Source organism: Microbacterium dextranolyticum (assembly GCF_016907295.1).
Classification (GTDB): domain Bacteria; phylum Actinomycetota; class Actinomycetes; order Actinomycetales; family Microbacteriaceae; genus Microbacterium; species Microbacterium dextranolyticum.
The window spans coordinates 2,166,952-2,223,320 of the sequence record NZ_JAFBBR010000001.1; the positions used below are offsets into that span (position 1 = coordinate 2,166,952).

The following is a 56,369-nucleotide window of genomic DNA, read 5'->3' on the forward strand; positions in this document are numbered from 1 at the left end:
GCAGCAGCACCCGGCCCGTCCGCGGCGCGGGAAAGCGCCGGCTGGTCACCGTGATGGTCAGCTCACGACCGGAGAGTAGGCCGTACCCGTCGCCGAGGCCCGTCCATGACGGATCCCCCACGTCGATCATGGCCTCGGTCTGCGGCCAGGGCCCCTGCACGAGCAGCACCGCTTCACGCTCGCGCATGCGGGCGGCCAGGCGCGCGATGTCGCCGTCCGTCGCCCGTGCGGGTGGACGGACCGCCACGACCGGCAGCACATCGGCGATCGCCGAGGTCACCGCGAGCCATCGCTCGCCCGGATCGGGGACGATGACCAACCGCGACAGATCGACCCCCGCCGCACGAGCCGCCTCGACCCCCAGATGCGGCATGCCCACGGCGGCGCACCAGGCGCCGTCCTGCGACGGCCGGGCGAACAGCGCGAACAGGAGCGAGGTCGAGCGCCCGAGGGAGTACGACGCGCCGGGCCGCAGACCGCCGCCGGGCAGTAGGGCGGCGAGGGCACGGGGAACAGGCAGCACCGGCGTCTCGAGACGCCGCCCCTGCATCCGCTGCATCTGGGCGCGGAGGGTGCTCACGGTGTCGGCGACATCCGCGGCAGCGACATTCCCCACGATCGGCCTCACTTCATCAGATTAGAACTTTTGTTCTAATCTCTCAATCCAGTGAGTTCGAAGATAGCCACGGCATCCGACATCGCTCTCAGCCGCGTGCGCGCCTCACTTCCCGTCGCGAAACCGCGCTTGTGTCACGCAAAAGAGCCCCAAAGCGTACACACGGGAGGTCTCGCGGGGAATCCGCACCCCGAGACGGACGAGGCAGACGAGACAGACAGAGGTCAGCGCGGGGGCGCACCAAGCGGGTCAGACGCGGCAGACGCGGCAGGCGCGAGGGGCGCGCCAAACGCGACAGACACGCCAGGCGCGGGTCAGGCGGCGAGCGAGAGGTAGGGCTCCCACGCGGGGTCGGAGCGCTCCGTGCCGCGCACGGTCCACTGCGTGCCGCGCGGCGGCTGCGGCGTCCACCGCAGCTCCCAGTTCATCTCCTGCGGCGTGCGGTCGCCCTTCACGTTGTTGCAGCGCAGGCACGCCGCGACCAGGTTCTCCCACGAGTCCGCTCCCCCGCGCGAGCGCGGCAGCACGTGATCGATCGTGGTCGCCCCCTTTCCGCAGTACGCGCAGCGGTTCCCGTCGCGACGGAGCACGCCGCGGCGGGTCACCGGCACGCGCCGCGCCCCGGGAACCCGCACATAGCGGGTGAGCACGATCACGGCGGGTCGGTCGACGTGACCGCGGATACCCCAGACCGGGCTCTCGTCGATCCGCTCGATGACGGTCGCCTTCTCGTTCATGACGAGCACGAGGGCCCGCTTGAACGACACGACGGCCAGGGGTTCGTATCCGGCATTCAGTACCAGGGTGCGCATGCGTGTGTCCTCTCGAACGGCCGTGACGGCTTCAGCGGCCTTTTCGGTGCGAGATCGCAGACGTCTCAGAGGGTGCAGGCACGAAAAAAGGCGCTGTCATGAAGACAGCGCCTTGATGTCACCGCGAAGGTCGCGGCAGTCGTGTACCCGATGCCGAAGGACATAGCGGCCGGAGGCGTTCCGGCAGAGGGCATCCATGGTGCGGATGCGGTCTCCTGCGATGTCCATCGACTCCCCCTCGGCTTCTGCGAGCGTCGGGATCAGAGTAGTACAGGCGGCAGACGGTTCGGCGAAAAGCAGATGAACGGATGCCCGTGTCGCCACAGGCATCCGTTCATCACGTCGTTCTCGGACCGGAGGGTCAGCGGACGTTGGCGGCGAGCCAGTCCTCCGCGTAGATCCACGAACCGTTGACGTAGATCTCGAGGTGCAGATGCGTGCCGAATGCGCGGCCCGTGTCGCTCACCTGTCCGATGATCTGACCGGCGCGAACGGTGTCGCCGACCGCGACGCGACGCGATCCGTAGAGCATGTGGGCGTAGAGCGAGGTGACGCTCTGACCGCCGACGTTGTGGGCGATCTTGACGTACACGCCCCAGCCGGGGCCGTCCTCGTCGGAGGCGACGACGACACCGTCGGCGATCGCGTAGATGGGGGTGCCGCGGGCGACCATGTAGTCGGTTCCCTTGTGGCCCGCGTACGGCTCACCGAAGTGGTCGAAGTACGGCAGGGGGCGCACGACGGATCCCGCAGGGGCGATCGTCTCGGCGAGCGATCCCGAGTACGTCGATCCCGAAGTGGACCCCGAGCTCGCGCTGGCGGTCGCGCTGGCGGCGGCCGCGGCGAGGCGGGCGGCTGCGGCAGCCTTGGCCGCCTCCTCGTCCTTCTTCGCCTGGATCTCTTCGGGGGTCGTGGCCGAGTACGAGCCGCGCGCGAGGGCCGCGGGGGTCGCCTCGGAGGCGACGACCAGCGACTGGGCGTTCTCGGCGGCGACCTGCTGCATCGTCGTCACAGCCGCCTCGGCCGGCACGGTGCCCGCAGCGGTTACGGCGGCGGGCACGGCGACCGTGGCCACGAGACCCGCGACGGCGGCGACGGTGAAGAAGCTGCGCATCGGGTGGGGCTTGCCGGCGGCGCGGCGCTCGGCGCGCGTCTGGCGGGCAGGGGCGGATGCCACGGGGCGGGGCGTCACGAGACGTCGTGCACGGCTCCGCAGAGCGGTCTTCGTCGGCTCGGACTCGGGTGTCCCTTGCGACGGGTCGAACGTTTCAGCCAATTGTCCTCCGGCGCCTCTGCGCACGCACCCGAAAGGAGCTGCACTGGTTCGTCGGCACTCGGTGTCAGGGCACAGATGTACGGGTGTCACCGAGCGGACGACGAACCTGTGAGGCAATTCGCGCGGCGGTCCGTGGCGGGCTTCTCGCCACTGGGACTTTTCGAGGCTACCCGAAGGTAACGAATATGTCACGCACAGCCCATCGCACCCAGGTCTCTCCCACCCGGCACTCAGGTTCGCGCGCGCGGCGAGCGCACGGCGAGGGAGCCGAGACGCCTCAGGATCGCGGTGCGGCGTCGACCAGGAAGATGTGCGACGCGACCTCCACGGGCAGCTCGAGCCCTTCGTCGAAGCCCTCCATCTGCACGAGGACGTAGCCCTCGTTGAAACGGAAGTCGCCGGCCGCGCCGGGCACGACACCCGCGTCGCGCAGCTGGGTCAGCAGCTCGGGGTCGACCTGGACGGGCTCAGCCAGGCGCCGTACGGTGCCACTGAGGGGTCCGCCGGTCTCGTTCAGCTGGCGGACGAGTCCGACCACGCCGTCATCGAAGGTGTGGGCCGGTGCGTCGCCGAGCTGGTCGAGACCCGGAATCGGGTTGCCGTACGGCGACTCGGTCGGATGCCCCAGCAGCTCGATCAGGCGACGCTCGACGAGCTCGCTCATGACGTGCTCCCAGCGGCACGCCTCATCGTGCACGTACGCCCAGTCGAGGCCGATGACATCGCTCAGCAGACGCTCGGCGAGCCGATGCTTGCGCATCACGTCGACGGCCTTCTGCCTGCCGGATTCGGTCAGCGCCAGCGACCGGTCGTCGGTGACGACCACGAGGCCGTCGCGCTCCATGCGACCGACCGTCTGCGAGACCGTGGGCCCGGAGTGCCCGAGCCGTTCGGAGATGCGCGCGCGCAGGGGCACGATTCCCTCTTCCTCGAGCTCGAGGATGGTGCGCAGGTACATCTCAGTGGTGTCGATCAGATCGGTCATGTCTGCCTCGGGGCGCGGGACGGTGTGCGCTCCCAGCCTATCCGTTCGCGGGTGCGCGGGATTTGACCCGGCGACCGGACGGGACGGTCCGGCCGCCCGCCCTAGAATCGGTGGCATGTCCCACGTGACCCTGCCTCGCGAGATTCTTCCCACCGACGGCCGCTTCGGCTGCGGACCTTCGAAGGTGCGCCCCGAACAGCTGGCCGCCCTTGCCGGTCCCGGCTCGGTGCTCATGGGAACGTCGCACCGTCAGTCGCCGATCAAGAACCTCGTCGGCCAGGTCCGGATGGGCCTCAGCGACCTGCTCCGCCTGCCCGACGGCTACGAGATCATCGTCGGCAACGGCGGCGCGTCGGCGTTCTGGGACGCCGCAGCCTTCGGTCTGATCGAGCGTCGCGCCCAGAACCTCGTGTTCGGCGAGTTCGGCGGCAAGTTCGCCGCGGCCGCCGCCGCCCCGTGGCTCGAAGCGCCCGACGTGCGCAAGGTCGCCCCCGGTACGAGCACGGTCGCGGAGGTCGTCGCCGGTGTCGACGTGTACGCCTGGCCGCACAACGAGACCTCGACCGGTGTCGCCGCCGCGGTGACGCGCGTGCACGGCGACGAGGGCGCGCTGACCGTCATCGATGCGACGAGCGCCGCGGGCGGCATCAACCTGCGTATCTCCGAGGCGGACGTCTACTACTTCTCGCCGCAGAAGAACCTCGGCTCCGACGGCGGCCTGTGGTTCGCCGCGGTCTCGCCCGCCGCGATCGAGCGCATCGAGCGCATCGCCGCGTCGGACCGCTACATCCCCGAGTTCCTCAGCCTGAAGAACGCGCTCGACAACTCGCGCCTCAACCAGACGCTGAACACGCCCGCCGTCGCGACGCTGTTTCTGCTCGACAAGCAGCTCGAGTGGATCAACGGCAACGGCGGACTCGGATGGGCCTCCGCGCGCACCGCCGAGTCCTCGTCCGTGCTGTACGACTGGGCGGCCTCCGCGTCGTACGCGACGCCGTTCGTGGCCGAGGCGGCCGACCGCTCCCCCGTGGTCGTCACGATCGACTTCGACGACACGGTGGATGCCGCCGCCGTCGCCGCGAGCCTGCGCGCCAACGACATCGTCGACACCGAGCCGTACCGCAAGCTCGGCCGCAACCAGCTGCGCATCGCGACGTTCGTCTCGATCGACCCCGAGGACGTCCGTCAGCTCGTCAAGTGCATCGAGTACACGGTCGAGCACCAGCAGGGCTGATCATCGCCGTGGGGTGCTGACGCGGCGGAACCGCCTCAGCACCCTGCGGGATCACTCGTCGTCGGACTCGAGGTCGTCGTCCTCGTCCGCGGCATCCGATTCGAGGTCGTCCTCGTCAGACTCGAGGTCCTCGTCGGACTCGAGGTCCTCGTCGATGTCGTCGTCCTCATCGGATTCGAAATCTTCGTCGTCGTCCCCGTCTTCGTCGAGGACGTCGATGTCCACACCGTCGACGTCACCCGCATGCAGGATCGTCGATCCGTCCTCGTCGAAGTCGGCGGCGTCGAGGTCGTCGAGATCGAGCGCGTCGTCCGCGGCATCCTCATCGTCGAGGTCGTCGTCGGATGCCTCGGCATCGCGCTCGTCGGCGGCGAGGGCGGCCTGCGCCGCCTGGTACTCGGCGAGCCGCACGGCCCAGGGCACCCACTCGGGAGCGAGCAGAGCGCCCTCGCCCGGCAGCAGCTCGGCTTCGAGAACGGTCGGCTCGGAATCTTCGACAACGGCGAGGCTCACCGTCCAGAACCAGCCCGGATAGCCCTCCATGGTCGTCGCGAATCGCAACGAGACGACACCGCCGTCCTCGACGGTGTATCCAGCCGCGTCACCCACCGTCGCCGGCGGCGTGATCTCGTGCAGCGCCGCGAGGGCCAGATCGTGGGCCTCGAGCAGACGCGCGTCGGCGTCAGGCATCGAGGTCATCGGCCACCTTGCGCAGGATCGCCGCGACCTTCGTGCCCTGTGCGCCGCTCGGGTAGTGCCCGCGACGCAGGTCGCCGCCCACCTTGTCGAGCAGCTTCACGACGTCTTCGACGATGATCGCCATGTCGTCGGGCTTCGGGCGGTTGCGCTTGGCGAGACTGACGGGAGCGTCCAGCACGCGCACCGCGAGGGCCTGCAGCCCGCGCTTGCCGTCGGCGACACCGAATTCCAGGCGCGTGCCGGTCTTCACGACCGTCCCCGCCGGAAGGGCGGTGGCGTGCAGGAAGACGTCCTGGCCGTCATCGGTGGTGATGAAGCCGAAACCCTTCTCGTCGTCGTAGAACCTGACCTTGCCGGTGGGCATCTGAACCTCGCTGATCGTGCCCGCCGTGCGGGCGCCGTGAAAGAGGGGGCGGATGCCCCCTGCCACAACCCTACGCCACGGCACCCCGCACGCCGGTGCCCGACGCAGTAGGCTGGTGCGGATGTCGCCCTCCACGCCCCGCACCCCGGCTCGCTCCGAGGACCTTCCGGTCCGGCGGATCGACCGCATCCTCGCGTTCATGTCGCTGGGTCTGCTGATCCTGTCGGTCGCCTGCTTCGCGGCCATCATGATCGGCTCGGCGGCCGGCATGAAGCACGACGACTTCGGCGCCGGCGTGTGGCCGGTCGTGGGCACGATCGTCTACATCGCCCCGATCGTCGCTTTCCTGCTGCTCGTGACGGTGCTCGTCATGACCTTCGTCCGAAAGGCGCGGGCCGGCAGAAGCCGCTGACCGTGGCCACCTCCGACGCCCGCACCCTCGCGCATCAGCTCGCGGGGAGCGACGACGTGGCGTTGGCCACGTTGCTCGCGGCCCGGCACGTCTCGCCGGCGGTGCGCTGGGACGACGCCTTCGACGCCGCGGAAGAGCTGCTCGACGCGGCATCCCTCGCCCGTGCTCTCGTCGATCTGACGCGCGTCGAGGTCGATGCCCTCGCGGCCGCGATCACGACGGGGGCGGCACCCGCAGGGGATGTCCGCGACGCGCTCGTCTCGCGCGGTCTGCTGTCGCAGGACGGCACCGTCTGGGAGGCGACCGCGCGAGCCTTCCACGACGCCGTACCGGTCCCCGTGACGAACGCCACCGAGGCCGTGCTCGACACGGCGTCGGATGCCGCCCCCGACGATGCCGCCGAGGCGGAGCACGCGTTCACGGCATCCGCCTCTCTGGCCGACCTTCTGCAGGCCGCGCTCACCGCTCCCCTCGGCCGGATCGGTGCGGGCACGCTCGGCGCGATCGACCGACGACGTCTCGTCGAGGCCGGATCGGTGACGGATGCCGCCGCCGCCGACGAACTCGTCGCGATCGCCGAACGCACGGGGCTCATCTCCGTCGAAGACCGCGCGTGGCTCGTGACGGCGCACGGCATCGACTGGCTGAACTCCAGCACCCCGGAGCGCTGGGTGACGGTCGCCCGTCGGCTCGTCGAAGCCCTCCCGCCCGCGCTGCGCACCCCCGGAGGGGGATGGACGCCGCCCGCGGACTGGCCCGGCGCCCACCCATTCGATCCGGCCTGGCCCGCCCGTGCGGCCGCCGAGGCCGTCCTGTGGCGGCGCTGGGCGCTCATCGACGACGCGGGCCGGGCGCCCTCGTGGACCCGTCCGGCCGAATCGGGCGACGACATCGACCTCGACGCGCTGGCACGGCATCTGCCGCCCGAGGTCGACAAGGTCTTCCTGCAGAACGACCTCACGGCGATCGCCCCCGGGTCGCTCGCCCCGCACCTCGATATGCGGCTGCGCGCGATGGCGCGACGAGAATCGCGCGCCCAGGCATCCACCTACCGCTTCACCGCGGAGTCCCTCGCCGACGCCCTCACCGCCGGCGAGACCGCCGCCTCGCTGCGGCAGTTCCTCGACGAGCTCTCGCTGACCGGCGTTCCGCAGCCGCTCGCGTACGAGATCGAGCGTTCCGCGGCCCGCCACGGGGCGCTGAGGATCGGGCCCGACGGCACGGGTCGCACGCGGATCACCAGCGACGATGCCGCACTCCTGCGCACGATCGCCGTCGACCAGGCGCTGCGTCCGCTCGGCCTCGTGCCCGAGGACGACCACCTCATCACCCGCTCGGGCGCCGACACGACCTTCTGGATGGTCGCCGACGCGCGCTATCCGGCGGTCGCCGTCGACGAGAGCGGCGAGCGCCGCACCCTGGACCGCCACCGGCTCGCCGGTGACCGCCCCGCGCCGCTGCCGCCCGTCGAGGTGTACGCCGAGCTGATCTCACGGCTGCGCGCGGCGGAGGACGACGATGCCGACGCCGCGTGGCTGGGCCGCGAGCTGGAGCAGGCGGTGAAGTCCCGCGCCACGATCGTCGTGACCGTGAGCCTTCCCGGCGGCGACGAACGAGACTTCACGATCGAGGCGACCGGGCTCGGCGGCGGCCGTCTGCGCGGTCGCGACCGCCAGGTCGACGTCGAACGGACGCTCCCGGTCGCGAGCATCACCCGGGTGACCTCGAGCTGAGCGCGCGGCGGTAGACTCGTCGGCTATGGCTGACGGTCCCCTCACCGGTCCCCTGATCGTGCAGAGCGATCGGACCGTACTGCTCGAAGTGGCGCATTCCGACGCCGAGAGCGCCCGGCACGAGCTCGCGGTCTTCGCCGAGCTGGAGCGCGCGCCCGAGCACATCCACACCTACCGCATCACACGTCTGGGCCTCTGGAACGCCCGCGCGGCGGGGCATACCGCCGACGACATGCTCGCGACGCTCGACCGCTGGTCGCGCTTTCCCGTTCCGGCATCCGTCTCGATCGACATCCGCGAGACGGTGAACCGCTACGGGCGGCTGGTCATCGAGCGCGACGAGGAGGGAACGCTGATCCTCCGCGCGACCGACACGGCCGTTCTCGCCGAGGTCGCCAAGAACAAGCGCATCCAGCCGCTGTTGACCGGGCATCCCGCCCCCGGAATCTTCACGGTGGATGCCTGGGCGCGCGGCCACATCAAGCAAGAGCTCCTCAAGGTCGGCTGGCCCGCCGAGGACCACGCCGGCTACACCCCCGGCACCCCGCACGACATCGAGCTCGCCGAGGACGGCTGGACCCTCCGGCCGTACCAGCGCAAGGCCGTCGACACGTTCAGCGAGGGCGGGTCCGGCGTCGTCGTGCTGCCCTGCGGCGCGGGGAAGACGCTCGTGGGCGCGGCCGCGATGGCCGACACCAAGACCACGACCCTGATCCTCGTGACCAACACCGTGAGCGCCCGGCAGTGGCGCGACGAGCTGCTCAAGCGCACATCGCTCACCCCCGAGGAGATCGGCGAGTACTCGGGGCAGGCGAAAGAGGTCAAGCCCGTCACGATCGCCACGTACCAGATCCTCACGGCGAAGCGGAAGGGCGAGTACGCGCACCTGGCACTGCTGGATGCCCTCGACTGGGGCCTCGTCGTGTACGACGAGGTGCACCTGCTGCCCGCTCCCGTCTTCAAGCTGACCGCGGACCTGCAGGCGCGGCGTCGACTGGGGCTCACCGCGACGCTCGTGCGCGAGGACGGGCGCGAGGGCGACGTCTTCAGCCTGATCGGGCCCAAGCGCTTCGACGCCCCCTGGAAGGAGATCGAGGCGCAGGGCTTCATCTCCCCCGCCGTCTGCTACGAGGTGCGCGTCGACCTGCCGCCGGACGAGCGGATGGAGTACGCCGCATCCGCCGACGACGAGCGCTACCGCCTCGCCGCGACGGCGCACGCGAAGATCGACGTCGTGCGGAATCTCGTCGCGCGGCACACGGGTGAGCAGATCCTCGTCATCGGGCAGTACCTCGACCAGATCGCGGTGCTCTCCGAGGCGCTCGATGCGCCCCAGATCACCGGCGCGACCCCCGTCGACGAGCGCGCGGAACTGTTCGCCGCGTTCCGCGAGGGGCGCATCCCCGTGCTGGTCGTCTCGAAGGTGGCGAACTTCTCGATCGACCTGCCGGATGCCTCGGTCGCCATTCAGGTGTCGGGATCGTTCGGGTCGCGCCAGGAAGAGGCGCAGCGGCTCGGACGTCTGCTGCGCCCGAAGTCGAACGGGCACACGGCGAGCTTCTACACCCTCATCGCCCGCGACACGGTGGATCAGGATTTCGCCCAGAACCGGCAGCGCTTCCTCGCCGAGCAGGGCTACAGCTACACGATCCTCGACGCCGACGGCATCGCGGCCTGACCCTGCGCCTGCGCGGGTCCCGGCGCGGCGCCGTGGGCACGGCCTGCGCGCTCGTGCACAGCACCGACGTGCGGCACCGGCATCCTCACCGAAACCCGCTTTTCGCGTCGAGACGGTGACTCGGAACCGCAGTCTCGACGCGCAGACGCGGTCTCGACGCCCCGGGTCAGGGCACCGGCGGGACGACCGGTGCCGCGGGCCAGGCCGGCGCTGCGGGATAGGCGGGCGGCGGTGCGTACACCGGCGCCGGCGGCGGGGTGAGCACGAGCGTCCGCGGCAGCGGACGGCGGCGCAGCAGCCATTCGACGAGCGCGACGTATCCACCGATCAGCAGGAACGACCAGAGCAGGCTCACCCACCCGGTCTCGGTCTCGGTCGGGTCGGACCCGAAGGCCAGCGCGAGAAGGAAGGCCGTGAGGTTGTTCACGACGTGCAGGGCGATCGCCGCCTCGAGCCCGCCGGTGCGCCAGGTGAGCCAGCCCGCGGCGACGGCGAACAGCCCCACGCCGATCTGACCGAGGACGTCGTACATGTGCCCGAGGACGAACAGCGGCACGGGCAGCAGGATCGCGAAGGCGGGATGCCGCAGCCACCGCCCGACCGCCTGTCCGAGGTAGCCGCGGAAGACGTACTCCTCGGCCGCCGACTGCAGCGGCACGAGCACGAGGACGAGCAGGAGCGACACCGGCCACAGCGCACTCGGCCCCGACCCGGAGGCGGGGGCATCCGACGGCACGAGGAGCGTCAGCGCAGTGAGCACGATCGACAACCCGGCGGCGACAGCTCCGCACAAGAGCATCCATCGCCAGCGCAGCCGCCCCGCCGCCGATGAGAGCAGTCCGATACGGGGGCCGTTCACGATGCGGGATGCCAGGACGTAGCACGGCAGCATGATGACGATCGTGCCCAGCATGATCGCGAGGATGAACGGGTCGCCCATGTCGAACGTCGCATTCGTGCTGAGCGCGAGGAGGCGGTCGGGCAGCGTCACATCGATGAGCGCCGCGATGAAGACCACGATGAGCACCACGACGGTGAGCACCAGGTACATCGCGATCCCCAGCCCGCCCACGGCCAACGGCGTCCACCATCCGCGGCGGCGGCGGGCGAACACGAGGCGGTGGAAGGCGAGTCCTCCCGTTGTGGCATCCGGCGGCAACGGCGCGGGATGCCACGCCGCGGGCGGGGCGGGCGCGGGCAGATGCGGGGAGGGGATGGCCATGCCTCCATCATCTCCGATCCCCGGAGAGGGTGCCCGGGAACGGGCGCGCGCGGTTCGCTCCCGGCGATATCCAGCAAACGGATGGACTCCGGTGCCAGTATGGGGATATGACGGCACCGCGCATTCTCGTTGTGGACGACGAACCGAACATCCGTGACCTGCTGGTGACGAGCCTCCGCTTCGCGGGATACCAGGTGCGCGCCGTGGCCAACGGCGCACAGACCATCTCGGCCGTGCTCGAGGAGGAGCCCGACCTCATCATCCTCGACGTGATGCTGCCCGATATGAACGGCTTCAGCGTCACGAAGCGTCTGCGCGGAGCCGGCTACACTGCTCCGATCCTCTTCCTCACGGCGAAAGACGACACCGAGGACAAGATCGAGGGCCTGAACGCGGGCGGCGACGACTACGTCACGAAGCCCTTCTCGCTGGATGAGATCGTCGCCCGCCTGCAGGCCATCCTGCGACGCACGATGCAGGCAGATGAGGAGTCCACCATCAAGGCCGGCGAGCTCACGATGGACCAGGACACCCACGACGTCACGGTCGGCGACGTCTCGATCGACCTGTCCCCCACCGAGTTCAAGCTGCTGCGGTACCTCATGCTGAACCCCAACCGCGTGCTCAGCAAAGCGCAGATCCTCGACCACGTGTGGGAGTACGACTTCAACGGCGACGCCGGCATCGTGGAGAGCTACATTTCGTACCTGCGTCGGAAGATCGACCCGTACTCGTCAGAGCCGCTCATCCAGACCAAGCGCGGCTTCGGCTACATGCTGAAGGCCGGCAAATCGGTCTGAGCGCCGACATGGCTGCCGTCCAGGCCGCGCACGCGAAGAAGAACGACCGCCTCACCGGGTGGTGGCGCAGCATCAGCCTCCGCGCGAAGGTGACCGGGGTGACGGTCGCCGTCCTCGCGGTCGGCCTCGTCGCCGCCGGATTCGGCACGGGGGTGTTCCTGCGGAACACCCAGCTCACGGCGCTCGACCAGTCGCTGCTGCAACTCGCCCCCACCGACGTGGCGTCGAGCCTCATGTCGATCGACGTCGTGAACGGCGTCCCCGTCTTCCACACGAACGAGAACCCCACGACGCCGTACTCCGTCGCCATCTACGGCCCCGACGGGCGCTTCCTCACCAGCACGGGTGCAGGCGGCCCCCAGCCCGCCTTCCCGCCGACCTTCCCCCTCGAGCGGACGCTGTCCGGTCAGGGTCAGATCTTCGAGCTGAGCGGCATCGACGGCACCGCCCATTTCCACGCGAGCGCCGACTTCCTGCCGCCGATCGCCGGCGTGGGCGACAACTACAACTACACGCAGGTCGTCGCCCTGCCCCTGTCGGGCGTCACCCAGACCGTGACGAACTACGTCGGCATCTACTCGATCTTCGCGCTCATGACGATCATCGCCGGTGCCCTGGCGACGCGATGGCTGGTGACCCTCGCGTTCCGCGGCCTCGGGCAGGTCGAAGACACCGCGATGTCGATCGCCGCGGGCGACCTCAGCCAGCGCATGGGCGACATCTCCCCGCGCACCGAGGTGGGAAAGCTGAAGACGGCGATCAATGCCATGCTCGATCGCGTCGATCAGGCGATCGGTCAGCGCGACGCCACCGTCCAACAGATGCGCCGGTTCATCGGCGACGCGAGCCACGAGCTGCGCACCCCGTTGGTCACCGTGCGCGGGTATGCGGAGCTCTACCGGATGGGCGCCATCTCGGGCGACGAGCAGACGGCGCAGTCGATGGAACGCATCGAGAAAGAGGCGATCCGCATGGGCGGCCTCGTCGAGGATCTGCTCGCCCTCGCCCGCCTCGACGAGCGGCGCGACATCGTCGTCACGGCGGTCGATCTGCGCCCCATCGCCCGCGACGCCGCGCTGGACGCCCGCGCCGCGTCGCCCGATCGTGACGTCACGGTGCAGGATGCCGCAGCCCCCGCTCCGGTCGACGACGCCCCCGACCCGACGGCGACCGCCACGACCGGCACCGCCCCGCGCCGTGCGGGAATCGCGGAGGCCACCTGGTCGCTGCTGCGCCGGAGGCCGCGCCCCGGCGCGGAGCCGGGATCCCCCGCGGCCCCGCCGACGGTTCCCGTCCGCGTTCCCGAGCGCAGCGCCGAGCCGATCGTGCTGGGCGATGACAACCGGATCCGCCAGGTCGTCGCGAACCTGCTCGGCAACGCGCGCCGCTACTCCCCCTCCGGCTCTCCGATCGAGCTCGCCACCGGGGTGGACGAGGTCGCCGGCATGGGCTGGATCGCGGTGATGGACCACGGCGAAGGCATCCCGGAACAGCTGCGCGACAAGATCTTCCAGCGTTTCTGGCGAGCCGACACGTCGCGCACGCGCGAGACCGGCGGCTCGGGGCTCGGCCTGTCGATCGTGGCATCCGTCGTCGAGGCGCTGCACGGGTCGATCGAGGTGAGCGAAACGGCCGGGGGCGGGGCGACCTTCCGCGTCTCGCTGCCGCTCGCGCACGAGCGGGATGCCGCCGAGCACCTGCTGATCCAGACGCAGCCCCTGCGTCGGCTGCAGCCCGACGAGCTTTGACGGCTCGCCCTCCCCAGGAGTGCGGCCGGGGGTGTTCTCCACGGACCCGTCGGCGCGGCGGGGTCGGTGCGTCTCACGAGGCCTAACGTGACGGGCATCCGATCCGAAGGGACACCTCTCATGACCCAGTTCTCCGTCGACTCCGACGCCGTGATGACCGCGACCGGCGCGATCCGCGCCACCGCCGACCGGCTGCAGGGCGAGACCGCCGCCATGCTCGGGCAGCTCACCCAGCTGCAGGGCGCCTGGACGGGCACCGCCGCGGTCGCGTTCCACTCCGTCGTCGACCGGTGGCGTGCCACGCAGCGCGAGCTCGAGGCGTCGCTCGGCGATATCGGCGCGTCCCTCGCGCACGCGGGTGCGCAGTACGCGCAGACCGAGATCGCCGCCGCCGGCCTGTTCCGCTGACCGAGCCGTCGTCCCGGCCCGAGCGGCGAGCCGGGGCCGCACGTGCGTCGTCGGCGCGGGAACGCAGAAGGGCCCCTCCCGGAGGAGGGGCCCTTCTGTCAGAGATCTCTGACGCTCAGTGAGCTCAGAAGTCCATGCCACCCGTCGGGTCGCCGGCGGGAGCCGCGACCTTCTCGGGCTTGTCGGCGACGACGACCTCGGTCGTGAGGAAGAGCCCCGCGATCGACGCGGCGTTCTGCAGCGCGGAGCGCGTGACCTTGGCCGGGTCGATGATGCCCGCGGCGAACATGTCGACGTACTCGCCGGTGGCCGCGTTCAGGCCCTGGCCGACGGGAAGCTCCGACACCTTGTTCGCGACGACACCGGGCTCGAGACCGGCGTTGAGGGCGATCTGCTTGAGCGGGGCCTCGATGGCGACCTTGACGATGTTCGCGCCGGTCGCCTCGTCACCGACCAGCTCGAGGGTCTCGAACACCTTCTTGCCGGCCTGGATCAGCGCGACGCCACCACCGGGGACGATACCCTCCTCGACGGCTGCCTTCGCGTTGCGGACGGCGTCCTCGATGCGGTGCTTGCGCTCCTTGAGCTCGACCTCGGTGGCCGCGCCCGCCTTGATGACGGCGACGCCACCGGCGAGCTTGGCGAGGCGCTCCTGGAGCTTCTCGCGGTCGTAGTCGCTGTCGGTGTTCTCGATCTCGCGCTTGATCTGGGTCACGCGACCCTCGATCTGCGACGACTCGCCCGCACCCTCGACGATCGTGGTCTCGTCCTTGGTGACGATGACCTTGCGCGCCTTGCCGAGCAGGTCCGTGGTGGCGTTCTCGAGCTTGAGACCGACCTCCTCGGTGATGACCTGGCCGCCGGTGAGGATCGCGATGTCCTGCAGCTGCGCCTTGCGACGGTCGCCGAAGCCGGGAGCCTTGACGGCGACCGACTTGAAGATGCCGCGGATCTTGTTGAGCACGAGGGTCGCGAGAGCCTCGCCCTCGACGTCCTCGGCGATGATGACGAGCTCCTTGCCCTCCTGGATCACCTTGTCGACGATCGGCAGCAGGTCCTTGATGTTGGAGATCTTCTGGTTCGCGATGAGGATGTACGGGTCCTCGAAGACCGCCTCCTGGCGCTCCGGGTCCGTGACGAAGTAGGGGTTGATGTAGCCCTTGTCGAAGCGCATGCCCTCGGTGAGCTCGAGCTCGGTGCCGAAGGTGTTGGACTCCTCGACGGTGACCACACCCTCCTTGCCGACCTTGTCGATCGCCTCGGCGATCAGCGCGCCGATCTCGGCGTCAGCGGCCGAGATGGATGCCGTGGCGGCGATCTCGTCCTTGGTCTCGACCTCCTTGGCGGCGGCGAGCAGCTCGTCGGAGATGGCCTTGACGGCCTTCTCGATGCCCTTCTTCAGCGAGATGGGGTCGGCGCCGGCCGCGACGTTGCGCAGACCTTCGCGCACGAGCGCCTGGGCGAGGACCGTGGCGGTCGTCGTACCGTCACCGGCGACGTCGTCGGTCTTCTTGGCGACCTCCTTGACGAGCTCCGCACCGATCTTCTCGTACGGGTCGTCGAGCTCGATCTCCTTGGCGATGGAGACACCGTCGTTCGTGATCGTGGGGGCGCCCCACTTCTTCTCGAGCACGACGTTGCGGCCACGCGGGCCGAGCGTCACCTTGACGGCGTCGGCCAGGATGTTGAGGCCGCGCTCGAGGCCACGGCGGGCCTCCTCGTCGAAAGCGATGATCTTTGCCATAAGTGTGTCGTCCCTCCCGGACGTGAGGATGAGTCTTTAGCACTCGCCATTAAGGAGTGCTAACTCATTCTGGCACTCGCACATGACGAGTGCAAGCCGCGCGAGCGGCGCGCCGGGAAGGCATCCGGGCTCATCGAAGACCCGGCGGGGTTCAGACCACGCGGACGGCCTCGGCCTGCGGGCCCTTCTGCCCGGCACCGACGGTGAACTCCACCGCCTGGCCCTCCTCGAGCACGCGGAATCCGCTCATGTCGATGTTCGAGTAGTGCACGAAGACATCGTCGCCGCCGTCGACGGTGATGAAGCCGAAGCCCTTCTCGGCGTTGAACCACTTGACGGTTCCGCGGGTGGTGGGGGTCGTTTCGGCCATGCGAATCTCCTGATGTAGCGGTGGGACTTCGCCATGCTAATCACGCCGAATGAGCCGTCGACGCCGATCCGGGCACTGTTGACACGCGTGCATCGAAGAGTTCACGCGCACGAAACATCGGCCCTGGCGAGGCCGGTGCCGCCGACCTCAGGGAGTCGCGGAGGGTGCGTCACCGGCCGTGCGATCGAGGCCCACGACGATCACGAGCTGACGATTCTTGCTCTCGTCGACGTCCGACGTCGAGGGGTCATCGGTGGGCTGGTAGGCGGTGCTCAGCTGCACATCCGCTCCCCCGATCGCCCGAGCGAGCCCGCGTGCGGCCGCTTCGTCTTCTGCACGGGCGTAGTAGACCGTCGTGGTGGCGAAGTCGTCGGTGCTCGCGTCGCTGTCGATGACCGCGTCCGGCGACCACCCTGCGGCGATGACGGTGTCGCGCATGCCGGCGGCGAGGCCGCGCTGCGGCGTGGCATTGAGAACGGTGACCGAGAACGAGGTGTCGAGGACGGGCGCCGTGGTCGGCGTGGCCGACGGCGACGCCGACGACTGCGGGGTCGATTCGAAGGAGATCCGACCCGTTGCGACCATGGTCCCGAAGATGCCAGCCGCCACCAGGACGATCGTGGCGATTGCCGACCACAGCAGAACGAGCCCGCCGCGAAGGCGCGGGTTCTCGGCACGGTGGGCGCCCACGCGACCGCGTTCGGACGGGAGATCGTCGAAGCGATCCTTCGGCGGGTTGGTCGGCGGCACCAGAGAATGCTACCGGGCCGCACCTGCACGGACAGCCTCGGCGATACCCGTGCGCACCTCGCGCTCGTGTCGCCGCGCGTCGCGCACCCGTCGCAGGCGGTGCACGAGCATGGCATCGTGACGCACCGCATCGGGCGCGTCGATGACACGCTCGAGCAGCTGGTAGTATCTCGCCGGCGTCAGCGCGAGCTCACGGCGGATGGCCTCCTCCTTGGCGGCGCCGTGGCCTTCCCAGCGCGACTCGAAGTCGAGCACGGCACGGTCACGGTCGGAGAGAGTCACGTCGTCAGAGTACGCGCGCACTCGCGTCGGGTCGTGGCTCCCCGTCGGCACGGCGCACATCATGCAGACAACGGACAGGAAGAAGAGGAACAGGGAACCGCAGCGTCGGGTTGAATAGGTCAGGCGGAGAGATCCGCAACGACGGAAGGGCGAACATGACGTACAACGTGCAGAAGACCGACGCGCAGTGGCAGGCCGAGCTCTCCCCCGAGCAATACGCCGTACTGCGCCAGGCCGGCACCGAGCGGGCCTGGACGGGAGAACTGCTGGACGAGCACCGCGCCGGGCTGTACACCTGCGCCGCGTGCGGCGCGGAGCTGTTCCGATCGGGCACGAAGTTCGACTCGCACTGCGGGTGGCCGAGCTTCTACGAGTCGGTCCGTCCCGACGCGGTGGAGCTGATCGAGGACCACAGCCACGGCATGGAGCGCACCGAGGTGCGGTGCGCCAACTGCGGCTCGCACCTGGGGCATGTCTTCCCCGACGGCTTCGGCACCCCCACCGGCGACCGGTACTGCATGAACTCGCTGTCGCTGTCGTTCGCGCCCGGGTCATGACCGTGACGACCGTACGCCCCGCGCTCGACGCCGTCCGCTCGCGCCAGTCCTGGTCGAAGGTCACGGATGCCGCTCCGACCCGCGACGAGTTGATCGAGCTCGTCTCTGCGGCCGGACGCGTGGCCGATCACTCGTCGCTCCGCCCGTGGCGCGTGATCGAACTGCGCGGCAATGACCGTCGCACACTGGGGCGCGCGATCGCGAAGGCCGAGAAGGACGACAAGCCCTCCACCAAACCGCTGCGCGCGCCGCTGCTGCTGGCCGTCGTTGCGAGCTACAAGAAGAGCGACAAGGTGCCGCGCTGGGAGCAGGAGGCCGTGGCCTCCGGCGTCGCACACGTCCTCAGCCTGCTGCTCGACGAGGCTGGGTGGGGCGTGCTGTGGCGCACCGGCCACTACACCCGCAGCAAGGCCGTGGCCAAGGCGCACGGGCTCGCCGCGAACGAGGAGCTCCTCGGCTGGCTGTACGTGGGAGGCAAGCCCGAGCGCTCGCGACCCAGCCGCCGCAAACCGGTCGACGGTCGCGCCCATTTGGGTCGGATGCCAGGATCCCCCGATGCTCCGGGCGAGCTCACCGAATGGCGCGGCGCGGGCCTGGGCAAGAAGGCCAAGAAAGCGGCGAAGAAGGCCGAGAAGGCGGCGAAGAACGCTCGATCCTGACCCCGCGAGCCGGGTTCAGGTGCGTCCGATGCCTCGGCGGCGCGGGAACCTGCGTCGCCACGGCGTCGCGGCGACCACGACGCCCGCCCCCGCCACGAGGATCATCACCGCACCGACCTGCCACTGCGGTCCGGCATCCGACGGCCACAGTGCGTCCAGCACGAACGCGGTGATCAGCTGCCCGGCCACCGCACCGAGGCCGAACAGCAGCACTCCCGTGTGGACGACGAGCGCGGCGGACATCACGATGTAGCTCACGCCGATCACTCCGCCCAGGTAGAGCCACGGCTCGCTCGGAAGAACGCCCGGCATACCCACCATCAGCACATGGATGAGGGCGGCGACGGCCAGGATCAGTGTGCCGCCGAGGAAGTTCACCAGCGTCGCGACCAGTGGAGTGCCCACCCGCTGGCGCAGTCGTCCGTTCGTGGCCTGCTGCCAGGCGATGCCGATGCCCGCCGCGAAAGGCAGCAGCAGCATCCACCACGGCACACGGTCCAGCACCCCGCCCTGCAGCGAGATTCCGACGGCGAGAAGCGCCAGCGCGCCACCCACGATCCGCGGGATCGTCACCGCGACCGCTCCGCCCGGGCCGTACCCGGCCCGATCGAGCACGAGACCGCAGACGGTCTGTCCGGCGACGACGCCGACCGTGAACAGCGAGACGCCGATGACGGCGACCGCGAGGCCTTGCGTGGCGACGGTGAGCGCCCCGGCTGCTCCACCCGCGAGCATCCACCACGGGATCGTCCGCCTACGCACGCCGTCGCGCAACCGACCGAATCCCCGGCGCCCGGACGGCATCGCGGCGACGAGCGCGACGAGGACGATCAGCCCCGAGCCGAAAGAGATGACCGCAGCCAAGAACCCATCGCCGAGTCGCAGTCCCAACTGGCCGTTGATCCGCGACTGCGCGGCGGTGAGAACCCCGACCATGACGGCCCCGCCCAGGGCGATCCCCGCGGGCAGTCTGGTCGGCTCGGTCACGGGCAGTCAGCCTAGCCGCACGTGCCCGGACGAGTGGTCGACCCGGCGCTCAGTCGTATCCGAGGATGCAGATCGCCTCGGTCACGGTGTCGGGTTCGGTCGACGGCGTCGGGTCTTCCATGTGCCCGACGCTACGCGAGACGCCGTCGACGACCGACGAGCGGTGGCCGGGCAAAATCCGGTCACCTCGAGAGCGGCGAGCATCGGCCTCGCGCACTACCGCATCCGGACGTCCTAGCCGCCCCGCTCTCTACGAGAAGCTCGGCTACCGGCGGACGGAACGGATCGAGAACGGCGACGGCACCGCCCAGATCTTCCTGCGCAAGCCTCTGTCCGCCCCTCCCCTATCCGTCACGCGCGACGGGTGACGCCAGCAGCGAGCACCCGTCGCAGATGATTACTCGGCATCGAGGTCCTCGATGCCGGCAGAGGGATACGCCGCTCAGAATCCCTTGCCGCCGGTCACGGGCAGCACGGCGCCCGAGACGTACGTCGCGGCATCCGAGGCCAGGTAGACGTACGCTCCGGCGAGTTCGGCCGGCTGGCCTGCACGTCCGAGCGGCGTGTCGCTGCCGAAGGTCGCGAGTCGCTCTTCGTCCCACCCCGTCGCCGGGATGAGCGGCGTCCAGATCGGTCCGGGTGCGACGGCGTTGACGCGGATGCCGCACGGTCCGAGCTCCTCGGCGAGCGCGACCACGAACGCCACCTGGGCGGCCTTGGTCATGGCGTAGTCGATGAGGCCGGGCGACGGGGCGGATGCCTGCACCGACGAGGTCACGATGATGCTCGAGCCACTTCGGAGCACGGGGATCGCGGCTCGCGCCGTGAAGACCATGGCGTACAGGTTGGTGCGGAACACGCGGTCCAGCTCGGCCGTCTCGAGGTTCTCGAGTCCGTCCCTGTCCTTCTGATAAGCGGCGTTCAGCACGAGGATGTCGAGGCCGCCCAGCTGCTGGACGGTCTGCCCGACGAGCGACGTCGCGAACTCCTCGTCGCGGATGTCGCCCGCCAGCGACAGACCGGCGCGTCCCGCGTCGCGGACCAGAGCGAGTGTGTCGTCGGCATCCTTTTGCTCCTCGGGAAGGTGCGCGATGGCGACATCGGCCCCTTCGCGGGCGAACGCGAGGGCGACGGCGCGGCCGATGCCGGAGTCACCGCCGGTGATGAGGGCTCGGCGCCCCGTCAATCGGCCGCTCCCCCGGTAGGTCGACTCGCCGTGATCGGGCGTCGGGAGGGTCTGACCGGTCAATCCGGGCTGGGACTGCTCCTGCGCGGGAAATCCGTCTCCGGGGCAAGCGGTGCGCGGGTCCGTGGTCTCGCTCATGATCAGCCTCGGCCCGTCGCCGGGACGCGATTCTCGGCGCTGATCATCCACGCGAACTGTTCCAGCTTCTCGAGGATCTCGTGCAGGATGTCGGCGCTCGTCGGGTCTTCGTCGTCGACCGCGTCGTGCACGTCGCGGCAGGTGGCGACGGTCTCTTCGAGGCGCACGGTGATCAAGTCGATGACCTCGATCGTCGACACCTCACCCGACGGGAACTCCGGCAGAGTGGTCGTCTCGGCGACGGTGTCGCTGCGTCCGTCGGGAAGGGCGTGCAACGCACGCATCCGTTCCGCGATAGTGTCGCTGAACTCGCGGGCCGCCTCGATCACCTCGTCAAGCTGCAGGTGGGTGTCACGGAAGTTCGTGCCGACGACATTCCAGTGGGCCTGCTTTCCCTGCGAGGCGAGCTCGATGAGGTCGACCAACACCCGCTGCAGGTTGTCGCTGAGCGTCTGCGAGGCGGAGAATCCGCTCTCCGCATTCTGTTCCTGGGTGAGTTGTGCGCCGCGGGCCGGCTTGCGCTTGTTCTTCGCGGGCTGCGCGCCCGCCGTGCTCTTCGTGGGGGTCATGAGCCCGACGCTAGGACGCACAGGAGGCAGCCCCTACGGGGATTGCACGCCTCGCACGGGCATGCTACGTGCCGGCGATCCTCGACGGAGCTCGACGGGCAAATCCCGCCGTGCGGCGACTAACAGCCCACCCCGAATGGCGCAAGGGGGGAGGCTCCGCCCAGAGGCCGCCGTACCGTGACCTGCATGCCGACCACGTCTCCCCTCCGCAAACTCTCCGATCACGCAGCGGCGGCACCGTCGTCGACGCGTGATCTCCGGGAGGATCAGACGCAGTTCCTCTCCCTCCACCCGTATGGGGAGCACCCAGGGTCCGCCGCGGCGGCGGTCGTCCGCTCCGCGGCATCCGTGCCGCTCCTCGGAACGCACCTGGCGGCGACGATCGATTGGGCCGTCGCGGTCGCCTCCGCTGCCCCGCTGCCGGGCTCGGGCCGCACCCGCGAGACCTGGGAGGTGCTCGCCTCGTCGGCGGCGGTGGATGTCGCCGCCGCCCGCGTTCTCGAGCCGCACCTCGATGCGTTGAGCATCCTGGCGCAGGCGGCGGCATCGGGGTGCGCCGCCGATCTCGCCGTCGTCGGCGCCGATCGGGACTCGTCGTGGGGCGTGTTCGCGGCGGAGGGAACTCGGCTCGATGCGCGCGAGACCTCGTCGGGGTGGCGGCTTCGCGGCACCAAGAGCTGGTGCTCGCTGGCGGGTCAACTCAGCCACGCGCTCGTGACCGCGTGGACCGGGCCCGACACACGTCGCCTGTTCGCGGTGAGCCTGCGGGGCAGCGGTGTCCACGCCCGACGAGGACCGTGGGCCTCGCGCGGACTGGCGCAGATCGTCAGCGCCGCCGTCGATTTCGAGGATGTCGCCGCGGTGCCGGTGGGCGACAACGGGTGGTACCTCACCCGACCCGGGTTCGCCTGGGGCGGGATGGGCGTCGCGGCCGTGTGGTGGGGTGCGGCGGCGCCGCTCGTGCGCGCGGTCGTCGATCGCGCGGGCGCAGAGGGCGCCGATCAGCTCTCCCGTACGTTCGCAGGAGGGGTGGATGCGGCGTTCTGGAGCGTGCGGTCCGTACTCGTCGAAGCGGCGGATGCCGTCGACGCGGGCGTCGCCGACCGCGATCTGGCGATCACCGCCGAACGCGTCCGCGCGATCGCAGCCGCACAGGTGGAAACGGTGCTGGCGGTCGCCGACCGGGCACTCGGGCCGAGTCCCCTCACCGCAGACGAAGCTCATGCGCGACGCGTCGCGGACCTGCGTATCTATCTGCGCCAGCACCACGGCGAGCGCGATCTGGCGCGACTCGGCAGACTGCTGGCGACGTGAGCGTCGCGTTCGACCACCGCGATCCGGGCACCGCGGAATCGCTCTGGCGCTCGACGGCTCCCTGGCGCGGCGCATCCTTTCTCACCATTGACGTCGACCGGCTGATCGTGCTCGCCGCGCACCCCGACGACGAGACGCTGGGCGCTGGCGGTCTGATCTGGACGGCGGCACAGGCGGGGGTCGATGTCAGCGTGCTCGTCGCGACCGACGGCGAACGCTCGCACGGTGCGAGTGACCTCGAGAGGGTCGCCGCCCTGCGGCGCGGCGAGCTCGTCTCGGCGCTCGCCGAGCTCGCACCGACGGCGCGACTGCGCTTCCTCGGGCTTCCCGACGGTGGGGTGGACTCCGCGCGCGCGTCGCTGCGCGTCGCACTCGGTGCGGAGATCGGCGACGATCCGTGGCGGGTGCTGCTCGTGGCTCCCTGGCAGGGCGATGGGCACCGAGACCATCGCGTCGCCGGCGAAGAGGCCGCTGCCGCGGCCGCGCCGGGCGTGCGGGTGCTCGGCTACCCGGTGTGGATGTGGCACTGGCACGACCCCGCCGCCGTCGATTCGTCCGCGTGGCTGCGCCTCGGGCTGTCCGCGAGCGCACGCGCCGCCAAGCGGCGAGCCCTCTCACATTTCCGGTCGCAACACGACGACAGCGCACCGAACGGCCCGATGCTGCACGCGGGCATGCTCGCGCACTTCGAGCGTGACGTGGAGATCTTCGTCGAAGAGCCGCCCGTGCACCGCGCGTCGACCCCCCTGTCGGGCTTCGATGCGCGGTTCGAAGCCGCCGAGGACCCGTGGGGGTTCCGCACGCGCTGGTACGAGAGGCGCAAACGTGCGGCGCTGCTAGCGGCGCTGCCGAACGAGCACAGCCGAGCCGCGCTCGAACTCGGGTGCGCCAACGGCGTGCTGACCCGCGAGCTCGCCGACCGTGCCGCTCGGGTCGTCGCGGTCGACGGGTCGCCCGAGGCTCTGCGTCACGCCCGCGCGTTCGTCGATGACGAGTCGCACGTCGAGTTCGCGCATCTGCGATTGCCGGATCAGTGGCCGGAAGGCCGCTTCGATCTGATCGTCGTGTCGGAGATCGCGTACTACTGGTCGGAGCACGCCCTCGCAGAGGCGGTCACCCGCATCGACGAGTCACTGACGCAGGACGGCGCGATCGTCGTGTGTCACTGGCGTCGGCCGATCGATGATGCGGCGGTGAGCGCGGATGCCGTGCATGCGGCTTTCCGTGCGTGGCCGCACTGGCGCTCTCTCGTCCATCATCGGGAGGAGGACTTCGCGCTGGATGTGTACGTGCGGCCGGGCGTGCCGTCGGTCGCGACCGCGGAGCGAGCGCCGTGAACGCGGGCATCGAGGCGGTCGTGGTCGCCGTTCCCGTTCACGACGAAGAGGAACTGCTCGACGCGTGTCTCGATTCGATCCTCCGGGCGGTGACGGCGGCGCGCACCCGTCTGCGGGAGGTCGTCGTCTGCGTGGCCCTCGACCGATGCTCGGACGGCTCCGCTCGGATCGCGCGGAGGCATGGGGTCTCCACCGTCGTGCTGGAGGCCGGCGCCGTCGGCGCCGCGCGTGCCGCAGCCACCGCCCGCGGCCTCGACCTCGTCTCGCCTCTTCCTCTCCCCCGCATCTGGACCGCGCATACCGACGCCGACTCGGTCGTTCCGCCGCACTGGCTCATCCACCAGTTGGATCTCGCCGCGGCCGGAGCGGGGCTCGTCATCGGCACGGTGCGACCGCGATTCGACGACCTCGACGAGGAGCGCGTGCACGCGTGGCGGCAGACGCACGTCGACGGTGAGGCGAACGGGCACGTGCACGGGGCGAACCTCGGCATCCGAGCCGACGTGCTGCGCGGCGCCGGCGGATTCCCGCCCCTCGCGACCCATGAGGACGTCCGTGTCGTGGAGCGAGCACGCGCTGCGGGAGCGGTGGAGATCGCCTCGGACGGCGCCTGGGTGCTGACGAGCGGTCGGACCGTCGGGCGCGCGCCTGACGGCTATGCCCGCTATCTGCGCGACGACCTGCTGCATGCGTGGGACGCGGACGCCGTCGAGGCCCGGGGCTGACACGGGCGTGCACGGGATCGGCTGTACCCCCACAGGATAGGCCGCGCCTGCGCGTGGGAATCGACGACGCGCCCACGCGCCGGTCGGCTAGGCGCGCACGCGCCGCCACGTCGTACGCGAACGATGCCGACGATGCCTCGTCCACCACGGTGCCGTCCACGATCGCCCAGACGGTGCCGTCGAAGGCATACGCCAGATGCCCGCGGTACTCGCCGCCTTTGGCGATCGTGTACACCGCGACACCGTCCCGCATCGACTGCGCATACTCGGGCGCTGCATCCAGCGCCGCTGTCAGCTCGGCGGCGGCCGCGGCGTCGATGACGGCGATCGAGAGCGTCAGGGACATCGGAGACGAGGGGATGCCCCACGCGCACGTCCGCACGAGGGCCGCTCCGTCGAACACCGCTCCGGCGACCGGACCCGGAAGCGACTCCCCCGTGACCTTGCGACTCTCTCCGAAGGCCTCGAGCCGCGTGTCTCCCGTGAGTTCGTGCACGCGCTGCACCGAGAGAAGGTCGTCGCACGCCGGAAGAGCCGTGATGTCAGGGGTCGGCGAGGTCGTCACGCTCGGCGAGTTCGGTTCGGAAGCAGACGGTGGCGCCGGCGGAGCGGATGACGACGCGGCATCCGCGTCATCGGGCGCGGGTGACGGCGCGCAGGCGCTGACGGCGAGCGCGACGGCGAGAACGGCAAGACCGGGGGCGAGTCGTCGGAACATGCGAAGACGGTAACCGCGCGCACCCCGTGTCGCCAGGGGGCTGGCATCCCGGCGCACCGTGTGCGTGTGAGGAACTCGCGTGCGCAGACCCGCGCAGGAGAAGGACCGAAGCATCAGTTATGACGGTGCCGGCTACAGGACTCGAACCTGCAACCCCCTGTTTACAAGACAGGTGCGCTACCAATTGCGCCAAGCCGGCGAGGCGGCATCTAGTCTACGGCGGACGGCTCGCGCCGTCCGCACACGATCACGGGGTCGTGGACGGGCTCGGCGTGGGCGACGCCGTCGCCGCGGCCTTCGCGGACTTGCCGCTCGCGCTCGTCAGGACGAACTGGGAGAACTCCGCCGCGTCGCCCATGTCGCCCTGATACGGCTGCCCGTTCACGGTGATCATGGCGTTGCCCGAGAGGGCCACCCCATCCGATCCGTCGACGCCGGCCACTGCGCGCTCCGTGGCGGCCTTCACCCACGACGCGTACCGCTCCGTCTCGATGCACTCACGGAGCGCCTTGGGGTCTTCGCCACCGTTCGCCTGGGCGATGTCGGCGAGGTCCTTGTCGGAGAATCCGTCGGAGTCCACGGCGGGCTGGCGCGAGAGCAGGTCGTCGTTGAACGTGAAGAAGGAGTTCGGCGAGTACGACCCGACGCACGCTGCGGCGTTCGCCGCGCGCAGCGAGTACTTGGTCCCATTGGACTTCGCCGTGAGCATCGCGACCGGGTGATATGTCAAGGTCACCGCACCGTCGGCCACCCACGACGACAGCTGCGCCGAATTGGCGAGCTGCCACTCCCGGCCCGACGGCGACAGGTAGTCCACGTACACGTGGATGTTCACCGGCGCGGCCGAGGTCGCCGACACGCGGGGCGAGGGCGTGGATGCCGCGGGCTGCGTGGCATCCGGGGTCGCACCGTCATCGGGAGACGCAACGGCAGCGCCGCGCGAGATCGTCGTCACGACGAAGCCGTCGTGGTTCGCACTGTCGGGCGACAGCTGCGGCTTGCTCGCGGCTCCCCCGACCGTCCAGGCGACGGCCACGCCGACGACGGCGACCAGGGCGACGATGACGACGACGATCGCCGAGCGGCGCGCGACGCGGACGCGGGTCTGCTTGACCTGCACCTGCTGCGCCTTCTCGCGCACCGCGTCACGTCGACCGGGCGCGCCCGCGCCAGCAGCCGTCGAAGCCACCTCGGACGATCCCACCGACGAGGGCGTCGAGGAGTCGTCACCGGACGGCGCGTGCGGGGTGTCGTCGCTGGACATGGAACCTCTCGGAAGAACGGTGCGGTGCGCGGTGTCGTCGAGACCTCCCGTGCGTGATCGCCCCGGGGACGGCGACCCTGACGATGCTAGAGCGCCACCCTGGGAAATGCCCAGATGCGGCCTCCGTCCCGGGTGTGCGCCGCTCGCACCGGGCGCTCGTCGACCTGCGCGCGCAATGTCATCGCGACCCGCCGCGAGCGTGCGATAATGGCAGGTGCACCCGATGGCGGGTGTGCGGGCCAAGCCCCCGCTCATTCCATCACTACGGATCGTCCGGCACGTACCTGCCGGTGAAGGAGAAGAAAACATGGCATCCGTCACGTTCGACAACGCCACCCGCCTGTACCCCGGCGGCACGCGCCCGGCCGTCGACAAGCTGAACCTCGAGGTCGCCGACGGCGAGTTCCTGGTTCTCGTCGGCCCCTCCGGTTGCGGAAAGTCCACCTCGCTGCGCATGCTGGCCGGCCTCGAAGAGGTCAACTCGGGCCGCATCCTCATCGGCGACCGCGATGTCACCGACATCCCGCCGAAAGACCGCGACATCGCGATGGTTTTCCAGAACTACGCCCTGTACCCGCACATGACGGTCGCCGAGAACATGGGCTTCGCCCTGAAGATCGCCGGCGTCGGCAAGGAAGAGCGCGCCCAGCGCGTGCTCGAGGCCGCGAAGCTGCTCGACCTCGAGGAGTACCTGACCCGCAAGCCGAAGGCCCTCTCGGGTGGTCAGCGTCAGCGTGTCGCCATGGGTCGCGCCATCGTGCGCCAGCCCCAGGTCTTCCTCATGGACGAGCCGCTGTCGAACCTCGACGCCAAGCTGCGTGTGCAGACGCGCACACAGATCGCGTCGCTGCAGCGCCGCCTCGGTGTCACCACGGTCTACGTCACGCACGACCAGACCGAGGCGCTCACCATGGGTGACCGCATCGCGGTGCTGAAGGACGGCATCCTGCAGCAGGTCGGCACGCCCCGCGACCTGTACGAGAAGCCCAGCAACGTCTTCGTTGCCGGCTTCATCGGCTCGCCCGCGATGAACCTGTTCCCCGTCGACCTGGCGAGCGCCGGTGGCATCCAGTTCGGTACCGCCGTCGTCGACGCCGACATCGACAAGCCCACCAACGCGACCCAGGTCACCGCCGGTGTGCGCCCCGAAGACATCGTCGTGAACCCGGCTGACGGCCGGGGCCTCACGGTGACGGTCGACCTCGTCGAAGAGCTCGGCGCCGACGGCTACCTGTACGGCCACACCGAGATCAACGGCAAGCGCACCGACATCGTCGCGCGCGTCGACGGCCGCAGCCACCCGAACGCCGGCGAGAAGGTCGTTCTGGCGCCGGTGCCGCACCACGTGCACGCCTTCGACATCGAGTCGGGCGAGCGCCTCACCAAGAAGGCCATCGCCTCGGCCTGATCGATCCTGACGCGGCGCGGGTGATCCTTCCGGACGCCCGCGCCGCGTCGCATCCGCCCCGCACGAAAGCAGAGCGCCCCGAGGTGGACACCACTCTCAGCATCACCGCCAGCAGCATCGACCCCGGCCTGCTCGCCCTGCCGTGGTCGACGCCCCTCGACGAGTGGCGCAGCGACCACATCGTCTCGCTGCCCAAGGGCCTCTCCCGCCACCTCGTGCGGTTCGCGAACCTCTCGGGCCGTGTCATCGCCGTCAAGGAGACGACCGCCGAGATGGCCCGGCGCGAGTACGAGATGCTCGGCATGCTGGCGCGCATCGACGTGCCCTGCGTCGAGCGCGTCGCGGTCATCGACGGCCGACGCACCCCGAAGGGCGAGCCTCTGCCGGCGGCCCTCGTGACGGCGCACCTGAAGTTCTCGCTCCCCTACCGCGCGCTGTTCACCCAGACGCTCCGCCCCGACACGGCCGGACGCCTCGTCGACGCCCTCGCCGCCTTGCTGGTGCGACTGCACACGGTCGGGTTCTTCTGGGGCGACGTGTCGCTGTCGAACACCCTGTTCCGTCGTGACGCGGGCGCGTTCGCGGCCTACCTCGTCGACGCCGAGACCGGCGAACTGCACGAGGGCGGCCTCACCCGCGGTCAGCGCGAGCACGATCTCGACGTCGCGCGCACGAACATCGCCGGCGAGATCATGGACCTCGAAGCGGGTGGGCGACTCGAAGGCGGTGTGGATGCCGTGGCGATCGCCGACGGCATCGTGTCGTCGTACCACTCGCTGTGGGCCGCTCTCACCGACCTCGAGACCTTCGCCGCGAACGAGGCCTGGCACATCACCGAACGCGTGCAGCGCCTCAACGACCTCGGCTTCGACATCGACGAGATGACGATCGAACAGGCCGCCGACGGAACCCGCGTCGCCATCCAGCCGAAGGTGGTCGACGCCGGCCACCATCAGCGACGACTGCTGCGCCTGACCGGCCTCGACGTCGAGGAGAATCAGGCACGACGACTGCTCAACGACATGGACGAGTTCCGTGCGCGCGTGTCACGCCTGGGATCCGACGAGGACATGGTCGCCCACGAGTGGCTGACCCGCGTGTTCGAGCCCGTCGTCAAGGCGATCCCGTGGGACCTGCGCAGCAAACTGGAGCCGGCCGAGGTATTCCACCAGGTGCTGGAGCACCGGTGGTACATGTCGCAGGCGCGCGGACAGTCGGTGCCGATCGCCGAAGTGCTCTCGTCGTACGTCGACACGGTGCTGCGCCACCGTCGCGACGAGGCCACCCTCATGGGTCCGCCGACCGAGACCATGTCGATCCCCGTCATCACCTCGGCGATCGGCACGATCGACGACGATGATGATGACATCGACTGGCGCGACCTCGTCTGAGGCCGCGCCCGCCGTATCGGAAGAATGCTCCGTCAGTACCCGACGGTGAAGCGTCCGCGCGAGTGCTTCGGCTGCTCGATCTCGTCGAGGACGGCGATCGCGAAGTCCTCGCCCGAGATGAACGACTGACCGTCGGCATCCGTCACCAGCACGTCGCCGCCGTCACGGTACGTGCCCGTGCGGGTGCCCGGGTTGAAGCCGCCGAAGCCGCCCGCCGGGTGGATGAAGAACCAATCCCGGTCGCCCTCGCCACTCTGCAGGTCATCGAGGACGCCGATCATCTCGAGGGCTTCGGCCTGGAACTCCTCGGGGAATCCCGAGTCGATCACGCGCGGGCCGCCGGGCGCGACGAGGCTGCCCCCCGCACCGCCGACGACACCCAGACGGACGCTCTCGGGCAGAACCGAGTTCAGCGCCTCGAGGTTCGGACGCACGAAGCCCTCCATGGTGCCGCGCGGCGCGATCGCGCTCACCACGACATCCACTCCGACGAGCTGTTCGACCAGGCCCGGCACATCCAGCAGGGTGCCCTCGATGTAGGTCGCGCCCGCGACGCGCTCCGCGGCGACCGAGCGGGCGACGGAGAGCACCGTGTGCCCGCGGTCGACGGCCTCGGTGACGATGTGACGGCCGGCGTAACCGGTGCCGCCGAGGACTGCGATGATGGCCATGAGAGGGTCCTTTCGTCGAGGTGGGAGATGCGGGCGATGCGCGGCGGACGCCGGCCTCACCGCACCGACGGTCGGGAAGGTCGAATCGTCCTCACTCCGAGGCGGCGCGGATCGTCGCGACCTGATACAGCGCGACGGAGGCGGCGATGCCGGCGTTGAGCGACTCCGTCGCCGAGGAGATCGGGATCGACACGATCTGGTCGCATGTCTCGGTCACCAGGCGGGAGAGCCCCTTGCCCTCCGAGCCGACGACGATCACCACGGGACGGTCGGCGAGCTCGAGTGAGGGAAGGGCGACGTCTCCCGCCCCGTCGAGGCCGAGGACGAACACGCCCTGCTTCTTGAGCTCCTTGAGCGTCGTGGTCAGGTTCGCCGCCATCGCCACGGGCACCCGTGCCGCTGCACCGGCGCTCGTCTTCCACGCGGCGGAGTTGACGCCCGCCGAGCGACGCTGCGGGATGATGAGGCCCTGTCCGCCGAAGGCCGCCGTCGAGCGGATGATGGCGCCGAGGTTCCGCGGGTCGGTGACGCCGTCGAGGGCGACCAGGAGCGGCGTCTGCCCGGCGTCGACGATGTTCTCGAGCAGGTCTTGCGGGTGCGCGTACTCGTACGGCGGCACCTTCAGTGCGACGCCCTGGTGCACCCCGTCGAAGCCGGCCATCCGGTCGAGTTCGGGGCGCGTGACCTCCATCACGGGGATGCCACGGTGCGTCGCGATCGAGAGCATCTCCTTGACGCGGTCGTCCATCTCGACGCGCTGGGCGATGTAGAACGCCGTGGCCGGGATCTTCGCCCGCAGCGCCTCGAGTACGGAGTTGCGCCCCGTGACGTTCTCGGTGTCATCGCCGGACTTCGCCTTCGGCGCACGCGACGCGGTCGGCCGCTGGCCGGGCTTGCCCTTGCCGCCGGCGGCGGCGTACCGCTCCGCGGCGGCTTTGCGCTTGCCCGCGGGGTGCCACGCGCGGTCTTCGGCCTTGGGCGTCGGCCCCCGACCCTCGAGCGCACGTCGGCCGTTGCCGCCCGTGCCCTTGAGAGGCCCCTTCTTCTTGCCCTTGCCCGCTGAGGGGTTGCCCGGCTTAGCCACGGTTCACACTCCAATGGGTCCCGTCGGGACCGTCTTCGAGGACGATGCCGGCCGCCGCGATCGCGTCGCGGATGCGGTCGGCCGCCGTCCAGTTCTTATCGGCACGCGCCTGCGCGCGCTGCGCGATCATCTCTTGCACCAAGGCATCCAGCGCCCGCGTCTGCGACGCGTCCACGGCGGCATCCTGCCACTGCGGATCGGTCGGGTTGAGTCCCAGGATTCCCGTCATGCGCCCGACCTCGACGAGGGCCTGCGCTGCGGCGTTGTCATCCCCGGCATCCAGGGCGGCGTTGCCCGCACGCACCGTCTCGTGGACCACGGCGAGCGCCTGGGGCACGCCCAGGTCGTCGTCGAGCGCTGCGGTGAACGCATCGGGAAGATCGGCGGCGACGAGCGGCATGGCCGTGCCCAGAGCGCGCGCCGCACGCTGCTGGAAGGTGCGGATGCGACCGAGCGCCGCGTCGGCCTCGGCGAACGTCGACGGCGAGATCTCGAGCGACGATCGGTAGTGGGCGGCCGCCAACGCGTAGCGGACGACGAGCGGGTCGACCTCGGCCAGGACGTCGTGGGCGAGCAGGAAGTTGCCGAGCGATTTCGACATCTTCTGGTCCCCCACCGTGACCAGGCCGTTGTGCAGCCAGTAGCGGGCGAAGCCGTCGCCGGCCGCCGTCGACTGTGCCAGCTCGTTCTCGTGATGCGGGAAGCGCAGATCGATCCCGCCGCCGTGGATGTCGAACCGGTCTCCGAGGTAGCGCCGACTCATCGCCGAGCACTCGATATGCCAGCCGGGCCGACCGGTACCCCACGGCGACGCCCACACGGCGTCGGCGGGCTCGTCGGGCTTGGCCGCCTTCCAGAGGGCGAAATCGTGCGGGTCGCGCTTGCCGCGCTCCTGCGCGCCGTCGCCCGCCTCCATGGCATCCACGCTCTGGTGGGTCAGTGATCCGTACGCCGGCCAGGAGCACACATCGAAGTAGACGTCGCCCTCGGACGCGTAGGCGTGACCGGCGTCGATCAGCCGCGAGATCAGCTCCTGCATCTGCGGGATCGACGCGGTGGCACGCGGCTCGTAGGTGGGCGGAAGGATGCCGATGGCGGAATACGCCGCGGCGAACTCCTGCTCGATGCGGTACGCGAGCGCCCACCACGGCTCGTCGGGTGTGGCGTTCGCGAGCACCTTGTCGTCGATGTCGGTGACGTTCCGTACGAAGGTCACGCGCCCGAACCGACGCTGTAGCCACCGCCGCATGAGGTCGAAGGCGAGGGCGGCGCGCAGATGATGGATGCCGGGACCCGACTGCACCGTCGGGCCGCAGACGTAGACGGTGACGTTCGCGGGGTCGAGAGGCGTGAACTCGCGCAGCGCTTGCGCCTGGGTGTCGTAGAACCGGACCGTCACCCGACCAGCCTACCGGCGGGTCGCCCTCAGGGCGGGGAGGGTCGCCGTGCGCCGGGCACCGGTAACGCCGACTGAGCGCCGATCGTCGGCGCTCAGACCACGGGAACGACGAGCGCCACCGCGAACGCGGCGACGCCGTCGCCCGCCCCCGTGAAGCCGAGCCCGTCAGTCGTGGTCGCCGAGACCGTCACGGGCGCGCCGAGCGCCGACGAGAGGACGCGCTCGGCATCGGCACGGCGTGACGAGAATCGAGGGCGGTTCGCCTGTACCTGCACCGACACGTTCCCGATCGCGAACCCGGCCGCCTCGACGAGCTCGCGCGTGCGCGCCAGGAACGCGGCGGCATGAGCGCCGGCGTACTCGGGCCGGTCCGTGCCGAAGTGCGTGCCGATGTCGCCGAGACCCGCCGCGGCCAGCACCGCGTCGACGATCGCGTGCGCCACGGCATCCCCGTCCGAATGCCCCTGCAGGCCCTGCTCCCCCGGCCACTCGACGCCCGCCAACCACAGGGCCGCGTCGCCGCCGAAAGCATGCACGTCGGTGCCGACGCCCACGCGGGGAACGGCCGCGCGCCGCCCGTCGACGCTCGGCGCGTCGGGGCGCAGCAGCGCACGGGCGCGGTCCAGGTCGGTGGGAGTGGTGATCTTGAAGGAGCGGTCGTCGCCGGGCACCGTCCGCACCGACACTCCCGCCGCCTGGACGAGAGCGGCGTCGTCCGTGTGGTCCGCGTCGGCACGGGCGTATGCGGCCTCGAGCACGGCACGCCGGAAGCCCTGCGGGGTCTGCGCCGCCGCGAGCACCGAGCGGTCGACCGCCTCGACGACGACATCCCCATCGACCCGCTTCACGGTATCGACCACGGGGAGGACGGGGAGGACGGCGTCGTCGCCGTCGTCGAGCGCCGCGACGACCCGCGTGAACACCGTCGCCGGCGTCAGGGCTCGTGCCGCATCGTGCACGAGCACAAGCTCGACGTCCGGCCAGACGGCGTGCAGGCCCGCCGCGACGGATGCCTGGCGCGTCGCCCCGCCCTCGACGACCGAGGCCAGCTCGTGCCGGTCCCCCGCCGCTTCGTGCAGTTCCGTGAGCGCATCGCCCACACGCTCGGCGGGCGCGACCACGATCACCTGGGCGAGCGGCCCGTCGAAGACACCGTGCAGCGCATGACGGAGGACGGTGTGCGCGTCGATCCCGACGAACGCCTTGGGAACGCCGGCGCCCAGTCGCTGACCGGAGCCGGCCGCGACGACGATGACGGCGACGCGGGGAACCGGGACGAGATCGGAGCTCATGCTTCCGACCCTAGCGAGGAGCGCGCCGTGCCGCTTCCGCCCACAACAGCCGTGGCGCGGCGTCCACGGCGCAGAAGGACGACGGCGATGCCGAGCAGCACCGCTCCGCCGACAGCGACCCACAGGCTCAGGAACCACTCCATGACCGCGAAGGGCGGGAGGAAGGCACAGGTCCAGGCGATCGCGACGATCGCGGATGACGGCACGGGCCGCAACGGGCCGATCCGCTCCGCGCGCACGAGCAGCAGGGAGAGCGCGAGCACCACCGCCACCACCGCGACGAACATGATCGGCCGCGACCACCACCACGCCGGTGACGCCGGGGCGGGAGCCGCCCCGGGGATCAGGAGCGTGAGGCCCGTCAGCACCAGGATGACCGGCAGGTGCCAGAGGTAGACCGTCATGAGCCGACTGCCGAGCACGAAGACGATGCCCCGCACCGCACGAACCGCCATCAGCTGCGTCAGCAGCGGCTTCGCGAGACGCAGAAGGCATGCCTGGGCGACCGCGAGGACCGCCAGCGGCACGGTCGGCGGATTGAGATCGTCGAGGAGGTTCGCCGAGTACGGTCCCACCGCCGTCAGCGGCCACAGGAGCAGATAGCACCCCGCGGCGATGCCGGCGAGGGTGAGCGGATGCCGCCGGTCGAACCACCCATCGTGGTACCAGAACCCCAGCTGCTGCGCGAACGGCCAGACGAACAGCAGGTTCAGCAGACCGATCTCGGTGATCCCGGTGCCGAACCGTGCGGCATCCACCACCACGACACCGACCGCGAGGAACACGAGGGTGCGGCGTGGTGCGCGCTCATGCCACCGCGCCAGTGTCGGCACCCCGGCCTGGCAGAGCAGGTACGCCGCGAGGAACCACAGGGGTGTGCCGGCTCCGACCGCAGCCGGATCGACGAGGTCCGAGGGCAGGCGCAGCAACGTCGCCGCCGAGAGCACGACCGCGAAGAAGACGAACAGCGGCAGAGCGGGCTGGGCGAGCCGGAGCGTGCGGGATCGGATGAACCCCGTCGCATCACCGCCGCGCGCGGTCCACGAACGCCATCCGGCCGCCGCCGCGAATCCGCCGACCACGAAGAAGAGCGGCATGATCTGGCCGATCCACGTCGCTGCCGCGAACCAGGGCTGGTCCTCCGCGGGTCGCGAGGTGACGAGAGCCCCCTGCTCGTCCGTGCCGATGCCGACCTGCAGCAGATGCACGACGATGACGAACACGACGCACGTGACGCGCGCCAGATCGAGTGTGAGGTCGCGACGCGACAGATCCAGCGCGGGGCGTGCCGGGGAATCCATCACCCCATCATGGGGGATGCCACGAACGACCGCCCGGCAGGCCCGGGCGGGTCACACGTCAGGAGGCGAGGACCTCGTCGAGAACGCCCGAGGCGTGGTCCTCGTCGGCCTTGAGCGCCAGGGCGATCTCGGAGACGAGGATCTGGCGAGCCTTCGCGAGCATGCGCTTCTCACCGGCCGACAGCCCGCGGTCCTGATCGCGGCGCCACAGGTCGCGGACGACCTCGGAGACCTTGATCACGTCACCCGACGCGAGCTTCTCGAGGTTCGCCTTGTAGCGGCGAGACCAGTTGGTGGGCTCCTCGGTGAACGCGGCGCGCAGCACGTCGAACACGCGCTCGAGACCGTCCTTGCCGATCACGTCGCGAACGCCGACCAGATCGACGTTGTCCGCCGGGACCTCGATGATGAGGTCTCCCTGCGTGACGTTCAGCTTCAGGTACTTCTTGGTCTCGCCCTTGATGATCCGGTCCTTGACCTCGATGATCGTCGCGGCGCCGTGGTGCGGATAGACGACCGTCTCGCCAACCTCAAAAAGCATGCAGTTATGTCCTTTCGGCAACCTTGAGGATACCACAGGCGACATACGCTAAGGTTCGCCGGTGCGCTGACGCGTCGCGCCCCTGCGGCCTTCGCGCGCACCCCTAGAATGGTGAGGCACCGCTACGCCCCGTCTTCTGGAGGATCCGTGAACACGCGCCGCCTCGCGCCCGTCGCCCTCGCCGCAGCCCTCCTTCTGGGCATGACCGGCTGCAGCATGATCTCGCCGCAGGCGACCACGATCCCCTACTCGCCCGCCGATGGCGTGAACGTTCCCGCCTCCGGCCCGCTGAAGGTGCGTAACGCACTGTTCGTGGCGGACGCGTCGGGCGAGAACGCCAACTTCCTCGCCGCCATCGTCAACGACACCGACAACGACCAGAAGCTTCGGGTCGGCATCGACGGGGCGGGCAAGATCGTCGCCGTCCCGGCACACTCCACCGTCAGCCTCGGCTTCGACGGCGCCGAGCCGCTGCTGTTCACGCAGCTGGGCACGCAGGCCGGCGCTGACCTCGACGTGACCTTCCAGTCCGGAGACGGCGAGGGCGTCAAGATCGCCGTGCCCGTTCTCGACGGCAAGCTGGACTACCTCGCCGACTTCGTCCCCTCGAACTGAGCATCCAGGGCGCAACGCGGAGGGGGCGGTGATCATCCGATCACCGCCCCCTCCGCGTTTCTTCAGACCTCGAAACGGTAGCCGAGCCCCCGTACGGTCAAGAGCATCACGGGCTCCGACGGGTTCGGCTCGATGCGCGAACGGATGCGCTTGATGTGCACGTCGAGCGTCTTCGTGTCGCCGAAGTAGTCACTCCCCCACACCCGGTCGATGAGCTGTCCGCGCGTCAGCACGCGACCGGCGTTGCGCATGAGCACCTCGAGCAGCTCGAACTCTTTGAGCGGCATCGGGATCACCTCGCCGTCGACGGCGACCGTGTGCCGGTCGATGTCGATGACGACCCGCCCGCCGTCGACGATCCGGTCGTCCATGTCGACCTCGGGCGCGGCCGTCCGTCGCAGCACCGCCCGCATACGGGCCAGCAGTTCGCGCGACGAATAGGGCTTCGTGACGTAGTCGTCGGCGCCGAGTTCCAGACCGACGACGATGTCCACCTCGGAGTCCTTCGCCGTCAGCATGATGATCGGCGTCTTCGCGGTGGTACGGATGACGCGGCACACCTCGGTGCCCGGCATGCCGGGCAGCATGAGGTCGAGCAGCACGATGTCGGCGCCGCGCGCGGCGAACGCGTCGAGGGCAGCGGGGCCGTCCTCGGCGATCTCGACGTCGAACCCCTCGCGCCGCAGCAGATACGCCAACGGATCGGCGAGATCGGGCTCGTCCTCCACGATCAGCACGCGGGTCATGTGGGCTCTCCCTCCGCCCGCGCGACCGCGCGGGCCTCCTTCTTGGTCTTCTTCGCCTTCTTCTTGCGGCGCTTGGTCTTCATCCCATTGAGATCGGGCGCTTCGATGGCGGGCAGCCGCACCGTGAAGGTGGACCCCCGGCCGGGCCGCGACCACAGCTCGACCTCGCCGCCGTGACGCTGCACGGCATGCTTGACGATCGACAGCCCGAGCCCGGTACCTCCGGTGCGACGCGAGCGCGCCTGGTCCGCACGGTAGAACCGCTCGAACACGCGCTCCTGCTCATTTTCAGGGATGCCGATGCCGCGATCGGTCACCGCGATCTCCACGACGCCATCGTCCGCACGCACCCCGACGCCCACCGGCGACCCCGAGGGTGAATACGCCACCGCGTTGGCCACGAGGTTCCCGATGGCCTCGGTGAGCACCTGGACGTCCCCGCGCACGTGCGCTCCGCGCGCGCCCCCGCGCACGATCGAGATGCCGGCCGCGTCAGCCGCGATCGACTGCGACTCGATCGCCGCGGCGACGACCTCGTCGACCGAGACGTTGCGCAACTCGGTGAGGTCGTCCGCGGATTGCAGCCGCGACAGACTCATGATGCGCGAGGTCAGCTGACCGAGCCGGGCCGCCTCGGCACTCAGCCGTGTCGCGAAGTGGCGAACCTGGTCGGGATCGTCAGCGGCCGAATCGATCGCCTCGGCGAGCAGCGTCACCGCTCCCACCGGCGTCTTCAGCTCGTGACTGGTGTTGGAGACGAAATCGCGGCGCATCTCTTCGACCCGCTCGTGCTCGGTGATGTCGCGCACCACGACGAGGGTCAGCCGCGGCGTGATCGCACTCGCTCTCGCCGAGACCAGACGCAGCTCGACGCCGCGGCGCAGTCGCATCGTCGCCGTCTCGGGGTGCTCGGCTCGCCGTGTCTCGCGCACCAGCTCGCGCAGCTCGTCGCCGGGCAGCGTCGACTCCTCCTGCATGCCGAACAGCTCCGCCGGGGGCGAGGCGGCCACGATACGCAGAGAGCCGTCGACGACGACCGCGACTTCATCCATCCCGAAGAGCACCGCACGCGTGCCGTCGGGCAGCTCGAGCGACGCCGCCACTCGCGCGCGGTCCCGCGCGCGGAGCGCGATGAGCACCAGGGTCGCGACGCCGCCGCCGAGGAGCACGCCGAGCGTCAGAGCGACGAGCGCGAGGGGCGTCGGATCCATGATCCCAGCGTAAGGTGGAGCCGACGCCGCGATCGCCCGTTGGCCTGTCGCATCCACACGACGCTGCAGTGTTCACCGCCCCAGCACCGTCCGTTAACCTTCGGGCGAAAGGATCGGCGCGGTCGCGTGACAGCCTGCGCCGCGCCCACCCGGCTCCGTGCCGGCCCCGAGTCGCCCGAGGAGAGGTCTCAAGATGCGCGAAGTGTTCCACCAGTCACTGGAAGAGGTTCAGGACCGTCTGGTCGAGATCAGTGAACTCGTCACAGTCGCGATCGAAAAGGCGACCCGTGCTTTCGGGACGAGCGACGTGACGCTCGCCGAAGAGGTCATCGAGGCCGACTCCGTCATCGACGACAGCGCGACGGCCCTCGACGAGCTGGCCATCGAGATCCTCGCCCGCCAGCAGCCCGTGGCTCGCGACCTCCGCATCGTCGTCGCCGCCCTGCGTGTGAGCGCATCTCTCGAGCGTATGGGCGACATCGCCGAGCACATCGCGCAGCTCACGCGCATGCGTTTTCCCGAGCGCGCCATCCCGAAGGGCCTGAAGAGCACCTTCACGAAGATGGGCGAGCTCGACGTCGAGGTCGCCCGCACCCTCACCGCCATCCTGCGCGACGGCGACCTCGCCCTCGTCGAGACCCTGCGTGCACTGGATGACCGCATCGACGATCTCCACCTCTCCGTGTTCGAGAAGGTTCTCGGCGAGAACTGGCAGGGAGAGGCCGGCGCCACCGTCGATGCGACCCTGGCCAGCCGCTACCTCGAGCGCTTCGCCGACCACGCCCTCTCGGTGGCCAAGAAGATGGCCTACCTCGCGACGGGCGACTGGAAGCCGGACACTGACACGATCGCCGTCATCGCCGCCGAGCAGATCGCCGAGCAGCTCGCGGAGCGCGCCGCCGAGTAATCGACGACGAGACGACGAGAGGGGGATGCCGGTCGGCATCCCCCTCTCGCGTCGCCTGCGCGGCGGGTGTTACTTCTTGCCCTGGTTCGCGACTGCGGCGGCACCGGCGGCGGCGGCCTCGGGGTCGAGGTACTCGCCCGTGCCGATCGGCTCGAAGTTCTCGTCGAGACGATAGACGAGCGGGATGCCGGTCGGAATGTTCAGCTCGGCGATGTCGGCGTCGCTGATCTTGTCGAGGTGCTTCACGAGACCGCGCAGCGAGTTGCCGTGCGCCGTCACGAGGACGGTCTTGCCGGCGGCGAGGTCGGGCTTGATCGCCGACTCCCAATAGGGCAGCATCCGGTCGATGACGATCTTCAGCGACTCGGTGCGGGGCACCTCACCGTCGATGCCCACGTAGCGCGGGTCGTCCACCTGGCTGTACTCGTCGTCGTCGGCCAGCGGCGGCGGCGGCACATCGAAGGAACGGCGCCACAGCATGAACTGCTCGTTGCCGAACTCTTCGAGCGTCTGCGCCTTGTCCTTGCCCTGCAGCGCACCGTAGTGGCGCTCGTTGAGGCGCCACGAGCGCTTCACCGGGATCCACAGCCGGTCAGCGGCGTCCAGGGCGATGTTCGCCGTCTGGATCGCACGGCTGAGCACGGAGGTGTGCAGGACGTCGGGCAGGATGCCGGACTCCTTCAGCAGCTCACCGCCGCGCGCGGCTTCGCCACGGCCCTGTTCGGTGAGGCGGACATCCACCCATCCGGTGAACTGGTTGGTCTTGTTCCACTCGCTCTGCCCGTGGCGGAGGAGGATCAGCGTGTAGGGCGCGGTCATGCCGCAATCCTATCGAAGGCGGCCCTGGCATCATGGAGGGATGCCGCCGGAGAAACCTGCCGTTCACGGGGGCTCCCGCGGCGGTTCACCCCGGGTGCTCCGCGGCGCGGTCGGCCAGATCACGCGCGGCACGACGAACACGAACCGCCTGCGCCGCGTCGACCGGTGGCTCGCCCGTCATCCCGTGCTGCGTCGGGCATCCGACCCCCTCGTCGTCGACCTGGGATACGGCGCGAGCGGCGTCACCGCATTCGAGCTCGAGGCGAGGCTGCGCGCCGTGCGCCCCGACGTCGAGGTACTCGGGCTCGAGATCGACCCGGCGCGCGTCGCCCACGCCCAGGAGCAACTCGCCGAGGTGCGCAGCGGACGCACCCCCTTCGCCCCCGACGCGCGCGTCGGGTTCGCCCGCGGCGGGTTCGAGGTTCCCCTCCCGTCGGCGGAGCGCCGCGCCGCCGTCATCCGTGCGTTCAACGTGCTGCGACAGTACAACGAGGCCGACGTGCCGGCGGCGTGGTCGCGCATGTGCGGGCGACTGCAGCCGGGCGGCATCCTCGTCGAGGGCACGTGCGACGAGCTCGGGCGGGTGTGCACGTGGATCGAGGTGGGCGCGGATGCCCGCCCGCGCACCCTGACGGTGTCGCTGCGTCTCGCCGACCTGCAGAGTCCGGCGATCGCGGCGGAGCGGCTTCCGAAGGCGCTGATCCATCGGAACGTCGCCGGCGAGGGCGTGCACGCGTTCCTCTCGGCGCTCGACGCGGAGTGGGTGCGCGCTGCCGCTGCCGCACCGTTCGGCGCGACGCATCGCTGGCGCACCGCCGTGCAGGCGCTGGACGAGGCGGGATGGCCGGTGCGCGGGCGCTCGCGATGGCGCCTGGGCGAGGTGACCGTGCCGTGGTCGCTCGTCGCGCCGCGCGCGGACGACTGACCTCCGTCACACGCGCGGAAGGGCGGCGCTCGCGTCCGGGCCCGGCATGCCCGCTGCGACCATGAGATCGACCGCGAGCGGACGCAGCGCCCCGATCAGCGTCTGATCGACGATCGAGCTGTCCGCGGCGAGCGCGGACGGGTCGAGACGTGCGCCGACGACGCGCACCGCCTCGCGGGCGGCGGGCTCGTAGGAGATGTCCGTGAGTGCCTCCGCGACGAGCCGGGCGCCCGCGCCGAGCTCGGCGAGAAGTCCCGCGGCGATGGGGCGGGGCGCCCCGTCGTCGCACACGTAGACCACCCTCCGGGCGATGACGCGGAGGTTCCGACTGGCGAGGTCGAGCTGGACGCAGATCCGGCGCTGTCGTTCGAACTCGGCGCGCTGCCGTCGCAGCAGAGGCGAGATGCGAGCGATCTCCGCCCCCGAGTCGATGCCCTGGCGCCAGGCCTCGACCGGGCGCTGCAGCGACCGCGCCCGTCGCAGTCCGCGCTCGGCGCGCACCCGGTCGCCGCGGCGCAACGCCTGCACCAGCGTCGTCAGGGCGGCATCGAACGCGGCGAACGCCTCGGCCGCCTCTCTCGTGACGGCGCGCAGCGGGCTCCGCGGCACGAGGGCCGTCACGAGCAGCGCCGCCACTCCCCCCACGACGCCGTCGATCAGTCTGAGGAACGGCACGTTGGCCGGAAGCACCACGACGATCGCGGACTGGATCGCGGCGGTGATCGCGAACCCGGGCTGGGCCGACAGGACACGCGCGACGAGCATGGTCGCGGCGAGGGTGAGGGCGAGCTGCCACCACCCGGTGCCGGCGGCGAGCACGATGAGTTCGGCCACGAGAATTCCCACGATCATCCCGATAACCGTCTCGAGCACCCGCAGCGGGCGGGCGTCGCGCACCAGTCCCAGGCTCGAGATCGTCACCGTCACCGCCAGCAGCGGCGCGGCATGGCCGAGGACGTGGTGCGCGAACGCGAAGGCCGCGGTCGCCGCGATGACGATCTGCACGATCGCGAGCGACGACGAGCGTGCCCGTTCCAGCCCCGGTCGCGGCGACAGCCTCCTCCGCCACGTCGTCGGCACCGAGACCGTCTGGGTCGTCGGCTCGGGAGAACTCATCGGCGGGCTCGCCTCAGCGTCGGCGGGACAGTCGCGGCAGACGTGGCACGGCGGCGGTGCGCCCGGCATCCGGGGGAACGATCGTCTCCGCGGCGGCGGCGATCTCACCGTCGGCCGTGCGGACGGTGAGCGGCGCGTCCTCCGCAGTCGCCCGGCGCACCAGAGCCAGCGCGATCGGCCCCTCCTCGTGATGGCGGGCGACGGATGTCACGACGCCGACCGGCTCGCCTTCGAGCAGGACCTCGGCGCCCCGCTCCGGAAGCACCGCCTCGCTGCCGTCGAGCTGCAGCATCACGAGGCGCCGCGGCGGATGCCCGAGGTTGTGCACTTTCGCGACGGTCTCCTGGCCGCGGTAGCACCCCTTGTCGAGGTGCACGGCGGTGCGCAGCCAGTCGACCTCGTGCGGCAGCGTGCGCTCATCGGCTTCGCGATCCGCGCGCGGACGCCATGCGGCCACACGCAACGCGTCGACGGCCAGGTGGCCGGCAACCTGCTGCGCTCCGGCGGCGGCCTCCGCCGCGATGCGCTCGTACTCGTCGACGTCGACGATCGCTTCGGCCCAGTCGCGTGCGCTGCCGGGGTGCGGATCGGCCATCGCGTAGCCCCAGCCGCCGTCGGCGACCCGCGGCCACGGATCGTGCCAGACGGCGACGGCGCGAAGTGCCGCAACGGCCTCGGCCGTCCCCGCGACGACGCGGTGGCCGGAGGAGGCATCCTGCGGGTCGACGCGCAGACGGAAGCGCATCCGCTGCAACCAGGTCAGAAGCGCGGCGGCGCGTGCGCGGTCCACGATCAGCCACGTGCGCTCGCCGTCGTCGACGACGGCGGCGGCATGCTCGACGTGGCCCTGAGGATCGAGCACGAGCAGTTCGGTGCTCTCACCCGGCTGCCGCGCGGCCAACGCCTGCGAGGTGACCGAATCGAGCCAGGTCAGGCGATCGGGGCCCGAGACGGTGAGGACCGCGCGCGCGGCGAGCGGCGCGAGGGCGCGTCCGTGCGCGAGGTCGCGCTGTTCCCGCGAGGGTGCGCCGACATGCGCGAGGCCGTCGTCGTCTACGACGGCGCCCGGCACGCCCTCGAAGGGATCGGAAGGGGCATCCGGCACGACTGCGCTCACTCGACTCGGGCGAGGCGCGCCGACGCGTGCGAGGCCAGAGCGGCACCGAGCGCCGCGACGTCCCACGCCCACAGCAGGTGCCCGTCGACGTACCCGTACATCCGGGTGGCCGAGGCGTAGGGCTTGGCCCCGGCGGGGCGGACGATCGCGTCGGATGCCAGGTCGATCCGGGGACCGCGGACCTGCCCGAGATACAGCTCGCTGATGCCGTCGGAATGGACGATGGCGACCTCGAGGTCGAATCCCCCCTCGGCGTTGCGGAGGAGCTCGACGTCGTCCGCCGTGCGGGGCCGGTCACGACGCTCGGCCGCCGGAAGCAGTGCGGGGCCGGCATCCTGATCGCCCGCGGGACGGGCCAGACGCCAGTACCCCGTCTCGGCGACGAGCGGCGTCCGCTCCTCGCCCTCGCCGAGCAGCCAAGCGCTGGCTGCGTAGTTGACGTAGTCGCCGCCGTCGTGGCTGAAGCTCACCCGATGGGCGAACTCGCCGTCGAAGCGTGCGCCGTCGACCTCGTAGTCGATCACGCCGGTGCCCTCCCAGACACCGAGCAACCAGGACAGCGGGACGATGTCCGCCGGAAGGTCGGTGGGAAGATCGAACACGGCGCTCAGCGCTGGCCGCGGTACAGGTTCTTGATCACGACGCCCGACACGAAGACGATCGCGACGGAGGCGAGTGCGAGCAAGCCGACGAAGAAGAGTTCCAGCGCGACGAGGTCCATGCGACCACTCTACCGCTCCCCCGCCGGGTCGCGATGGAGCCGTCAGTTGCCGAACAGGGTCGCCAGGCCCAGGCCCAGCCCGATGAGCCCCATGACGACCATGGCACCGAGGCTGCTGGCGGCGACGCGACGGATGAACCCGTCGGCGTGCCCCGACACCAGCTGTACGACGAATGCCAGCAGGATGCAGGCGGCCAAGCCGACCGCCATCCAGGCGGCGCGCCAGTCCGTCGGGGCCGCGAGACCGATCGCCACTGCGATGACGCCTCCGGCGGCCCAGACCGCGACGATGCCGCCGAGGCCGCCGCGCGGCGCGAGTCCGGGAATCGTCATATCTCCATCATGACCGACCGGCGCCGTGCGCGCACGCACTGCCGGTGCACGCTCCGGCGAGGTCCTAAGATGGGGGCACGGTCCGCCCGTCGGACCGGAAGGGACCGCATGGCTCAGCTGCTCGTTTTGAGTTCCGCCTCCGGCGGAGGTTCCGTCCTGCCCGCGCTCGAACTGCTCAGTCACCGGGTGCGACAGATCCCCGCCGAGCCGGCACAGCTCGTGAACGCGCCCAGCGCCGACGTCATTTTCGTCGACGCGCGCGGCGACCTGGTCGGCGCGAAGTCGCTGTGCAAGATCCTCAACACGACCGGGCTCGACGCTCCTCTTCTGCTCGTCGTGACCGAAGGCGGCCTCACCGCCGTGTCCACCGACTGGGGTGTGGACGACGTGATCCTCGTCGGCGCCGGCCCTGCCGAGGTCGACGCGCGCATCCGGCTGGCGATGGGGCGTCAGAGCACGGAACAGGTCTCGAGCCGCATCCAGACCTCGGGCATCTCGATCGACGAGTCGTCATATTCGGCGAAGGTGCACGGCAAGCCTCTGGATCTCACGTACAAGGAGTTCCAGCTCCTGCATTTCTTCGCGACGCACCCCTCACGCGTCTTCACCCGCGAGCAGCTGCTGAGCGAGGTCTGGGGCTACGACTACTTCGGCGGCACCCGCACGGTCGATGTACACGTGCGGCGTCTGCGCGCAAAGCTCGGCGATCTCGAGCAGCTCATCGGCACCGTACGCAACGTCGGCTACCGCTTCAACGTGTACGAAGACGACCAGATGCCCGCTCCGCGCGAGCGCTCCGGCGCCTGACGCCGTCGTCGGTTAACGTTCCGGTCACCTGTCCCTGCAATGATGAGGGAATGATCGACACCGACGTTCTGGACTCGGGGCTGGGCGACGCGGACGACGACGATTTCGACGACACCGTCGAGATCGACGACCCGCAGCTGCCCGACCATCGCTACATGGACCGCGAGCTCAGCTGGCTCGCCTTCAACCGACGGGTGCTGGAGCTCGCGGAGGACCCCCGCCTTCCGGTTCTGGAGCGGGCGAACTTCCTCGCCATCTTCGCCAGCAACCTCGACGAGTTCTTCATGGTCCGCGTCGCCGGCCTGAAACGGCGCATCATGACGGGGCTCGCCGTTCCGACCAATGTCGGACGAGCGCCTCAGGACGTCCTCGCCGACATCTCCGAGAGCGCGCATGCGCTGCAGCTCCGCCACGCCCTCACCTGGATCGACCAGGTGCAGCCGGCACTCGCCGAGGCGGGCATCGAGGTCGTCACGTGGGACGACCTGTCCGATGACGAGCGCGGCACGCTCTACGAGTACTTCCAGACGCAGGTCTTTCCGGTACTCATGCCGCTCGCGGTCGACCCGGCCCACCCGTTCCCGTACATCTCGGGGCTCTCCCTCAACCTCGCGATCCGCATCCGCAATGCCAAGACGGGTCGTCAGGAGTTCGCGCGCCTGAAGGTGCCGCCGATGCTCCCCCGCTTCGTCCCCGTGCGCGGCGCCGAGGGCGGGCGCGTCCGCTACCTGCCGCTGGAGCAGCTGATCGCCCATCACCTCGGCGACCTGTTCCCCGGCATGGAGATCCTCGAGCATCACACCTTCCGCCTCACCCGCAATGAGGACGTGGTCATCGAGGAGGATGAGACCGAGAACCTCATCCAGGCTCTCGAGGCCGAGCTCCTGCGCCGACGCTTCGGCCCTCCGATCCGCCTCGAGGTCACCGATGAGATGGACGACGTCACCCTCGACCTGCTGATCCAGGAGCTCGAGGTCACCGACCAAGAGGTGTACCGCCTGCCCGGCGCCCTCGATCTGCGCGGGCTGTTCGACCTCGCGAAGATCGATCGCCCGGAGCTGCACTACCCGCCGCACGTCCCGGTGACGGCGACGGCGTTCCAGCCCGCCGAGCAGAACGGCCGCGCCGACCTGTTCGCCGCGATCCGTAAGAACGACGTCCTCGTCCATCACCCCTACGAGTCGTTCACGACGAGCGTCGTCGCCTTCCTCGAGCAGGCGGCCCGCGACCCGCACGTGCTCGCGATCAAGCAGACCCTGTACCGCACCTCGGGCGACAGCCCGATCGTGCAGGCGCTCATCGACGCCGCCGAGCGCGGCAAGCAGGTGCTCGCCCTCGTCGAGGTGAAGGCCCGATTCGACGAGGCCGCGAACATCGTCTGGGCGCGCAAGCTCGAGAAGGCCGGCGTGCACGTCGTCTACGGTCTCGTGGGACTGAAGACGCACTGCAAGCTGCTGCACGTGATCCGTGAAGAGGACGGCGCGCTGCGCAGCTACAGCCACATCGGCACGGGCAACTACAACCCCAAGACCAGCCGTCTCTACGAGGACTTCGGCCTCTTCACCTGCGACGAGCAGGTCGGGCGCGACCTCACACGTCTGTTCAACGAGCTCAGCGGCTACGCCATCGAGAAGAAGTTCAAGCGCCTGCTCGTCGCGCCCCTGCACCTGCGCAAGGGACTGCTGCGCCACATCGAGACCGAGCGCCGCCACGCGCTCGAGGGCAAGCCGGCGCACATCCGCATCAAGGTCAACTCGATGGTCGACGAACAGATCATCGACGCGCTGTACCGCGCGAGCCAGGCGGGTGTGCGCGTGGATGTGTGGGTACGCGGCATCTGCTCGCTCAAGGTCGGCATCGAGGGCGTCAGCGAGAACATCACGGTGCGCTCGATCCTCGGGCGCTACCTCGAGCACTCGCGGATCTTCGCGTTCCTGAACGACGGCGACCCCCAGGTGTACATCGGCAGCGCCGACATGATGCACCGCAACCTCGACCGCCGCGTCGAGGCGCTCGTGCGCGTCGTCGCGCCCGCCCACGTCAAGGAGCTCATCGACCTGTTCGACCTCGCGATGGGCGACGAGACCAGCTCGTGGCACCTCGAGCCGAACGGCGAATGGCTGCGGCACAGCGCGGATGCCGACGGCAAGCCGCTCATCGATCTGCAGGACCGCACGATGGCGCAGGTGCAGAAGCGCCGCCGCGGTCGGGCGGTGCGATGACGGAGACGGCCGTCTACGCCGCCGGCGGTGTCGTCTGGCGCATGGTCGAGGAAAAACTGCGGATTCTCGTCATCCATCGGACCGCATATGACGACGTGACCCTGCCCAAGGGCAAGGTGGATCCGGGTGAGACGCTTCCGATGACGGCGGTGCGCGAGATCTTCGAAGAGACCGGCATCCGGGTGTCGCTGGGCATCCCCGTCGGCGTCTCGCGCTACCATCTGCCTCGCGGGCGTCAAAAGGTCGTGCACTATTGGGCGGCGGAGGCGACCGACGACGCGATCCGAGAGTCGTCGTTCGTGCCGAACAAGGAGGTCGCCGCGGTCGAGTGGATCTCGCCCCGCAAGGCCCTCGCGCGTCTGTCCTACCCCGTCGACGTCGAGATCCTCGAGCAGTTCCTGCGCTACGTCGACGACGGCATCCTCTCGACCTTCCCGATCGTCGTGCTCCGCCATGCGAAGGCGACCCCGCGCGAAGAGTGGAAAGGTGCGGATGCCGCACGTCCGCTCGCACCGCGGGGAACCCGGCAGGCGAAGGATCTCGTCGGTCCCCTGCGATCGTTCGGCGTGCGCCGGGTGATCTCCAGCGACGCGGTGCGTTGCGTTGCGACGGTGACCCCGCTCGCCGAGGCGCTGGGCCGCTCGATCGACCGCACGCCCCTCATCGGGCAGGATGCCTGGGAAGAGGGCACCTCGGACGTCCGCGCCGTCATCGGCAAACGCGTGCGGTCGCGCAAGCCCGCCGTGCTGTGCAGCCACGGACCCGTGCTTCCCGGCATCCTCGCCGAGCTCGCGCTGGCCACCGGAACGCTGCGCGGCTCGTACCTGGGCAGCGCCTCGTCTCTCGATCCCGGCGCGTTCTCGGTCGTGCACCTCTCGCGGGAGCACCCCGGGTCGGGCATCGTCTGCATCGAGACGCACGAACCGCGACTCTGAGCGTGGCAGCGACCCGGATCGCGTGGAGCACCGCTCCGCTCGACCGGCACGGGCGGCGCGCCGTGGCCTGGCGGATGCTTCGCACTATGCTCACCGCGGAAGGCTACCCGGACGCGACGCTGTCGAATCCCTGCCCGCGGTGCGGCGGCCCGCACGGTCCGATCCAGGTCGCCGGCGCGCCGTGGTCGGCGTCGGTGACGTATGCGGGCGCCGTCGCGGTCGCCGCGGTGCACCCGCGGGTCGGGGGCGACTCCGAGGCGCCGACGGGGTTCGCCATCGACGCGGAGCCGCTCGTCGACACCGTGCGGGATGCCGCGGGTGGCGTCCCTGGCGGACTGCTGCGGTGGGTGCGCGCCGAGGCCGCCGCCAAGGCCGTCGGACGCGGTCTACGGCTCGACGTCGACGAGATCTCGGTCACCGAGACATCCGAGGGATGGACGGCGCTGCTCCCCGGCATCCCCGTCGCCGTCACCGGCTGGGAACCGGCCGTCTCTCCCCCGGGGGTGCTCCTCAGCGTCGCTCTGGCACCGGCAGCGGCGGTAGCGCCGGCTCATCGAGCCATGCCGTGAGGATCGACCCGACCTCACCGGCCGCGTCTGCCGCATGCTGTTCGACGCAGGCACGGAACTCGGCCGTCCCTGCCAGACCGTGTCGATGGCTCGTCGCCCAGTCGAGGATCAGGGCGCCGAATACCGACTCGCCCAGAGCGCACCGCAGCGCGTACAGCGTGAGCGCACCCCGCTTGTAGACGCGATCGTCGAACATCAGGTCAGGCCCCGGGTCGGCGAGCACGAGGTCCTGCGCCAGAGCGCTCAGTCGCGCATGGTGCTTGGCGGCTTTCTGAGCGAGCGATGCCCGTCCGGCCCGCTCCGACCACATCCACTCCGCAAAGCACGCGAACCCCTCGTTGAGCCAGATGTCGCTCCACCGGCCGATGCCGACGCTGTTGCCGAACCACTGATGGGCGATTTCATGGGCGATGAGCCGCTGCTCGGAGGGCACGAGATGATTCACGCCGAACACGGCGAGCCCCTGCGCCTCGAGCGGGATCTCGAGCTCGTCCGGCGTGACGACGAGCGTGCAGTCCTCCTGAGGATACGACCCGAAGGACTCGTCGAACAGCGCCAGCATCGCCGGGACGTCGGCGAACGCGCGGTCGACCGAGGCGCGGAGCGCCGGCGGTGACACCACGCGCACGCGTGCGTCGCCGGTGAGGGTGCGCGACTCGTAGCGACCGACATGCGCCGCCGCGAGGTACGTCGCGACGGGGACCGTCGACTCGGAGACGGCGGTGACGCGCCCCCCGGCGGACGAGACGCTGCGCGTGCGCCCCGTCGGCACCGGGAGGTAGCCGGCGTCGGTCGTGAGGGAGATCCGCATCCGTGCCCGATCGTCGGGGCGATCGTTGCAGGGGAACCAGGTGGGCGCACCGGTGGGCTGCGAGGCGACGAGCGCACCGTCGTCCAACTCCTCCCAGCCGATCGTGCCCCAGCGCGAGCGCCGCGGCGCGGGCGCTCCGGCGTAGACGATCTCGATCGAGAACCGCTCGCCGGGCGCCATGCGGTGCGGGAGCTTCACACGGAGCTTCCGCGGTCCCTGCGTGTACGAGGTGCGCCGATCGCCGTCCACCCGCACACGCGTCGTGCGCAGACCCACGAGATCGACGCTCACCGCTGAGACGGCGACCGCCGCCACGACGTTGAGGACGGCGACGCCCTCCAGCCTGTTCGTGCGCACGCGATAGTCGAGCGTCAGGTCGTAGGACTCGACGTCGTAGCTCGGGTCTCCGCTCTCGGGGGCGTACGGGTCGTGCACGCTCACGATGTCGACTGGTAGGCGCGCACCTTCACCGCACGCCAGGGGCCGATGGGGTTGCCGCTCCACCGCGAGCCGACCGGAACCGACTCGCCGCGCATGACGAGTGAGGCGGGCCCCACCGTCGCGTGGGCGCCGATCGAGGCCGCCGGGAGGATGACACTGTGCGGGCCGAGGGTTGCCCCGGCTTCGAGTTCGACGGTGTCCATACTCATGATTCGATCATGGAACAGGTGGGTCTGCACAACGCAGCCGCGGTTCACGGTCGCGCCGTCACCGAGGGTCACGAGGTCGGGCTCGGGCAGCCAATAGCTGTCGCACCACACGCCGCGGCCGATCGTCGAGCCGAGCGAGCGCAGCCACACCGCGAGGGCGGGCGTGCCCGCGGCGGACCGGGCGAACCACGGGGCGGCGACCATCTCGGTGAACGTATCGGACACCTCGGTGCGCCAGACGAAGCTCGACCACAGGGGCTGCTCGCCCGCGCGGATGGGGCCCACGATGATCCACTTCGCCGCCGTCGAGATGCCCGCCGCGACCGCGCCGGCCAGCAGCAGCACGATGCCGGAGAGAAGGATCGCGATGACGAGGCCTCCCGCCTCGATCATCCAGGCGAGCACGAACAGCACGGTGACGCCCAGCGCGCACGTGACCACGACGGGGATGAAGCGGCACAGCTCCCACAGTGTCCGCGCGACGCGCAGTCGGGCCCGCGGCTGATAGGTGCGCGTCTCGTCGCCCTCGGCCGAATGACGGCGCAGGCGGACGGCCGGCGAGCCGAGCCACGACGACCCGGCCTTCGCTTTGGCCGGGGCCGCGGAGAGCACCGCGACCAGGCCGTCGCGCGGTACGCGGTGGCCGGGGGCGGCCATTCCGGAGTTGCCGAGGAAGGCGCGCTTGCCGATCTGCACGCGGCCCAGGCGCATCCATCCGCCGCGCAGCTCGTACGAGGCGACCATGGTGTCGTCGGCGAGGAAGGCACCGTCTTCGATGCGTGTCATCGAGGGGATGAGCAGCACCGTCGAGGCCTCGACGTCGTGGCCGACGCGGGCACCCAGCATCCGCAGCCACACCGGAGTGAACAGGCTCGAGTACAGCGGGAACAGGATCGTGCGTGCCGAGTCGAGGAGCCTCTCGGTCGTCCACGCCTGCCAGCCGACGCGACTGCGAACGGGATGGATGCCCTCGGTCAGACCGATCGACAGCAGGCGCACGGCGCCGACGACCGCCACCGCGAAGACCAGACCGGCGGCGACGACGCCCGGCACGAGCCACACGAGGGCGCCGAGGAAGGCGTGTCCGAGGGAATCGGCGCCGGCGATCCCCTGTGCGACGACGAGTCCCCCGATGGCGAAGGCGGCGAGCGGGAGGAGCGCCAGAGCCACCGCCGAGGCGGCGTACGCCCACAGCCACCGCGTCGGGGCGGGCGCCCGCTCGGTCGGCCAGGGTGCGGCACCGGCAGGCGAGGGCGAACCCGCGCCGCCGATCCGCTCCGCCGGCGATCCCGCCCACACTTGGTCGGCGCGGACGCGGCCGAACACCGCCGAGCCGGGGGCGATCTCGGCACGTCGGCCGATGCGCGTGCCGGGGGCCAGTGTGCTGCGTGAACCGACGGTCGCCTCGGCGCCGATCCGGATGCCGCCGATGCGCACGACGTCACCGTCGATCCAGTACCCCGACAGGTCGACCTCGGGCTCGACCGCCGCCCCATCTCCGATCTCGAGCATTCCCGTGATGGGCGGAAGGGCATGCAGGTCGACGCCCGCGCCGATGCGCGCGCCCAGCGCACGCGCGTAGTAGCTGATCCATGGCGCCCCGGAGAGACCGACGGCATCGACCTGATCGGCGATCTGCGCGGCGAGCCACAGTCGCACGTGCACACCCCCGCCGCGAGGATAGTCGCCGGGCCGCAGCCCCGCGAGGAGCACGCGGGCCGCGACGACGGCCAGCCCCATCCGACCGAACGGCGTGGCGAACACGAGCAGCCCCACCACCAGCAGCCACAGCGGGGCGTCGGGCAGCACCTCGAACCCGGGGAACAGCTGCAGGATCGCCGATGCGGTCAGCAGATAGAGCATCCAGCGCAGTCCGCTGATGATGAACAGGGGCACCCCCAGCAGGGACTGCAGCCACTGCATCCGGCGCGGTGTGGGCTCAGGGCGGTGGAACGTGATGTCCTCGTCCTGCAGAGCGGATCCGAGCGCCTTGGCCATCGCGCTCAGCCGCGGCACGTCGTAGATGTCGGCGACGGAGAACTCCGGCACGCGAGCGCGGATGCGCGACACCAGCTGGGCGGCCGCGAGGGAGCCGCCACCGAGGTCGAAGAAGTCGGCCTTGCGGTCGGTGACCGGCATCCCGAGCACCGCCTGCCACTGCGCCGCGAGCCAGGCCTCTCCCGGCGACATGTCCGACACCGGCAGTTCGACGTTCGGCAACGGCCACGGGAGTGCGGCGCGGTCGACCTTGCCCGAGGTGCGCACGGGAAGGTCGTCGACGACGGCGAGCAAGGGCACCATCGGAGCGGGAAGACGCTCGGCGAGCGCGGCGCGCGCGGCCAACCGGTCGAAGTCGGCCGGCGCGGCCAGATACCCGACGAGGACGGGCACGCCCGCCTCGGTCGTGCGCACCGCGGCGGCCGCACCGGTCACCCCGGGAAGATCCTGCAGGGCGTTCTCGACCTCGCCGAGCTCGATGCGGCGTCCGCCGACCTTCACCTGGTCGTCGGCGCGACCCTGGAAGATCAGCCCCTCCGGGTCGAAGCGCACGAGGTCACCCGATCGGTAGGCGCGCTCCCACCCGAGCGTCGGCATGGGCGCGTACTTCTCCGCGTCCTTCGCGGGGTCGAGGTAGCGCGCGAGCCCGACGCCGCCGATGATCAGCTCGCCGATGCCGCCGTCCGCGACGGGCTGCCCCTCGGCATCCACGACAGCGAGCGCCCAGCCATCCAACGGCAAGCCGATGCGCACCGGACCGTCGCCTCCGAGCGGGGCGGCGCAGGCGACGACCGTCGCCTCCGTCGGCCCGTAGGTGTTCCACACCTCGCGCCCCTCTGCGGCGAGTCGCGCGGCGAGCTCGGGCGGGCAGGCCTCGCCGCCGAAGATGAGCAGCCGCACGTTCTCGATCGCCGACGTCGCCCACATCGCCGCGAGGGTCGGAACCGTCGAGACGACCGTGATGCCCTGCCGCAGCAGCCACGGACCCAGGTCTTCGCCGGAGCGCACGAGCGCACGGGGTGCGGGAACGAGGCACGCGCCATGTCGCCACGCGAGCCACATCTCCTCGCACGAGGCGTCGAAGGCGACCGACAGCCCCGCGAGCACCCGGTCGGACGGGCCGAGCGGCCCGTCCTGCAGGAACAGGCGCGCCTCGGCATCGACGAACGCGGCCGCCGAGCGGTGGCTGACGGCGACGCCCTTGGGCAGGCCCGTCGACCCCGAGGTGAAGATGATCCACGCGTCGTCGTCCACCGTGGGCGGCGGGACGGCGACGATCGCGTGCGTCGACGGGTGCGGGGCGTCCCCGGCGAACAGACCCACCGGGTCATCTCCCCCGATCTCGTCGTCGGGCGCCTCGGCCGCCGGGGTGTACTCACCCGTCCCAGTCACGATGCCGCGCACGCGCGCCTCGCCGAACACGAGGCGCGCACGCTCGTCCGGGTCATCCGCATCGACGGGTACGTAGGCCGCGCCGGCCGCGATGATGCCCAGGATGCCGACGTACAGCTCCTTGGACCCGGACGGCATGCGCACGCCCACCCGGTCGCCGCGCCGCACCCCGGCCGCGTGGAGCCGGGCCGCCGTCGCGCCCACGCGCGCCATCAGCTCTCGGTAGCTGAGCGCCCCGGAGCCGTCGTCGATCGCGGATGCTTCGGGGTGACGCGCAGTGGTCTCGCGCAGGATGTCGATGAGCGTGCGGGCATCGGGTGCATCAGCCTCGCGATCGAGCACGCGCTGTGTCGTCGTCGCCACGTCAGGAGAGCAGACCGATGAGCGCGGCCTTCGTGAGGCGCGAGTAGCCGCTGTGACCGAGTGCGCGAGCACGGGAGCGCAGCTGGGCCACCGTGAGGCGCTCGAGGTCTCCGGCCGCGGGCGAGTCCTCGTCGTCGACGAGCATCAGCGGGGCGGACGCCGACTCGGGTTCGGGCGCCGGAGCCGACAGTGCTACGGCCAAGGCGTCGTCGGCCGCGGCGGCATCCAGTTCCGCCCGTGCAGCGACCTTTTCCGAGCGACGGGCGGCCTTTCGTGCCGCCTTCGCCTCGGCGGCACGCTGTGCGGCGACGCGCTCGGCCTCGGCGGCCGCGACGGCCGCACTGTGCGCCTCGGCGCGCAGGCGGGCCTTGCGCTCGGCGGCGGCGACGGCCTTCGCCACGGCGCGCTCGAGCCGGCGCGCGGCGCGCTCGGCGTCGTGGGCGACTTTGTCGGGCTTGCGCCGCAGCTTCTTCTTGGTCACGTCGGCGGCCTCGCGCGCATCGTCGATCACGTCGTCGAGCAGCCGCGCCTGCTTCTTCGGCAGCCTCTTCGCCGTCTTCTCGGCCCGCGTCACCGCTGCGGACGCCGCGCCGATCGCGTCGAGCGCAGCGCGCTCGGCCTTCTTCGTCTTCGCCATGGGCCTCAGGATAGTCAGCCCACGTGAACGCTCCGGGAACGGCGGTTCCCCGAGCTTTCTCGCTCACGGCACGCCGTGATCACGCGAACGCCGTTCACCTTCCGTTCACCGCCGCAGCCCAGTCTCGTAAGAGAGGGTGTCTACCGTCTCGGACGTGCCCTGCACCGGGCCGCATTTCCCTGACACGTGAAGGATTCACAGTGAAGCTCACCCGCATCGCCCAGCTGGGCGCTGTCGCCGCCGTCGCGGCGCTCACCCTCGCCGGCTGCTCCTCGTCGGGCGGCGCCACGCCGTCGGAGAGCGCGTCCCCGACGGCGTCCGACGTCGCGTTCACGATCGACCCCAGCCTGTCCGGCACGATCACGGCAGGTGGCTCGAGCGCCCAGTCCAACGCCCAGCAGGCGTGGACGACGGCGTACAACGCCACCGCGAAGAACGTCACCATCAACTACGACAAGTCGCAGGGCTCCGGCGGCGGCGTCACCAACTTCCTCTCCGGCGCGTACGACTTCGCGGGTTCCGACTCGCCGCTGAACGCCGACCAGACCGCTCAGTCCAAGAGCATCTGCACCGCCGGTGGCGTGAACATCCCGATCTACCTCGACGGTGTCGCCATCATCTTCAACATCCCGGGCGTCACGAAGCTGCAGCTGAGCGGCGAGACGATCGCGAAGATCTTCGCCCTGCAGATCACCGACTGGTCCGACCCGGCCATCACGAAGGACAACGGCACGGCTCTCGCCGCCGGCGCGATCACCACGGTCGCCCGTTCGGACGGCTCGGGCACGACCCAGAACTTCACCAACTACCTGGCCGCGACGCAGTCCGCCGTCTGGACCTCGCCCGCGGGCAAGGACTGGCCGATCGAGGGCAACGTCTCCAAGCAGAAGGGCGGCTCGGGCGTCGTCGAGGCCGTCAAGGCCGGCTCGGGCACCATCGGCTACGCCGACCACTCCGCCATCGGCACGCTGAACTCGGCTGCCATCGTCACGAACGGCAAGGCCGTCGCGTTCAGCGGCGAGGCCGTGTCGAAGACGTTCGAGGCCGCCGCGGTCGCGAACCCGAACGGTGTCACCGGCGACCTGTCGAAGAAGTTCGACTACTCCAAGCTCACCGCCGACTCCTACCCGATCCCGCTGGTCTCGTACGCGGTCGTCTGCTCCACGTTCAAGGACGCCAAGCAGGCTGACCTCGTCAAGTCGTACCTCGGCTTCGTCACCAGCTCGCTCGGCCAGTCGGTCGCCGAGAAGAACGCCGGCTCCGCTCCCCTCCCCGAGTCGGTTCTCGCCGACGCCGCGGCGACGCTGAAGGCCATCAAGTAACACCTCGGCCCTGGTCCGGCCGGCGCTCATCCGAGCGTGCAGGCCGGGCCGGGCTGAGCAGAGTCGTCGGTCCGAGCGATCGACGATTCTGCTGGGCCGGATCCCCGAACAGCCGCCCTCTGCGATCTTCCCGAACCGAGGAGAACACATGACCCTGCCCGACCTGGGGGTTCGACGTGACTGACGTCGCCACCGCCCCCGCGCAGAAGCCGGCGTCGAACATCGTCGGCAAGCGCCGCGCCGGAGACTCCGTCTTCCTCGGCCTGTCGACCACCGCCGCCGTGTCGATCATGATCATCCTCGCCGGAGTCGCGATCTTCCTGATCCTCAAGGGTCTGCCCGCGATCACCGCGAACTGGGGCGAGGGAGACCTCGCCGGCTACCAGAACAAGGACTGGGCGAACTTCTGGGACTACGTCGCCCCGCTCCTGTGGGGAAGCATCTGGGCGGCCTTCATCGCGATGATCCTCGGCACCCCC

55 protein-coding genes and 1 tRNA gene (2 of these 56 only partly in view) are annotated in these 56,369 nt (G+C 70.4%); 23 read left to right on the top strand and 33 right to left on the bottom strand.

Translation table 11 applies throughout. The features are described from left to right. The 4 genes from imuA' to JOE64_RS10025 form a co-directional block, all read right to left on the bottom strand. Positions 1-616: the 5' portion of a DnaE2-dependent mutagenesis accessory factor ImuA' gene (gene imuA', locus JOE64_RS10010; protein ID WP_307821708.1), read on the bottom strand. Its footprint begins 101 nt before the window's first position; only the first 616 of its 717 coding nucleotides appear in the window; the start codon lies at positions 614-616; the stop codon falls past the left edge of the window. Positions 617-930: 314 nt separating this feature from the next. Further along, positions 931-1,428: an HNH endonuclease gene (locus JOE64_RS10015; RefSeq protein WP_204964116.1), complete on the bottom strand. Its 498-nt coding sequence runs from the start codon at positions 1,426-1,428 to the stop codon at positions 931-933. 361 nt (positions 1,429-1,789) lie between these two features. Beyond that, positions 1,790-2,704 (bottom strand): peptidoglycan DD-metalloendopeptidase family protein, encoded by a 915-nt coding sequence (locus tag JOE64_RS10020; RefSeq protein ID WP_204964117.1) that lies wholly within the window; start codon positions 2,702-2,704, stop codon positions 1,790-1,792. A 277-nt stretch (positions 2,705-2,981) separates the two neighbouring features. Then, on the bottom strand, positions 2,982-3,689 hold the full coding sequence (locus JOE64_RS10025) for an iron-dependent transcriptional repressor DtxR (protein ID WP_204964118.1): 708 nt from the start codon (positions 3,687-3,689) through the stop codon (positions 2,982-2,984). Between the two features lie 115 nt (positions 3,690-3,804). Between JOE64_RS10025 and serC the strand changes: the two genes are divergently transcribed. Next, positions 3,805-4,923: a phosphoserine transaminase gene (gene serC / locus JOE64_RS10030; protein ID WP_204964119.1), complete on the top strand. Its 1,119-nt coding sequence runs from the start codon at positions 3,805-3,807 to the stop codon at positions 4,921-4,923. Between the two features lie 51 nt (positions 4,924-4,974). On the opposite strand, the gene JOE64_RS10035 is transcribed toward serC, so the two are convergent. Then, on the bottom strand, positions 4,975-5,622 hold the full coding sequence (locus tag JOE64_RS10035) for a DUF3027 domain-containing protein (protein ID WP_204964120.1): 648 nt from the start codon (positions 5,620-5,622) through the stop codon (positions 4,975-4,977). Continuing rightward, positions 5,606-5,986 carry a cold-shock protein gene (locus tag JOE64_RS10040; RefSeq protein ID WP_204964121.1) on the bottom strand — a complete coding sequence of 127 codons (381 nt, stop codon included), beginning with the start codon at positions 5,984-5,986 and terminating at the stop codon, positions 5,606-5,608. The genes JOE64_RS10035 and JOE64_RS10040 overlap by 17 nt, the downstream gene beginning before the upstream one ends. Before the next feature lie 121 nt (positions 5,987-6,107). Between JOE64_RS10040 and JOE64_RS10045 the strand changes: the two genes are divergently transcribed. From JOE64_RS10045 to JOE64_RS10055, 3 genes are read left to right on the top strand one after another with little or no spacing between them, the layout of a single operon-like run. After that, the gene (locus JOE64_RS10045; RefSeq protein ID WP_204964122.1) at positions 6,108-6,398 is read left to right on the top strand and encodes a multidrug ABC transporter ATPase; all 291 of its coding nucleotides are present in this window, start codon (positions 6,108-6,110) and stop codon (positions 6,396-6,398) included. A gap of 2 nt (positions 6,399-6,400) precedes the next feature. Continuing rightward, positions 6,401-8,131, top strand: coding sequence for a helicase-associated domain-containing protein (locus JOE64_RS10050; RefSeq protein ID WP_204964123.1), 1,731 nt, complete (start codon positions 6,401-6,403; stop codon positions 8,129-8,131). Positions 8,132-8,156: 25 nt separating this feature from the next. Next, on the top strand, positions 8,157-9,809 hold the full coding sequence (locus JOE64_RS10055) for a DNA repair helicase XPB (RefSeq protein ID WP_204964124.1): 1,653 nt from the start codon (positions 8,157-8,159) through the stop codon (positions 9,807-9,809). 166 nt (positions 9,810-9,975) lie between these two features. Here the strand turns inward: JOE64_RS10055 and JOE64_RS10060 are convergent, their stop codons facing one another. Then, complete coding sequence (locus tag JOE64_RS10060) at positions 9,976-11,031, bottom strand: CPBP family intramembrane glutamic endopeptidase (protein WP_204964125.1); 1,056 nt, start codon at positions 11,029-11,031, stop codon at positions 9,976-9,978. A gap of 107 nt (positions 11,032-11,138) precedes the next feature. Here JOE64_RS10060 and JOE64_RS10065 point away from each other — a divergent pair, with 107 nt between their 5' ends. The 3 genes from JOE64_RS10065 to JOE64_RS10075 all read left to right on the top strand — a co-directional run bounded on the left by JOE64_RS10065 (position 11,139) and on the right by JOE64_RS10075 (position 13,987). After that, the gene (locus JOE64_RS10065; RefSeq protein WP_204964126.1) at positions 11,139-11,831 is read left to right on the top strand and encodes a response regulator transcription factor; all 693 of its coding nucleotides are present in this window, start codon (positions 11,139-11,141) and stop codon (positions 11,829-11,831) included. Between the two features lie 8 nt (positions 11,832-11,839). Beyond that, positions 11,840-13,579 (top strand): HAMP domain-containing sensor histidine kinase, encoded by a 1,740-nt coding sequence (locus tag JOE64_RS10070; protein ID WP_204964127.1) that lies wholly within the window; start codon positions 11,840-11,842, stop codon positions 13,577-13,579. A 120-nt stretch (positions 13,580-13,699) separates the two neighbouring features. Next, positions 13,700-13,987 (top strand): WXG100 family type VII secretion target, encoded by a 288-nt coding sequence (locus JOE64_RS10075; RefSeq protein WP_204964128.1) that lies wholly within the window; start codon positions 13,700-13,702, stop codon positions 13,985-13,987. A gap of 124 nt (positions 13,988-14,111) precedes the next feature. On the opposite strand, the gene groL is transcribed toward JOE64_RS10075, so the two are convergent. From groL to JOE64_RS10095, 4 genes are all read right to left on the bottom strand, one after another. After that, complete coding sequence (gene groL, locus JOE64_RS10080; protein WP_204964129.1) at positions 14,112-15,731, bottom strand: chaperonin GroEL; 1,620 nt, start codon at positions 15,729-15,731, stop codon at positions 14,112-14,114. A 151-nt stretch (positions 15,732-15,882) separates the two neighbouring features. Beyond that, positions 15,883-16,101, bottom strand: a complete 219-nt coding sequence (locus JOE64_RS10085; protein ID WP_204964130.1) for a cold-shock protein — start codon at positions 16,099-16,101, stop codon at positions 15,883-15,885. A gap of 147 nt (positions 16,102-16,248) precedes the next feature. Next, positions 16,249-16,851 (bottom strand): LytR C-terminal domain-containing protein, encoded by a 603-nt coding sequence (locus JOE64_RS10090; protein WP_204964131.1) that lies wholly within the window; start codon positions 16,849-16,851, stop codon positions 16,249-16,251. Positions 16,852-16,860: 9 nt separating this feature from the next. Next, positions 16,861-17,133, bottom strand: coding sequence for a DUF3263 domain-containing protein (locus JOE64_RS10095; protein WP_204964132.1), 273 nt, complete (start codon positions 17,131-17,133; stop codon positions 16,861-16,863). 155 nt (positions 17,134-17,288) lie between these two features. Here JOE64_RS10095 and msrB point away from each other — a divergent pair, with 155 nt between their 5' ends. Together msrB and JOE64_RS10105 are read left to right on the top strand one after the other, a co-directional pair. After that, complete coding sequence (gene msrB / locus JOE64_RS10100; RefSeq protein ID WP_204964133.1) at positions 17,289-17,690, top strand: peptide-methionine (R)-S-oxide reductase MsrB; 402 nt, start codon at positions 17,289-17,291, stop codon at positions 17,688-17,690. Continuing rightward, positions 17,687-18,349, top strand: a complete 663-nt coding sequence (locus JOE64_RS10105) for a nitroreductase family protein (protein ID WP_204964134.1) — start codon at positions 17,687-17,689, stop codon at positions 18,347-18,349. Before msrB ends, JOE64_RS10105 begins: the two co-directional genes overlap by 4 nt. A gap of 15 nt (positions 18,350-18,364) precedes the next feature. Here JOE64_RS10105 and JOE64_RS10110 read toward each other — a convergent pair whose 3' ends face one another. The 4 genes from JOE64_RS10110 to JOE64_RS10120 all read right to left on the bottom strand — a co-directional run bounded on the left by JOE64_RS10110 (position 18,365) and on the right by JOE64_RS10120 (position 21,229). Then, the gene (locus JOE64_RS10110; protein ID WP_271202456.1) at positions 18,365-19,336 is read right to left on the bottom strand and encodes a DMT family transporter; all 972 of its coding nucleotides are present in this window, start codon (positions 19,334-19,336) and stop codon (positions 18,365-18,367) included. Positions 19,337-19,385: 49 nt separating this feature from the next. Continuing rightward, a complete protein-coding gene (locus JOE64_RS14705; protein ID WP_275587405.1) occupies positions 19,386-19,511 on the bottom strand; it encodes a hypothetical protein in 126 nt (41 codons plus the stop codon). Between the two features lie 267 nt (positions 19,512-19,778). After that, a complete protein-coding gene (locus JOE64_RS10115; protein ID WP_204964135.1) occupies positions 19,779-20,660 on the bottom strand; it encodes an SDR family oxidoreductase in 882 nt (293 codons plus the stop codon). 2 nt (positions 20,661-20,662) lie between these two features. Further along, entirely contained in the window at positions 20,663-21,229 is a 567-nt protein-coding gene (locus tag JOE64_RS10120) for a Dps family protein (RefSeq protein WP_204964136.1), read from the bottom strand. Positions 21,230-21,415: 186 nt separating this feature from the next. Between JOE64_RS10120 and JOE64_RS10125 the strand changes: the two genes are divergently transcribed. Genes JOE64_RS10125 through JOE64_RS10135 form a run of 3 tightly spaced genes read left to right on the top strand, consistent with a single transcriptional unit; the run spans position 21,416 to position 24,605 of the window. Beyond that, entirely contained in the window at positions 21,416-22,543 is a 1,128-nt protein-coding gene (locus tag JOE64_RS10125; protein ID WP_204964137.1) for an acyl-CoA dehydrogenase family protein, read from the top strand. Further along, positions 22,540-23,880, top strand: a complete 1,341-nt coding sequence (locus JOE64_RS10130) for a bifunctional PIG-L family deacetylase/class I SAM-dependent methyltransferase (RefSeq protein WP_204964138.1) — start codon at positions 22,540-22,542, stop codon at positions 23,878-23,880. The genes JOE64_RS10125 and JOE64_RS10130 overlap by 4 nt, the downstream gene beginning before the upstream one ends. Beyond that, complete coding sequence (locus JOE64_RS10135) at positions 23,877-24,605, top strand: glycosyltransferase family 2 protein (protein WP_271202458.1); 729 nt, start codon at positions 23,877-23,879, stop codon at positions 24,603-24,605. The genes JOE64_RS10130 and JOE64_RS10135 overlap by 4 nt, the downstream gene beginning before the upstream one ends. Before the next feature lie 844 nt (positions 24,606-25,449). Here the strand turns inward: JOE64_RS10135 and JOE64_RS10140 are convergent. Next, positions 25,450-25,522: transfer RNA gene (locus JOE64_RS10140), tRNA-Thr, on the bottom strand. 48 nt (positions 25,523-25,570) lie between these two features. Beyond that, entirely contained in the window at positions 25,571-26,587 is a 1,017-nt protein-coding gene (locus tag JOE64_RS10145) for a thioredoxin domain-containing protein (RefSeq protein ID WP_204964139.1), read from the bottom strand. Positions 26,588-26,894: 307 nt separating this feature from the next. Here JOE64_RS10145 and JOE64_RS10150 point away from each other — a divergent pair, with 307 nt between their 5' ends. Then, the gene (locus tag JOE64_RS10150) at positions 26,895-27,995 is read left to right on the top strand and encodes an ABC transporter ATP-binding protein (protein ID WP_204964140.1); all 1,101 of its coding nucleotides are present in this window, start codon (positions 26,895-26,897) and stop codon (positions 27,993-27,995) included. Positions 27,996-28,078: 83 nt separating this feature from the next. Beyond that, on the top strand, positions 28,079-29,386 hold the full coding sequence (locus tag JOE64_RS10155) for a DUF4032 domain-containing protein (protein ID WP_204965045.1): 1,308 nt from the start codon (positions 28,079-28,081) through the stop codon (positions 29,384-29,386). A 32-nt stretch (positions 29,387-29,418) separates the two neighbouring features. On the opposite strand, the gene JOE64_RS10160 is transcribed toward JOE64_RS10155, so the two are convergent. The 6 genes from JOE64_RS10160 to JOE64_RS10185 all read right to left on the bottom strand — a co-directional run bounded on the left by JOE64_RS10160 (position 29,419) and on the right by JOE64_RS10185 (position 35,674). Beyond that, positions 29,419-30,057, bottom strand: coding sequence for an NAD(P)-dependent oxidoreductase (locus JOE64_RS10160; RefSeq protein ID WP_204964141.1), 639 nt, complete (start codon positions 30,055-30,057; stop codon positions 29,419-29,421). Between the two features lie 91 nt (positions 30,058-30,148). After that, a complete protein-coding gene (gene rlmB / locus JOE64_RS10165) occupies positions 30,149-31,141 on the bottom strand; it encodes a 23S rRNA (guanosine(2251)-2'-O)-methyltransferase RlmB (protein ID WP_204964142.1) in 993 nt (330 codons plus the stop codon). Beyond that, positions 31,134-32,540, bottom strand: coding sequence for a cysteine--tRNA ligase (gene cysS / locus JOE64_RS10170; RefSeq protein ID WP_204964143.1), 1,407 nt, complete (start codon positions 32,538-32,540; stop codon positions 31,134-31,136). The genes rlmB and cysS overlap by 8 nt, the downstream gene beginning before the upstream one ends. Before the next feature lie 92 nt (positions 32,541-32,632). Then, positions 32,633-33,832 carry a 2-C-methyl-D-erythritol 4-phosphate cytidylyltransferase gene (gene ispD, locus JOE64_RS10175; protein ID WP_204964144.1) on the bottom strand — a complete coding sequence of 400 codons (1,200 nt, stop codon included), beginning with the start codon at positions 33,830-33,832 and terminating at the stop codon, positions 32,633-32,635. Continuing rightward, positions 33,829-35,133 carry an acyltransferase family protein gene (locus tag JOE64_RS10180; RefSeq protein WP_204964145.1) on the bottom strand — a complete coding sequence of 435 codons (1,305 nt, stop codon included), beginning with the start codon at positions 35,131-35,133 and terminating at the stop codon, positions 33,829-33,831. Before JOE64_RS10180 ends, ispD begins: the two co-directional genes overlap by 4 nt. Positions 35,134-35,191: 58 nt before the next feature. Continuing rightward, on the bottom strand, positions 35,192-35,674 hold the full coding sequence (locus JOE64_RS10185; RefSeq protein WP_204964146.1) for a CarD family transcriptional regulator: 483 nt from the start codon (positions 35,672-35,674) through the stop codon (positions 35,192-35,194). Positions 35,675-35,821: 147 nt separating this feature from the next. Here JOE64_RS10185 and JOE64_RS10190 point away from each other — a divergent pair, with 147 nt between their 5' ends. Continuing rightward, positions 35,822-36,289, top strand: coding sequence for a DNA modification methylase (locus tag JOE64_RS10190; RefSeq protein ID WP_204964147.1), 468 nt, complete (start codon positions 35,822-35,824; stop codon positions 36,287-36,289). Between the two features lie 62 nt (positions 36,290-36,351). Here the strand turns inward: JOE64_RS10190 and JOE64_RS10195 are convergent, their stop codons facing one another. Continuing rightward, positions 36,352-37,035 carry a response regulator gene (locus tag JOE64_RS10195; protein WP_204964148.1) on the bottom strand — a complete coding sequence of 228 codons (684 nt, stop codon included), beginning with the start codon at positions 37,033-37,035 and terminating at the stop codon, positions 36,352-36,354. Beyond that, the gene (locus tag JOE64_RS10200) at positions 37,032-38,246 is read right to left on the bottom strand and encodes a sensor histidine kinase (RefSeq protein ID WP_204964149.1); all 1,215 of its coding nucleotides are present in this window, start codon (positions 38,244-38,246) and stop codon (positions 37,032-37,034) included. The genes JOE64_RS10195 and JOE64_RS10200 overlap by 4 nt, the downstream gene beginning before the upstream one ends. Positions 38,247-38,439: 193 nt before the next feature. Here JOE64_RS10200 and phoU point away from each other — a divergent pair, with 193 nt between their 5' ends. Next, positions 38,440-39,153, top strand: coding sequence for a phosphate signaling complex protein PhoU (gene phoU / locus JOE64_RS10205; protein ID WP_204964150.1), 714 nt, complete (start codon positions 38,440-38,442; stop codon positions 39,151-39,153). Positions 39,154-39,222: 69 nt separating this feature from the next. Here the strand turns inward: phoU and JOE64_RS10210 are convergent, their stop codons facing one another. After that, on the bottom strand, positions 39,223-39,972 hold the full coding sequence (locus JOE64_RS10210; RefSeq protein WP_204964151.1) for a phosphoglyceromutase: 750 nt from the start codon (positions 39,970-39,972) through the stop codon (positions 39,223-39,225). Between the two features lie 40 nt (positions 39,973-40,012). Here JOE64_RS10210 and JOE64_RS10215 point away from each other — a divergent pair, with 40 nt between their 5' ends. After that, on the top strand, positions 40,013-40,897 hold the full coding sequence (locus tag JOE64_RS10215) for a class I SAM-dependent methyltransferase (protein WP_239531743.1): 885 nt from the start codon (positions 40,013-40,015) through the stop codon (positions 40,895-40,897). 6 nt (positions 40,898-40,903) lie between these two features. Here JOE64_RS10215 and JOE64_RS10220 read toward each other — a convergent pair whose 3' ends face one another. The 4 genes from JOE64_RS10220 to JOE64_RS10235 all read right to left on the bottom strand — a co-directional run bounded on the left by JOE64_RS10220 (position 40,904) and on the right by JOE64_RS10235 (position 44,184). Continuing rightward, positions 40,904-42,013, bottom strand: coding sequence for an FUSC family protein (locus JOE64_RS10220; protein WP_204964152.1), 1,110 nt, complete (start codon positions 42,011-42,013; stop codon positions 40,904-40,906). 13 nt (positions 42,014-42,026) lie between these two features. Then, entirely contained in the window at positions 42,027-43,130 is a 1,104-nt protein-coding gene (ygfZ, locus tag JOE64_RS10225; RefSeq protein WP_204964153.1) for a CAF17-like 4Fe-4S cluster assembly/insertion protein YgfZ, read from the bottom strand. Continuing rightward, a complete protein-coding gene (locus tag JOE64_RS10230; RefSeq protein ID WP_204964154.1) occupies positions 43,127-43,732 on the bottom strand; it encodes a nitrobindin family protein in 606 nt (201 codons plus the stop codon). The genes ygfZ and JOE64_RS10230 overlap by 4 nt, the downstream gene beginning before the upstream one ends. A gap of 161 nt (positions 43,733-43,893) precedes the next feature. Next, a complete protein-coding gene (locus JOE64_RS10235) occupies positions 43,894-44,184 on the bottom strand; it encodes a hypothetical protein (protein WP_204964155.1) in 291 nt (96 codons plus the stop codon). Between the two features lie 108 nt (positions 44,185-44,292). On the opposite strand from JOE64_RS10235, the gene JOE64_RS10240 reads away from it, so the two are divergent. The 4 genes from JOE64_RS10240 to JOE64_RS10255 are packed head-to-tail and all read left to right on the top strand — an operon-like array spanning position 44,293 to position 48,717. After that, positions 44,293-44,991 (top strand): winged helix-turn-helix domain-containing protein, encoded by a 699-nt coding sequence (locus JOE64_RS10240; protein ID WP_204964156.1) that lies wholly within the window; start codon positions 44,293-44,295, stop codon positions 44,989-44,991. Positions 44,992-45,041: 50 nt separating this feature from the next. Continuing rightward, a complete protein-coding gene (locus JOE64_RS10245; RefSeq protein WP_204964157.1) occupies positions 45,042-47,213 on the top strand; it encodes an RNA degradosome polyphosphate kinase in 2,172 nt (723 codons plus the stop codon). Beyond that, the gene (locus tag JOE64_RS10250) at positions 47,210-48,148 is read left to right on the top strand and encodes an NUDIX hydrolase (RefSeq protein WP_204964158.1); all 939 of its coding nucleotides are present in this window, start codon (positions 47,210-47,212) and stop codon (positions 48,146-48,148) included. The genes JOE64_RS10245 and JOE64_RS10250 overlap by 4 nt, the downstream gene beginning before the upstream one ends. Before the next feature lie 2 nt (positions 48,149-48,150). After that, on the top strand, positions 48,151-48,717 hold the full coding sequence (locus JOE64_RS10255) for a 4-phosphopantetheinyl transferase family protein (protein WP_204964159.1): 567 nt from the start codon (positions 48,151-48,153) through the stop codon (positions 48,715-48,717). Here JOE64_RS10255 and JOE64_RS10260 read toward each other — a convergent pair. From JOE64_RS10260 to JOE64_RS10270, 3 genes are read right to left on the bottom strand one after another with little or no spacing between them, the layout of a single operon-like run. Next, a complete protein-coding gene (locus tag JOE64_RS10260; protein WP_204964160.1) occupies positions 48,659-49,969 on the bottom strand; it encodes a M1 family metallopeptidase in 1,311 nt (436 codons plus the stop codon). The two genes, JOE64_RS10255 and JOE64_RS10260, sit on opposite strands and share 59 nt — an antisense overlap. After that, positions 49,966-53,931, bottom strand: a complete 3,966-nt coding sequence (locus JOE64_RS10265) for a Pls/PosA family non-ribosomal peptide synthetase (RefSeq protein ID WP_204964161.1) — start codon at positions 53,929-53,931, stop codon at positions 49,966-49,968. Before JOE64_RS10265 ends, JOE64_RS10260 begins: the two co-directional genes overlap by 4 nt. Before the next feature lies 1 nt (position 53,932). After that, positions 53,933-54,568, bottom strand: a complete 636-nt coding sequence (locus JOE64_RS10270) for a hypothetical protein (RefSeq protein ID WP_204964162.1) — start codon at positions 54,566-54,568, stop codon at positions 53,933-53,935. Positions 54,569-54,768: 200 nt separating this feature from the next. On the opposite strand from JOE64_RS10270, the gene JOE64_RS10275 reads away from it, so the two are divergent. Both JOE64_RS10275 and pstC read left to right on the top strand, forming a co-directional pair. After that, a complete protein-coding gene (locus tag JOE64_RS10275) occupies positions 54,769-55,890 on the top strand; it encodes a phosphate ABC transporter substrate-binding protein PstS (protein ID WP_204964163.1) in 1,122 nt (373 codons plus the stop codon). 176 nt (positions 55,891-56,066) lie between these two features. After that, positions 56,067-56,369: the beginning of a phosphate ABC transporter permease subunit PstC gene (gene pstC, locus JOE64_RS10280; protein WP_204964164.1), read on the top strand. It continues 699 nt past the right edge of the window; 303 of the gene's 1,002 nt are visible here — the first part of the coding sequence; the start codon lies at positions 56,067-56,069; its stop codon lies beyond the right edge, outside the window.

Coding starts and splice junctions, on each gene's coding strand:
- JOE64_RS10015 (WP_204964116.1), bottom strand. CDS start 1,428: ATGCGCACCCTGGTACTGAATGCCGGATACGAACCCCTGGCCGTCGTG.
- JOE64_RS10025 (WP_204964118.1), bottom strand. CDS start 3,689: ATGACCGATCTGATCGACACCACTGAGATGTACCTGCGCACCATCCTC.
- serC (WP_204964119.1), top strand. CDS start 3,805: ATGTCCCACGTGACCCTGCCTCGCGAGATTCTTCCCACCGACGGCCGC.
- JOE64_RS10035 (WP_204964120.1), bottom strand. CDS start 5,622: ATGACCTCGATGCCTGACGCCGACGCGCGTCTGCTCGAGGCCCACGAT.
- JOE64_RS10040 (WP_204964121.1), bottom strand. CDS start 5,986: ATGCCCACCGGCAAGGTCAGGTTCTACGACGACGAGAAGGGTTTCGGC.
- JOE64_RS10045 (WP_204964122.1), top strand. CDS start 6,108: ATGTCGCCCTCCACGCCCCGCACCCCGGCTCGCTCCGAGGACCTTCCG.
- JOE64_RS10055 (WP_204964124.1), top strand. CDS start 8,157: ATGGCTGACGGTCCCCTCACCGGTCCCCTGATCGTGCAGAGCGATCGG.
- JOE64_RS10060 (WP_204964125.1), bottom strand. CDS start 11,031: ATGGCCATCCCCTCCCCGCATCTGCCCGCGCCCGCCCCGCCCGCGGCG.
- JOE64_RS10065 (WP_204964126.1), top strand. CDS start 11,139: ATGACGGCACCGCGCATTCTCGTTGTGGACGACGAACCGAACATCCGT.
- JOE64_RS10070 (WP_204964127.1), top strand. CDS start 11,840: ATGGCTGCCGTCCAGGCCGCGCACGCGAAGAAGAACGACCGCCTCACC.
- JOE64_RS10075 (WP_204964128.1), top strand. CDS start 13,700: ATGACCCAGTTCTCCGTCGACTCCGACGCCGTGATGACCGCGACCGGC.
- groL (WP_204964129.1), bottom strand. CDS start 15,731: ATGGCAAAGATCATCGCTTTCGACGAGGAGGCCCGCCGTGGCCTCGAG.
- JOE64_RS10085 (WP_204964130.1), bottom strand. CDS start 16,101: ATGGCCGAAACGACCCCCACCACCCGCGGAACCGTCAAGTGGTTCAAC.
- msrB (WP_204964133.1), top strand. CDS start 17,289: ATGACGTACAACGTGCAGAAGACCGACGCGCAGTGGCAGGCCGAGCTC.
- JOE64_RS10105 (WP_204964134.1), top strand. CDS start 17,687: ATGACCGTGACGACCGTACGCCCCGCGCTCGACGCCGTCCGCTCGCGC.
- JOE64_RS10115 (WP_204964135.1), bottom strand. CDS start 20,660: ATGAGCGAGACCACGGACCCGCGCACCGCTTGCCCCGGAGACGGATTT.
- JOE64_RS10120 (WP_204964136.1), bottom strand. CDS start 21,229: ATGACCCCCACGAAGAGCACGGCGGGCGCGCAGCCCGCGAAGAACAAG.
- JOE64_RS10125 (WP_204964137.1), top strand. CDS start 21,416: ATGCCGACCACGTCTCCCCTCCGCAAACTCTCCGATCACGCAGCGGCG.
- JOE64_RS10145 (WP_204964139.1), bottom strand. CDS start 26,587: ATGTCCAGCGACGACACCCCGCACGCGCCGTCCGGTGACGACTCCTCG.
- JOE64_RS10150 (WP_204964140.1), top strand. CDS start 26,895: ATGGCATCCGTCACGTTCGACAACGCCACCCGCCTGTACCCCGGCGGC.
- JOE64_RS10160 (WP_204964141.1), bottom strand. CDS start 30,057: ATGGCCATCATCGCAGTCCTCGGCGGCACCGGTTACGCCGGCCGTCAC.
- ispD (WP_204964144.1), bottom strand. CDS start 33,832: ATGAGCTCCGATCTCGTCCCGGTTCCCCGCGTCGCCGTCATCGTCGTC.
- JOE64_RS10180 (WP_204964145.1), bottom strand. CDS start 35,133: ATGGATTCCCCGGCACGCCCCGCGCTGGATCTGTCGCGTCGCGACCTC.
- JOE64_RS10185 (WP_204964146.1), bottom strand. CDS start 35,674: ATGCTTTTTGAGGTTGGCGAGACGGTCGTCTATCCGCACCACGGCGCC.
- JOE64_RS10195 (WP_204964148.1), bottom strand. CDS start 37,035: ATGACCCGCGTGCTGATCGTGGAGGACGAGCCCGATCTCGCCGATCCG.
- JOE64_RS10200 (WP_204964149.1), bottom strand. CDS start 38,246: ATGGATCCGACGCCCCTCGCGCTCGTCGCTCTGACGCTCGGCGTGCTC.
- phoU (WP_204964150.1), top strand. CDS start 38,440: ATGCGCGAAGTGTTCCACCAGTCACTGGAAGAGGTTCAGGACCGTCTG.
- JOE64_RS10210 (WP_204964151.1), bottom strand. CDS start 39,972: ATGACCGCGCCCTACACGCTGATCCTCCTCCGCCACGGGCAGAGCGAG.
- JOE64_RS10215 (WP_239531743.1), top strand. CDS start 40,013: ATGCCGCCGGAGAAACCTGCCGTTCACGGGGGCTCCCGCGGCGGTTCA.
- JOE64_RS10220 (WP_204964152.1), bottom strand. CDS start 42,013: ATGAGTTCTCCCGAGCCGACGACCCAGACGGTCTCGGTGCCGACGACG.
- JOE64_RS10235 (WP_204964155.1), bottom strand. CDS start 44,184: ATGACGATTCCCGGACTCGCGCCGCGCGGCGGCCTCGGCGGCATCGTC.
- JOE64_RS10240 (WP_204964156.1), top strand. CDS start 44,293: ATGGCTCAGCTGCTCGTTTTGAGTTCCGCCTCCGGCGGAGGTTCCGTC.
- JOE64_RS10245 (WP_204964157.1), top strand. CDS start 45,042: ATGATCGACACCGACGTTCTGGACTCGGGGCTGGGCGACGCGGACGAC.
- JOE64_RS10250 (WP_204964158.1), top strand. CDS start 47,210: ATGACGGAGACGGCCGTCTACGCCGCCGGCGGTGTCGTCTGGCGCATG.
- JOE64_RS10270 (WP_204964162.1), bottom strand. CDS start 54,568: ATGGCGAAGACGAAGAAGGCCGAGCGCGCTGCGCTCGACGCGATCGGC.